This window comes from Embleya sp. NPDC020886 (assembly GCF_044333915.1).
Lineage (GTDB): Bacteria > Actinomycetota > Actinomycetes > Streptomycetales > Streptomycetaceae > Embleya.
Genome location: NZ_JBIRRX010000019.1, coordinates 1 through 55,981, shown reverse-complemented (window position 1 = coordinate 55,981; position 55,981 = coordinate 1). Strand labels below are relative to the sequence as shown.

The window sequence follows — 55,981 nt, the reverse complement described above, 5'->3', positions numbered from 1 at the left end:
GGCAGGTGCCAGCGGGCGAGATGGCCCCCGTAGCCGTCCGGCGAGTACAACGCCTCCATGTCGTGGTTGCCCATCGCCACCATCCACGGCACCGACGCCGCCACCGGGTCGATCATCCGCAGGTATTCGTCCCACACCTCCGGCTGGAGCTTGTCCGCGCCGTCGGCGCTGTGGTGGCTGGACGGCAGACCCGCGCCCGAGGCGGCATAGGAGATGTCGCCCGCGAGCAGGTGGAACACCGGGTTCTGGCGCACCATCAGCGTCTGGTTGGCGGCGGCGCCGAACTCCACGCCCTCGTCGCCGAACGCGGTGAAGGTGAACGGTTCCGGTACCCGGTCGGCCGCCGGCGCGGTGCGGAACGAGCCCACGGTGGCGGCGACCGAACCGGCGTCCAGGCCCTCGTGGCCCAGCGCGTAGTAGTAGCGCGTGCCCGGGTCGAGCCCGTCCAGCGCGGCGTGCAGGTGGTACTGGTCGTAGTCGAAGTAGGCCGAGGCGGGGTTGTCCGCGTACTCGATCAGGTGCGAGTGCAGGTGCCGGATCTCGGCCGGCACCACCTGGTCCAGTTGTTTGGGCGAGGTGCCCAGGCGCAGGAACGGACGACGCACCGGCTTGGGCACCTGCCAGCTCATCGCCGCCTGGCTGCGCGGGTCGGCGCCCAGGGCCAGGTGTCGGCCGGACGGCTTGAGCGCGTTCCCGTCGACGTAGTCAGTGCCCGAGAGCAACGACGGCGCCCGGCGCACGCCGGCCGACGAGGACGTACCGAACAGCGGAACGGCCGCGCCGCCGAGGCCGATCGCGGTGAGCACGCCGCGGCGCGAGAGGGTACGGCGCCGACTGCGCAGGTACTCGTGTTGTTCGGCGATGCTCATCGTCGCGGCGAGCCGGTCGGGCACGCCCGAGCGGGGCAGGTGGGGGTTCCGGTCGGGGACGGGGCTCATCGGGTGCTCCTGGAACGTGCGGCGAACATCAGGACGAGGCCGGCGCCGAGCGCGGCGGTACCGAGCAGGACGGGAAGGACCACATCGGCCCCGGTGCGCGACAGGCTGCCGCCGGCACCGGTGGCGGTCTCCGGGACGGTGCCGCCGGTACCGGAGTTGCCCGAATCGCCGGAGCCGCCGGTACCACCGGAACCACCGGAGCCACCGCCGTCCGAGCCCGGGGGCGACGTCGAGGTGCCGCCGGATCCGGTCGGCGTGGAGGTGTGCGACGGCCCGCCGGAGGGTTCACCGGTCGGCGGCAGCGTGGGCGGCCGGGTGGTCGGCGGCGCACTGGTCGGCGGCGCCGTGGTGGGCGGCGCGCTCGTGGGCGGCGCCGTGGTCGGCGGCACGCTCGTCGGCGGCGTCGTCGGCCGCTCCTGCCCGAGCGCCCAGCAGCCGCCGGCCGGCTTGAGCGCCGCCTGCCTCGCCGGGTCGCCACCATGGTGGTCGGCGCTCAGCGCGACCAGGGTCCACCCGTTCGGCACGATCGCCGCGGCCTGCGCGGGCCGGGTGCCGACCACGTGCGCGGCGGGCCCGGCCGGCCACGGCTGCCCCCAAGTCGGCCCGGCGCCGGTGGCCACCTCGTGCCGGGCCCCGGCCTCGTCGGCGAAGGTGAACACGGCCGAGTCGATCGCCGGAGCGCGCACCCCGCCGTCGCCCAGCACGGCCGTGAACACGGCGCGGTCGGCGGGGACTCGCCATTGGGCCGCCGTGACGCAGGACTCGGGCAGGTCGCCCACCCTGACCGCCGGGCCCTGCCAGGACGCGTGCCGTACCGGCCCCTCGTCGGTCGGGCTCGGCGGCGCCCCGGTCGTCGGGTCGGTCGATCCGGAGTCGCCGCCGCCGGGCGCGGGGAAGCTCCCGGCCTGCCCCTCGCCGTGGTCGCCGACCACCAGCACACCCTTGACGGGTGTCGCGCCCGGCGGCACGGCGAAGGTGAGCGAGGTGCCGTCGGCGGCCACGTGCAGCGCGTCGCCGGTGATCCGCTCGGGCGAACCGTCGACATACGCGCCGAGCCCGCCCGCGTCCAGGCCGGTCCCGGTCACCGTGACCGTGGCGCCCGGCCCGGCTCCGGGCGGGCCGAACCCGGTGACGGTGGTCGTGGGCAGCGCCGGGCGCCGGAACACCGCGGCCGGATCGCCCGCGGTCACCTCGGCGATCCGGGTGTCCAGGTAACGCTCGTTGCCGTCGATGCGCAGTTGCAGCGTGTCCCGGGCGTCGATGCCCACCCGCCACCGCATGTCGATGGTCACCCCCAGACCGGCCCGCGCGGAGTCGGGCGTGGTCGAGGTCAGGTCGGCGACCAGCACGGTCCAGGTCGCGTCCAGGAAGCCGGTGCCGTCGCCGAGCATGGCCCGGTACATCGCCGGATCGCCCTTGTACAGGCTCTTCATCACCAAGCCGTCGTCGTCGGTGCGGAAGTTGAGCGTGCGGGTGAGCAGGCCGCCCGGGATGCGTCCGTCCGGCAATTCGACGCGCTCCTCGCGCGGCGAACCGGGGAAGAAGGTCAGGCCGGTGACCGCGGTCGTGGCGCGCGGGGCCTCGGCGGCACCGGCCTGCGCCGGGGTGCTCGGCGCGCCGACCTCGGTGTGCACCTTGTCGATGTGCACCAGGGACGTCACCCCGACCACCTGGTCGAGTTCGCGGAACTGGTTGAGCGGATGGTCGAATCCGGTCACGTCCGACGCGGCGTTCAGGCTCTGCCCGGTACGCGAGACGTTCATCGTCGCCGACGCGATGGTGGGTGTGCGCTTGCCCAACGGCGTACCGGCCGGCACCGATCGTGTCGCCGCGGCGGTGCCGTCCGCCCCGGCGGCGGGCACGGTCAGCCAGTCCGCCGCGCGCGAGCGGGTGTCGCCGAAGCTCTCGTCGGGTCCGGAGGCCAGTTCGCTGTAGCTGCCGGATCGGGTGACCAGTCCGGGTGTCATGGCGCGCTGCTCACCGGTGAGGTGGTCGGCCCGCGCGGTGCGGGTCGGCGGCGACTCGGCGGCCGAGGAGATCATGGGGAAGAGCAGGACCAGCATTCCCAGCACGATCAGGGCGGCCGAGGCCCGTCGTAGCCGGAGAGCGCTGAGCAGGGGACGACTACGCGTTGTGCCCATGTGGAGGTGATGACCCGTCACTCATCCCGGCGCCGGCGGCTGCCCGTGGTGAGACCGTCGGGAGCGTGCTTGGGGTCGGGAAGCCGAAAGAACCGAACTCGACGAATTCCGGCCACGGAACGTCGACTTCGATCGTGAGTATGCAAGACGGGCGCGGCACGAATCCGGCTCGACGCAAACCTTCGACGGGAGTTGCGCCACCGTTCCCGCCCCATCGCTCCGAGGTTCACCGACCTGCGGCGATACTCGCAGGCCGACACCCGGGCGACTACACGGCGTAGCGATCGACGGGTCGGGATCGGCACATCGCCGCCCGGCGGACCGCCGACTCGGCACGGCGCACGCCGAACCGTCGGTCGGTCCGGCCGGCGGCGACCCGCCGTCCCGCGCCCGGCCGCGAGCGGCGCCCGAATGTGACCCACGTCATACAACCCGCCCCGACACCGGCCGTGTCACAGGGTTGTGAAGCGAACTCCTTGCGGGACCGAGCTGTCGGTCGTGATACCCGTGTTCAACGAGTCGCGGCGGCTGCCGGCGACGCTGGTGGCCGTCCTCGACCATCTCCGCAGCGCCGGGATCGTCTGGGAACTGATCGTCTCCGACGACGGATCCACCGACGATACGTACGACCTCGCCACCGCCGCGGCCGAGCACGACCCGCGGGTGCGCGTGGTGCGGCATCCGGTCAACCGGGGCAAGGGGCACGCGGTCCGCCGGGGTGTCGCGATCACGCGCGGCCGGCGGGTCCTGGTGTGCGACGCCGATCTGGCCACCCCGATCGCCGAGTTGGCTCGACTGCAAGCCGCCCTGGACGACGGCTTCGACGCGGCGATCGGCTCGCGCGGCGGGGCCTTCGCGGTGGATCGGCCGCCCGTGCGGCGGATGTTGTCCGATGTCGGCGGCCGGCTGATCCGGGCGGTCGCACTGCCCGGGACGGTGGACACCCAGTGCGGGTTCAAGCTGTTCGACGGCGCCAAGGCGCGCGCCGCGTTCGCGCGGGCGTGTGTGGACGGCTGGGCGTTCGACATCGAGGTGCTCCGGCTGTTCCGCGCCTGTGGGTGGAGCTTCGTCGAGGTGCCGGTCGCCTGGACCCACCAGAGCGGCTCGAAGTTGCGGCCCGGACACTGCCTGGAGGTGCTCACCGATCTGGCCCGGGTCCGCCTGCGGCACGGTCGCCCGCAGCGACCCGGCACGATGCCGGCCCGCGCGAACGGGGGTTCCGACGCCTCCCGGGACCCTTTCCGCGTCCCGCTGCCGCCGGGTCGGGCCGCATGACCACCGCACGCGAGGCCGTCGCCGCCGCACGCGAGGCGGTCACCGCGCCGCGCGCGCTCGGACTCGCGCGCACCGGGCGGATCGCCGACACGCTCGCCTGCACCGCCTACCTGGTTGCCTCGCTGGTGCTGTATCGCGGTTTGTGGGCCGGTGGTCCGGCCGGGCGATACCTCGTGGACAGCGGTCAGGACCAGCACCAGTGGGAGTGGTTCTTCGCGGTGACCGCGCGCGCCGTGGCGCACGGCGAGAACCCGCTGACCACGACGCTGCAGAACCACCCCGACGGGGTGAACCTGATGGCGAACACCTCGATGCCGGGGCTGTCCATCCCGCTCGCGCCGATCACCTGGCTGTTCGGGCCGGCCGCGACCTGGGCGATCGTGCTCACCGGCGGGCTGGCCGCGACGGCCGCCGCCTGGTACTATCTGATCTCCCGTCACCTGGTCGTCTCGCGACCGGCCGCCGCCCTCGGCGGGGCCTTCTGCGCGTTCGCCCCGCCGATGGTCTCGCACGCCAACGCGCACCCCAACCTGGCCGTGCTGTTCGTGCTCCCGCTGATCATCGACCGGCTGATCCGTCTCGCCGCCGGCCTGCGTCCGATCCGCGACGGCATCCTGCTCGGCCTGTTGACCACGTATCAGATCTTCCTCGGCGAAGAGGCGCTGCTGCTGGCCTCGACCGGCATCGCGCTGTTCGCGCTGACCTACGCGTGTGTCGCGCCGGCCGCCGCCCGCGCCGCGCTGCGCCCGCTGGCTCGCGGACTCCCCATCGGCGTGGCACTGTGCGGGGTCCTGATCGCCTATCCGCTGTGGTGGCAGTTCACCGGCCCGCAGAGCTACACCAACCTGCTGCACGGCCCGGCCGGCAACGACCTCGCGGCGCTGACCGCGTACGCCGACCGATCGCTCGCCGGCGACATCGACGTGTCCGCACGGCTGTCGATGAACCGCACCGAGGAGAACGCGTTCTTCGGCTGGCCCCTGTTGATCCTGGCCGGCGCGATCGCCGCCGCGCTGTGGCGCCGGGCCCTGACCAAGGCCCTCGTGGGCGTGCTGGTCGGCGCCGCACTGTGCTCGCTCGGCCCGGAGATCATCCTCGACGGCGAGCCCACCGGCATCTCCGGACCGTGGCGTTGGTTCGGGCAACTCCCGCTGTACGAATCGGTGTTGGAGAGCCGGTTCACCATGGTGTGCGTGCCCGTGCTGGGCATCCTGCTCGCGCTGGCCGCCCAGGCGGTGCGGGACGCGGGCGATCGGCGTTTGTGGTTGTCGTGGTGCGTCGCGGCGCTCCAGGCGCTGTTGCCGCTGCTGCCCCAGCCGCTGGCCTCCGCGCCGCGCGAGCCGACCCCGGCGTTCTTCGCGGACGGGACGTGGCGCCGCTTCACCGGCCCTGACCGGGCCATCGTGGCCGTACCGCTGCCGGATCCCTCCGACGCCCGCGCGCTGGGCTGGCAGGTCGACGCGGGGCTGGGCTTCCCGCTCGCCGAGGGGTACTTCGTCGGTCCGTTCGGACCGGACCGACTCGGCGGCTACGGCGCGGTCACCCGACCCACCTCGCAACTCCTGCGCGAGGTACGCGACGGCGGCGCGGTGCCGGAGGTGACCGAGGACGAACGGGCCCAGGCCCGCGCGGACCTCGCCTACTGGCGCGCGGACGCGGTGGTGCTCGGCCCGCACGCCAACCGGGAGGCACTGCGCGCGACCCTGGACCGCCTGCTCGGCCCGGGCGTACCGATCGACGGGGTGTGGTTGTGGGACGTCCGGGCAGGGGGTGCGGCCCGTGCCGGCTGAGCAGGCGGCCCCGTACCGTACCGAGGAGTTCACCGGGACGGACACGGGACCGGCGGGCACCCCGGCAGGTGTCGGGGCACACGTGGAGGGTGGTCGGGTGCGGCGCGGCGACGAGCACGCGTATACCGAATACGTGACCGCCCGCCTGCCCGCCCTCCGCCGGGTCGCCCGCCTGCTCTGCGGAGATCCGCACCATGCCGACGACATCGTGCAGAACACCATCACCCGGTTGTACGTGCACTGGCGGCGCGCGGCCGCGGCGAACGACCTCGACCGGTACGTACACCGGATGCTGGTGCGCGCGTTCCTCAACGAGCGCCGCCTGGCCTGGGCCCGGGTGCGGCTGATCGGCGCACCGCAGGAGACTCCGGCGCTGCCGGCACTGCCCGGGCCCGACGTGGAGACCCGGGACGCGGTCCGGATCGCGCTGTCCCGGGTGCCGCCCAGGCAGCGGGCCGTGCTGGTGTTGCGCTTCCTGTGCGATCTGCCGGTCGCCGAGGTGGCCGAGATCCTCGGCTGCTCGCAGGGCACGGTGAAGAGCCAGACCGCGCAGGGACTCGCACGACTGCGCACACTGCTGGACGGGCCGGTCGTGGCCCGCTGGGAAGGGGAGTAGACCGGCCATGGACACCGACGAGCACGAGGGCGCCCGACTACTGGCCGGGCTGCGCGAAACGCCGCAGACCGCGCCCGACGAACCCGGCGTCAACGTGGCCCGCGCGATCCGGGAGGGCCGGCGCACGGTCCGGATCCGGCGCGCGCTCGCGGTGACGGGCGGCGCCGTCGCGGTGGCACTGGTGGTGCTGGTGACGGTGTTGGTCGCCGCGCCGTTGCACAACGGTGCGACCGGTCCGGCCGCCGGCGGCACGTTCGACGTGCGGCAGCGGGCCTTCCAGGTGGGGTCGGCGGGCGGCTTCACGCCGGTGATCTACGAGACCGGCAAGTACCGCCAGCGGGTGATCCTGGGTCCGGAGAAGCCGGGTGGGGCGCCGGACGTGGCGGCCACCCGGGGGACGGTGACGATGTACGCGCCGGACCGGCTGCCCGGTGGCGAGGGCGGCCTGGGCGCGCCCGCCCCCTCGGTGAACGGGCACCCGGCCGCGTGGTTGACCGGACCGGCTCCGGTCGACGGCCGGATCGAACTGGCCTGGCAGTGGACGTCGGGCGGCTGGGGGGTCGCCTCGTTGGCCGGTCCCGCCGCCGACGCCGCCCGGGTGCACCGGGTCGCCGAGAGCGTGGCCACGGGCAGCCGCCGCCCGACCGGTGTGCCGGTGCAGTTGGACGAGGGCCTGCTGGCCCCCGGCGAACACCTGATCTCGCTGGTGGCCTCGGTCGGCGCGCAGGCCCAGGACGCGGTGTACGCGCTGCGCTTCGGCACGGTGGACCCGCCGAATCTCGACGGCACCGACCCGCCCTGGTTCGCCGTGGGCGTCGGCAAGGCACCGGCCGGCTTCGACGAGCGCCGGCCCGCACGGGTCACCCGCGCGGACGGGGCCTTCGTCGAATCGGACCCGCTCCTGGACAAGGCCCGGCTCACCGCGATCCTGGCGGGCATCCGGGCGGACGGGTATCCGTCGGCGGGCCCGACCGCGCCGACGAACATCCCGAGCACGGGCGATTCCCAGTCACCGCCCGCCTCCGCTCCGGAGAGCGAGGCGACGGCCACGGGATCGGCCACCACGATGGGCGCGGACCTCTCGACCGACGGCACCCCGAGCACGAGCAGCACGGGACCGAGTTCGGCCTCGCCCCCCACGGGTTCGGCGACGACCGCCGCCCGGTGAGCGCCGGGCCGGCGGACAGCGGCCGAGGCGCGTGCGGCGCGTACCACTCAGGTCGCACCCGGGAACCTCTCCCGCCCCCATCCGCCCCCTTCGCCGCCGCCCAGATCGTGGAAGTCCTCCTCCCAGCGGTTGCGCGTGTAGCGCCGGCCGACCGGGGTCTCCCACCACAGGAGGTCCTTCGCCAGGCGCACGTGGTCGAGGGTGATGCGCCGGCGGTGGAGTTCGGGCATCAGGGTGCTCAGCCGCGCGACGAGTTCGCTCGTGTCGGCCGCCTCGACGGCCGCGTCGAAACCGGTGCGCCCGCGCCGTTGTACGAGGGTGCCCTCGGGCGCGATCAGCAACGACAGGTCGCGGCAGGCCGCGCCGATCGAGGTGCCGTCCGGACGATGCGGCGACGTGGCGGTCCGTCCCTGGTGGATCAGGTACAGCCTGACGGCCTGCGTGACGGCCCGCGTCGCGCGCCGGCGTTCGAGCGTGTGCGGCAGGTGCACGGTGACCGCCTCCAGGGCCGAGGCGCAGCGTCCCGCGTCGTTGTCGGCAAAGCGCGCCGCCAAGGCCCGATCGCCGTGGACCCGGACCAGGAACACGTGCAACGCGTGCTCCCAGGGCGCCCAGTAGGCGGAGGCACGCTGGATCGACGGCGCCGTCATCGGGCGCACTCGGTCGGAAACGGCATGACGTGGTCCTCACTGCTGTCGTCGACGGACGGATGCACCGCGACATCGAACCCGGATCGATGCCACTCCGTCGTGAACATGACGAACCACGACCGCCTTTTGTGACCACGGGTCCTTCCCCGGACCCGGACACCCGCACCCCGGGACACGCCGCACCGCGACCGTCCACGAAGGTGCGACCCGCCGCCTAGAATGGGAGATATGACCGATTATGGGCGCCCGTTGGAGTTCGGTGTCTTTCCCACCCCGGACAGCTCACGGGTCGACGAGATCCTCGCGCTCGCGAGCATGGCCGAGCGTGAGGGTCTCGATCTCGTCGGTGTGCAGGACCACCCCTACCAGAGCCGATTCCTGGACACCTGGTCGCTGATGGCCGTGATCCTGGCGAACACCCGGCGGGTGCGGGTGTTCCCGGACGTGGCGAATCTGCCGCTGCGGCCGCCGGCGGTGCTGGCCAAGGCGGCGGCCAGCCTGGATGTGCTCTCCGGTGGGCGATTCGAACTGGGCCTGGGGGCGGGCGCGTTCTGGGAAGCCATCGGGGCGATGGGTGGCCCCGCGCGTACCCCGGGTGAGGCGGCGAGCGCGCTGGAGGAAGCGGTCGACATCGTCCGCCTGATGTGGTCCGCGGAGCGCTCGGTGCGCTACACCGGTCGGCACTACCAGCTCGCGGGCGTGCATCCCGGGCCGCGCCCGGTGCACCCGATGGGCATCTGGCTCGGCGTGCTGGGCCCGCGCCTGCTGGACATGCTCGGGCGCAAGGCGGACGGCTGGTGCCCCTCGAACAGTTACGCGACGCCCGAGAAGCTGCCCGACATGCAACGCCGCATCGACGACGGCGCGGCCGAGGCCGGGCGCGATCCCGCCGACATCCGACGCGTCTACAACGTCTTCGGGGCGATCACCGACGGCCCCTCCAACGGCTTCCTGGTCGGCCCGCCCCGCCAGTGGGTCGAGGAACTCACCGCGCTGGTGCTGCGATTCGGCATGGACACCTTCATCTTCGGCGCCGAATCCGACGATCCCGCCCAACACCACCGCTGGGCCGCCGAGATCGTCCCCGCCGTCCGCGACTCGGTGACCCGCAACCGCGGCAACACCCCCTGACCGACCGGTCGAACCCGCCCCGCCGACGCGCACCGGATCAGGACGGCACGATGCCGAGCCAGGCGGCGACGGCGGCGAAGTCGTCGTCGGTCAGACCCCGGCGCGGGTCGACACGATGCAGCAGCGCGGCACCCTCGTGATGCACGGCGACCCACGCCCGATCGACATCGGTGATCTCGTCGTCCACCCAGACGAACGCCCGGCCCCCCGCCCGACCGACCAGTGCGCGGGTCTTCCAATGCAGCCCGGCCCGCTCGTCGCGGTCGTCGACCTCGGTCTGTTCCGGCCAGACCACCACGTCCAACGCCGGCAGACCCAGCCGCGGGGCGATATGGGTGTTCGCCTCCTCCATCCAGGCCGTGGCCCACACCAGGTCGCACGGCAGCCGCGACAGCCGGGGCCCGTGCCCGGGGTCGAGCCTGGCCGACAGCGGATTCGCGTCGGCATCGCACGCCTCGGGATCGGCGCCATGGTCGGGATACTCGGCCGCCCCGAACGGAAGCAGCGGCCCGTCGACATCGAGAAACAGCAGCGGACGTTGCATCGGCACCGACATCACCCGGCCCCGGAGGAGGTGATGGTCCACGACGTGGACAGTGTGCACGGAATCCGCATGGTCACCCGGGTCGGACCGCCGGGTGGGCTGGTCACGGTCAGCACCCCGTCGAAGGGGGCGAGCCGGCGCTCGATGCCGCGCAGGCCGCTGCCCCGGCCGGGGTCCGCGCCGCCTCGGCCGTCGTCGGTGATCTCCATCCGGAGCAGCCCGAGATCGTGGCCGATCTCGATCCGGACCCGGTCGGCCCCCGAGTGCTTGGCGGCGTTGGTGAGCACCTCGGAGACGGCGAAATAGGCGGCCGACTCCACCGGCGCCTCCGGCCGCCCCGGCAGGTCGATGTCGACCTGTGCGTCGAGCGGGCAGATCATGGCGAGCGAGCGCACCGCGTCGCCCAGGCCCCGGTCGGCCAGGATCGGCGGGTGGATGCCGCGGACCAGGTCGCGCAGTTCCTCCAGCGCCTTCGACGAGGACTCACGGGCCTCCACGAGCAGGTCGCGTACGGCGGCGGGATCGCGTTCCAGCAGGTGTTCGGCCGCGCCGAGCGTCATGCCCATCGCGACCAGACGGGCCTGCGCGCCGTCGTGCAGGTCGCGCTCGATCCGCCGGATCTCGGCGGACTGCGTGTCTGCCGCCTCGGCGCGGGTCGCGGTGAGCCGCTCGATCCGGGACGCCATCTGCGCCTTCTCGCTCGGCGCGAGCACGGCCCGGGTGTAGCGGGCGTGCAGGCGCACCGAACGCGGCGCCAGCCACAGCGCCGCCGGCAACTGCAACACGCCCAGGAGCGCGGCGAGGGTGGCCGTGGTCTGGTCCCGGACGGGGATGAACAGATACCGAAGGCCCTCCCACTCCTGCGACAACGGGACGCCGTAGAACCCCAACCCGATCGCCCAGCAGCCGCCGAGGAGCAACGCGGCAGGCCCGATCGCGAGCGTCGCGCCGACGATCGGGTCGATCGCCAACCAGAGCCAGTCGCGCCACGTCTGCGGATCCCGGACGATCCACCGCAGCCGCGCGAGGAAGCCGCGTTCACCGGGCGCCGGCTCGGGCAGGTAGCTCACCGGGATCCGCACGTCCGACCACCGATACGCCAGCGCGCGTTGCCGATCCGCGAGCCCCCGCACCGCCCGCACGACCGGTGCCACCAGGACCAGCCCCAGGCCGGTGCCGAGCAACAACACCACGACGGACACCGCGAGCGACAACAACGCCGCCACGAAGGACAGCCCCCACAACGCGAGCGACCGCCCCAGCGCCACGAGCCCGCCCGAGAAGGAGAAGCCCCCACCCCTCGCCCGCAATCGCGCCCCACCACCCGAACCCGCATTTTCCATCCGTCCCGCGCCCTTCCCCTGGGTTTCGGTGCATCGGCCGCACGGGCCCCTCGCCAGTATGCGACGAGCAAACCGGCCGAGTCGGTGGAGCTGGACCCCCTCTTGTCGCCCGATCGACAAGCATTACGAAGCTTTACACCGATTACCCGAATTGCTTGTCTCATCCCGATGCACCCATGCCGGATGGGCCGGCCATGGACGAGGAAGCGCCGTCGTCGACGTCGGTGAACTTCTCGGACCGTGGCACGCGAAGCGGCCGCCACAGTCCTCGGACTTGAGGATGCCGCCCCCGCGCACCCCGCCCGCGCGGGCCGGCCGGGCGGGTGCGAAGCCGCTCGGCGCGAGGCTCCGGGCGAGGCCGGGCACCCGGCCGCCACCTCGGCAGGTTCCGGCTCACCCGCAGGAGTCGGCGCGCCGGCACCCGCCGTGCCCGCGACCCGCGGCGCGATGTTCCACGTCGATCCGGCACCCGGTGGCACCGGACTTGTCCGACGGGCGACGAGTTCGAGCCACAGGGCCTATCCTCGAACACATGTCCGAACGCTTGCCTGATCGCACGCCCGACCCACTGCCCGAACACCTGCTCCCGCTGCTCGACGTCCAGCTCGGGTTCGAGCGTGCGCACCTCGCCTGCCTGCGCGCCGCCGAGGTCGGCGACGAGGACGCGCTCCATCGGGGCCGGGCCGCTCGGCTGTCCGCGATGCGGGCGCTGATCACCGCCCGGGCCGCCGCGGGTGCGGACGGCGCGCCCGATCGCGACCTGCTCAAGCTGGCCGCCCTGGACGCCCTCGCCCGGGAGTCGACGGACCCCGCCTGATCGCCGCGGCCGACCGCCCGGCGGCGACCCTCAGCCGGTCTTCCGGCGCGGCCGGGTGCTCGTACTCTTCTTCGCCTCGGCACGGCTGCTCGTGCTCTTCTTCGCGGCGGCACGGCCGCTCGTGCTCTTCGCCGCCGGTCGGCTCCTCGTCGTCGTCCGCGTCTTGCCGTCCGTCTCCTTCGCCGGCTTGGCGTGGCCCTTCTCGGCGGCCTTCACGCTCGCGGTGAGCACGGACATCAGGTCGACCACGTTGCTCTCGCCCTCGTCCCGAACGACCTCCTCCGCCTCGGGATGCCCGCCGGTGGCCTTTGCCTCGACCAGGGCGTCCATCGCGCGCTGATAGTCGTCGTGCACCTCGTCCAGGTCGAAATCCTCACTGAGGGTGTCCATCAACGAGGCGGCCATCTTCAGCTCCTGCGGGCGGATGGTGACCTTCTCGGTGGGGGCGATGCCGTCGGGCGCGCGGAGTTCGTCGGGCCACAACATGGTCTGGAGGGTCAGGATCTCGCCCTGGGCGCGGACCAGCGCCAGGCTCTCGCGCGTGGAGAGGGTGATCTTCGTGACCGCCGCCCGGGACCGACCGGCGAGCGCCTCGCGGATCAGCACGTACGGCTTGGCCGCCGCCGACGACGCGGGCCCCAGGTAGTAGGGCTTGGACAACATCAACGGATCGATCGCGGCCTCGTCCACGAAGGCCAGTACGTCGACGATCTTCTTGCTCGGCAGCGGCAGCTCGGACATGTCCTCGTCGGTGAGGACGACCTGGGTCCCGTCCGCCGCCTCGTACGCCTTCGCGATGTCGGCGAAGACGACCTCCTCGCCGTCCAGCTCGCACACCCGCTTGTAGCGGATTCGCCCGCCGTCGTCGCGATGCACCTGATGCCCCGGCGACCGATGCTCGGACGTGGCCGGATAAAGCTGGACCGAGATACTCACCAGTCCGAACGAGATTGCGCCCTTCCATGTCGCCCGCATACCAACCCCTGACCGATTTGATATGAAATGACCATCTCCAACGGTAGGTCACCCCGGCACCGCACGCCTCGGACGCCCACCCGGCCCGATCCCCGCAGGGGAGGGGGGTGAATGCGCTCGGCCGACGGCGGGGCGGACGGTGTGCCGCGATGAGTTTCGGGGTGATGGAGAGTCCCATCAGATGACCGCTTGCCCCGACCCGACCCACGCCCGAGGAGAGCACGATGACGGCCAACGCCCCCACCGGCGGATACGCCCCGGTGAACGGCATCGAGATGTACTACGAGTTGCACGGCGACGACGGTCCGCCGCTGGTCGTGCTGCACGGTGGCGCGCAGACCGTCGGCCTGAGCTTCGCCGCGCTGCTGCCCTCGCTCGCCGCGAACCGTCGGGTGATCGCGGTCGAGTTCCAGGGGCACGGCCACACGGCGGACGGCGAGCGCGCGATGTCGTTGGAGGTCTTCTCCGACGACGTCGTCGCGGTGCTGGACCTGCTCGGTGTCGAACGTGCCGACTTCCTGGGCTACAGCCTCGGCGGCCTGGTCGCGCTGCGGACGGCCGTACGGCACCCGGAGCGGATCGACCACCTCGTCCTGCTCGCGACGCACTACCGACACGACGGCTATCACGCGGAGATCACCGCGCCCGAGCAGACCTCCCCACGACTGCCGACCGAGGCCGACTTCGCGGCGATGGTCGACGCCTACACCCGGGTCGCCCCCGATCCCACCCACTTCGAGGCCACCCTGGCCAAGCTCCAGCCACTGGCCCACGGCTTCGTCGAGTGGACGGAGGACGAGCTGCGTGCGATCGCCGCCCCCACGCTCGTCGTGCTCGGCGACACCGACTTCATCCGCATCGAGCACGCCGCACGCATGCACGAACTGATCCCCGCCGCCCAGTTGGCCATCCTCCCGGATACCACCCACATGGCCGTCCCCCGGCGCACCCACCTCCTCACCCCCATGCTCGACACCTTCCTCCCGGAGCCATGACCCCGCCGCCGCACCGCCGGGCCCACCCGGCAGGGCGGGCGACCGGCCGGGCCACCGGCGGGCCCGGCACGCACGGGCGGCACAGACGAGCGCGCGGCGCGGACGGACGGTGCCCGGGGCGAGGTGCGCGGCGAGCCGTATCCGCCGAGCACGACCGGTCCGTCCCGGGCGCCGGGCGAATCGAACCGGATCAGCGCGGCCTCGCGCGGCAGCCCGACCCCGGCACGCGCGGCCCGCCCGCATCCGCGCCCCGCCCCGCCCGGCGGTCCCGGTGGGGCCGGCCCCTCGGGTCGGCCCCGGACGGCCGCAGCTCGCCGCCCCCTCCGCGGTCCCGTCGCCCGGCCGTTCACGCCGCCGGCCGGACGCAGCCCCGGGACGGGGGTTGTGCACGACAATGTCCGGGGTCGGTCGTCGGGGTGTTCGGGGCGCGGGGGCGGTGGGGTTGGTTTTGACCTCTTTGCGGGTTGGGGCGGCCGATGGAAGGGGTGGGTGCCGGTGAGGCACGGACGGGTCGGAGTCCGGAGTTCGCCGGATCCCGCTGTCTCGGGGCCGGCCGGCCCCGCCGTCGAGGACTGCCGGCGGGGCCGGTTGCGGGTCTATCTCGGTGCGGCGCCCGGGGTGGGCAAGACGTACGCGATGCTCGACGAGGCACGGCGCGGACTACGGCACGGTACGGATGTGGTGGTCGGTGTCGTGGAGTGCCACGGACGACCCCGCACCGAGGAGCTGCTCGCCGGCCTGGAGGTCGTGCCGCGCAGGCAACTGTCGCATCGGTGCGGCTCGTTCACCGAGATGGACGTGGACGCGGTGATCGCCCGTCGACCGCAGGTGGTGCTGGTGGACGAACTCGCGCACACCAACGCGCCCGGTTCGCGCCACAAGAAGCGCTGGCAGGACGTCGAGCAACTGCTCGACGCCGGGATCGACGTGATCTCGACGGTGAACGTGCAACACCTCGAATCGCTCAACGCCGTGGTCGAGTCGATCACCGGTGTGGCGCAGCACGAGACGGTGCCGGACGGCGTGGTGCGTCGCGCGGACCAGGTCCAGCTCGTGGACCCGGCGCCGGAGGCCCTGCGGCGGCGGCCCGCGCACGGAAACGTGTATCCGCCCGAGGCCGCGGCGTCGGCCGACCGCTTCCGGCCGGGGAATCCGACGGCGTTGCGGGAGCTGGCGCTGTTGTGGGTGGCGGACCGGGTGGACGAGTACCTGCGCGAGTACCGCCACGACCACGGGATCGACGCAGCGTGGCGGGCCCGCGAGCGGGTGGTGGTCGCGCTGACCGGCGGGCCCGAGGGCGACACGCTGATCCGGCGCGCGGCCCGGATCGCCGGTCGGGGGCCGGGCGGGGAACTGCTGGCGGTGCACGTCGCGCGCAGCAACGCCCCGTCCGGCTGCTCGCCCGCCGACCTGGTCCGTCAGCGCCGCCTGGTGGACTCGCTGGGCGGCACGTTCCACTCCGTGGTCGGCGACGACGTGCCCGGTGCCCTGCTCGACTTCGCCCGGGGGGTCGACGCCACGCAGGTGGTGCTGGGCGGCAGCCGACGCAGATCCTGGCAGTACGTCCGCGGCCCCGGCGTCGGCGCCACCTTCGCCGCCCGCTCCGGCGACATCGACACGCACATCGTCACGCACGAACACGTCGGCCGCGGCCGGGACACCACGCCCAAACGCTCCGGCACCGCCCGGGGCCGGGCCGTGGCGAGTTGGGCGGTCGCCCTGCTCGGCCCACTGGTGCCGGCCGCCGTGCTCGTACCGATGCGCGGCGGTGTGGCGCTGCCCGGCGACATGCTGCTGTTCCTGGCCCTGACCGTCGGGGTCGCCCTGTTCGGCGGCCTGTGGCAGGCGGTCAGCACGGCCGTGGTCGGATCGTTGTTGCTGGACTACTACCTGACCGCGCCGACGCACACGCTGAAGATCGCCGCGCCGGGCAACGTGCTCGCCCTCGTGGTCTTCGTGGTGATCGCCCTGGCGGTGGCCTCGGTCGTCGACCTGGCGGCGCGGCGCGCGCAGCAGGCCGCGCGCAGCCAGGCGGAGGCGGACACGCTGAGCTTTCTGGCCGGCAGCGTACTGCGCGGTGAAGGAGCGTTACCCGCGCTGCTCGAACGGGTCCGCAGGACGTTCGGGGTGGAGTCGGTGGCCGTGCTGCAACGCGACGGATCGTGCGGGCCCTGGGAGAGCGTCGGCTCGATCGGCCCCAATCCGCCGACCCGGCCCGATACCGCGGACGTCGAGGTGCCGGTGGACGAGTCGCTCGCGCTGGTGTTGTCCGGTCGCGCGCTGCCCGCCGACACGCGCGCCGTCCTGGGCGCGTTCGCCGCGCAGGCCGCGCTGGCCCTGGAACGCCGCACCCTGGTCGCCGAGGCCGCCGAGGCCCGTCGGCTCGGCGAGGGGCACAGTGTCGACACCGCCCTGTTCGCCCTCGTCGCCCGGGATCTGCGCGCGCCCTTGGCCGTGATCAAGGCCGGCGCGTCCGGCCTGCGTTCGCACGAGGTGGACTGGGCGCGGGCGGAGCGGGCCGAGTTGCTGGCCACCATCGAGGCGGGCGCGGATCGGCTCGACCAACTGATCGGCAATCTGCTCGACATGAGCCGGCTGCGCATGGGCACGATCGAGCCGCTGCCGAGCGACATCGCGTTGGAGGAGGTGGTCCCGGGCGCGGTGGCCCGAGTCGCGCGGACGGCGGTACGGGTGTCGGTGCCCGGCACGCTGCCGACCGTGCGTGCCGACCCCGAGCTGCTGGACCGCGTGGTGGCGAATCTGGTCGAGAACGCCGTCCTGCACACCCCGCCCGAAACACCCGTGATCGTCGCCGCCGAGGTGGTCCGCGACCGCGTCGAACTGCGCGTGGTCGACCGCGGCCCCGGCCTGCCCGACGACGCCAAGGACCGCGTCTTCGAAGCCTTCGCCCGACACGGCGACGCCCCCCGAAGTCGCGGCGTCGGCCTGGGACTCGCCGTCGCCCGCGGCTTCGCCGAGGCCATGCACGGCTCGCTCGCCGCCGAGGACACCCCCGGCGGCGGCCTGACCATGATCCTCACCCTCCCCGCCTCCACCGAGCCCCGGCCCGAGCTCGGCTCCGGGCCCGAGCCCGGGCCGGACGACCTCCCGGCGGAACCCGCCTCCTGAGCCCTCGCTCCGAAGCGCGCCGACCCGGGCGAACACCCTGCGACCGGTCGTCGACCTCACGATTGACAATAGGCAGGTATTTGCCTGCATAATTGATCGTGAGCCTCGAAGCGAGAGCGATGGACTCGATTTTCAAAGCACTGGCCGACCCCACCCGACGCCTGCTGCTCGACCGGCTGCACGAACACAACGGCCAAACGCTGCGCGAACTGTGCGAACGCCTGGACATGGCACGCCAGTCGGCGACCCAGCATCTGGACATTCTGGTGCGGGCCAACCTCGTGACCGTCGTGCGGCGCGGCCGGGAGCGGCTGCACTACCTCAACCCGGCACCGATCCACGAGATCGACGAGCGCTGGATCTCGGGCTTCGAGAAGCCCCGTCTGCAAGCGATCAGTGCCATCAGGAAACAGGCAGAGGAGTACGCCATGACCAACGCACCCGAACCCGTGCCCGACTACGTCTACGTCACCTACATCCGGGCGAGCGCCGACCAGGTGTGGCAGGCCCTGACCGACGCCGACCTGACGGCCCGATACTGGGGCCACGCCAACGTCTCGGACTGGCGGCCGGGGTCGGCCTGGGAGCACCGGCGCACCGACGGATCGGGCGCCGTCGACGTCGTCGGTCGGGTGCTCGAAACGGAGCCCCCGACCCGCCTGGTCATCACCTTCGAGGATTCCCCCGACGCCGAGGCGACGCGCGAACCGTCCGTCGTCACCTTCCTCGTAGAACCGCACCAGGACATCGTGCGGCTCACCGTGACCCACGAGAACCTGGCCGACCTCGCGATGCTCGACGGCATTTCGCATGGCTGGCCGGCCGTACTGGCGAACCTCAAGTCGCTGCTGGAGACCGGTGAGATCCTCCCCCAGGCGCCGTGGGAGATGCCGCCCGCACACGACTGAGAGACCCCCGCCCGCACTCCGCGCACCGGGTCGACCCGCCCGCCGGGAGCGGAACCGGCGGGCGGGTCGCTTCGTTGAAGTGATCCCAGCAGGACCGGAATCGGGAGCGCGGATGCACGTGACGGTGGAGTGGGTGGACGCCCGCGAACGACTGCCCTTGGACGGCATGCCCGTGGCAGCGGCGACGACGGGCCGCTATCCCACGCACGCGGACGACCCCGAGTCCGGGCAGGACTTCTGGCTGGTGATGCCCATGCGCTTCGCCGCGCGCCACATCGACGAGGACGGCGTCGAGCGGCACGACTGCTTCGTCGACTCCGACCGCGTCGTGCGACTGCCGTACGGCCGCCCCGGCGCCGAACCCGTCACCCACTGGGCGGCGTTGCCCACGCTGCCCGGTACGACCACGCACTTTCTGCTGGGCGAGGACGTGCCCACGGCGCTGCACGACGCCCTGGGATAGGGCAGGACCCGGGCGCTTGGCCGAGCCGGAGCCTCAGCCGCGGACCGGGGTGCGGCCGAGGAGGTCGAGCAGCCGGTCCCAGTGGCGCTGCAGCCCGGCGGCGCTGAAGGCGTCGGTGTCGGCCATGGTGAAGCCGTGGGTCGTGTCGGGGTAGATCTCGGTGGTGTGGCCGACGCCTGCGGCGTCCAGGGCTTGGTAGAGCTCGCCGACGATCTCGGGTGTCAGGTCGCCTTCGGCCAGACCGAGATGCACCTCGGCGGTGAGCGTGGGGATCAGGCGGTGCAGGCTGTCGGGCGCGTCGCCGACCACGAAGCCGGGGTGGAATCCGGCGACCGCGGCCACTCGGTCGGGAATGGTGGGGTTTCCTTCCGAGTTCGCTCGACGGCGTCGGCCGCACCGACGCCGTCGGCACGAGCGAACGTATATCGTTAGTCCGACTAACGTAACGGTAGGATGTGGGCCATGATCGAAGCCGAAGCCCCGAACCTGTCCGACGACGGCGCGCCCAGGACGCCCGACCGGCTGCGTCGACGGGCGAGCCGACTGTTGTCGCAGCTCACCACGCGGTCGGACCGGCTGATCAACGAGGGGCTGGCCCGAGTCGACGCCCGCAAGTGGCACTACGCCGTCCTGGCCTCGCTCCAGGATCTCGGACCGGGCAGCCAGGCGGCGCTGAGCGGGCGTACCGGCATCTACCGCAGCGACCTGGTCGGCGTGCTCAACGAACTGGCCGAGCGCGACCTCGTCGAGCGCACGCCGGACCCCCGCGACCAGCGCCGCAACATCATCACCATCTCCCCCTCGGGCCGCCGACACCTGCGCCGCCTCGACCGGGTCCTGGACGTCCTGCACGACGAACTGCTCGCCCCGCTGGCCCCGGCCGAACGCGAGCAATTCGTGCAACTGCTCACCCGTTTGCTGGACCACCACTCCCAACCGTCCTGAGCCGGGCCATGGTCCGTGTGGCCTATGGCCGCAGGTTCGCGGAGTCGGCGGCGGAGGGGGTGGGGGACATGCGCTCGGCCAACCCGCGCACGCCGCTCACGGCGACCACGATCAGCACGACCAGGGTGTAACCGCCCTCGCGGGGGCCGGGGGCCCGGTACTCGGTCTGGGCCCACCAGGCGGCGGCGAACGCCACCCACAACAGACCGGTCAGGACCGAGGGGTTGTGCCGACGGCGGACGAAACCCGCGAGCGCGAACGGTACGAGCCCCAGGAACGGCAGCGCGTGGATCCAGGTCGGCGCCCCCAGGGCCGCGTAGTTGAGCGAGACCACATATGCCCAACTGATCGTGACACTCAGCCGAGCCGACCACAGCAGCGCCACCAGGGAGAGCACCAGCGCGACTTCGGCGGCGGGAATGAGGACGACCGGGACCGGCCGCTCGAACCGGACGAGCGCGATCGTGGAGATCAGCAGCAACACCCAGCCCACCACCGCGATGGCCCCCGCCTCGGTGAAGCGGTAGCGAATCTGCCACGGCGACTGCGGCCGCCCGCGCTCGGCCCCGAACCCGGGACCGGCCCCGAACCCCGGTGCGTACCCCGGCCCGGCGCCGGATCCGGGCCAGGGCCCGGCGCCGGGAACGGCTCCGGAAACGACCCGGGGTCCGGCGTCGAAACCACCCCCGAATCCCGCCCCGGCCCCGGGCGACCCCATCGGCGGCGCGGCGGGCCGCGGGGGCGGCGGCACCAGGGTGACCGCCGCCGCGGACCGGTCCGGCGCGGGCCGTCCGGCCCAGGCCGGTGACGGCGGTGTGCTCGTGGCGGTCGGCAGGCCGTGCGGCGCGACCGCCGTGACGTCGGCGCTCAGGGCCCGTTGCGCCGATTCCAACGCCGACCGGAACGCCGCCGCGTCGGCGTACCGCTGTGCCGGTGACTTGGCGAGTGCCGACAGTGCGAGTGTGTCGATCCCGCCCGGCACGTCCGCCCGCAGCGCCGACGGTGGCGGCGGTGTCTTGGTCAGGTGTTGGTTCATCACCGCGAACGGCGAATCGCCGGTGAACGGCGGTTGCCCGGTCAGCAGTTCGTAGAGCAGGCAGCCGAGCGAGTAGACGTCGGAACGCGCGTCGACCGCTTCCCCGTCGATCTGCTCGGGCGACAGGTACGCCGGCGTGCCGACCATGAGTCCGGTCGCGGTCAACCGCGTCGTCGTCTCGGCGAGTGCCTTGGCGATGCCGAAGTCGAGCACCTTGATCGCGCCGGACTCGGTGACCATCACGTTCGACGGCTTGATGTCCCGGTGGATCACCCCCAGGCCGTGACTGTGCACCAGGGCGTCGGCGACATCGCGGGCGATCGCCACCGCCCGCGCGATCGGCAGCGGGCCGGTGCGCAGCGCGTCGGTCAGGGTGTTGCCGTCGATGTACTCCATGACCAGGAACGGGACGGTGTCGCCACCGTCGACGTCCTCGCCCACGTCGTGCAACGTCGCCACACCGTGGTGGGACAGGGCGGCGCTGGTCCGGGCCTCCCGGCGGAATCGTTGGCGGAACTCCTCGTGGCGGGTGAGTTCGGCGGGCAACACCTTCACGGCCACGGTGCGCCCGAGCTCGCGGTCGACGCCCTGCCAGACCTCCCCCATGCCGCCTCGGCCCACCAACCGCACCAGTTCGTACCGCCCTGCAAGTACCCGCATACCCGAGTGCCCCCGCTGCTCGACCGCCGTTGCCGCAGCCACGGTACCGGCACCGGTCGGGAGGGGGCGGTCGCGGACGCCGGCCCGACCACCCGCATACCGCGGCACGTTCGCGGGCCGAGGCGAGCCCGGACACGGCGCGCGTGGCCGGGACGAGCGGCGTGCGCGGTTCGTCGATGCCGGGCACGGGTGGAGGGGCGGGCGTCGGCCGCGAAGTCGAGCCCGCCGTACTCTTCGGCGGTGTTCCGGGTGGTGTCAGGCGGCCTTTGCCCGGCCTTCGGAAACCTGGCGCAGGGCGTCGTCGAGGTCGGACTGGGCGCGTTGCAGCCAGGCCGCGGTGATGTCCACGGCGTCGCCGAGTTCGCCGCTGCGCCGGTGCAGGTGCAGTTGCTCACCCTCCTCGGCGGCGCGGGCGTGCTTGATCGCGTGATGGATGCGCCCGGCTGCGGCGAGTTCGCCGCCCGCCACCTGGAGCCAGGCGCGGGTCGTCGCGTCGGCGACCTTGTCGGTGTTCGCGGAGTCGGTCAGCGCCCGCGCGATCGCCTCGATGCTCTTGCCCGCCAGCTTGCGTGTCGCCAACGCCGGTGGCAGACCGGGGAGTTGGTCCAGTTCGGCCAGGATCACACTCTCCAGCAGGGCCAGGCCGTACGTCACTCGGCCCAGTTTCAACAGATACTCGTCATCCGGAATCATCGAGCCATTGTGCGATACGGGTCGGACACGATCGCGACACCACACGGCGTGTCGCACCCAATGCAGCCGGACGCGCCAGGCTCTGCGCTCCCGGGGCCCGATCCGGTGGCCTCGACGGCTGCCGCAGGCATCCGCGTCGTCGGCCGGAGCAAGGAGCCGCCCGACGACTGGGGGTTGGATCGCCGGGCGGTCCGGGCACCGACCACGGGGGTTGTCGGCGCATCCGCAACGATCCGCCGAACAACCGCCCGCGCGCAAGACCCGCCGCAGCACTCGCCGCACGACCCGTGCGTCGGGGCGAGCGTGGTGCGGGGGTCACCCTGAAAGCATCAACCGAAGCAGGATCACCGAATCGGGATCAACTGAAGATCACCGACCTGAGCTTCAGTCGTTCGGACCCCTGCCCGCCGAACGGGCGGAGGGAGAAGTAGTCGCCTTTGCAGCCGGGTTCGGTGAACACGCCGGCGGTGGCGTCGGTGTCGTTCCTCGGCGAATGGGCCGGACTCGAGGAGCCGGGGTCGGCGACCTCGGGCAGGTCGATGCACTCTCGGCCGGGCGGGTCGAACAGCCGGGCCTCCTGCGGCTGTCCGTTGAGGCCGGTGTACTTGTAGGAGAACTCGCCGGTGGCGGCGCCGGCGGAGGTGGGCAGGGTCACGACGAGCGTGAGCGCGCCGACGACGGCGACCATGCTGCTGCGGAAACGCATGAGGGAGCTTCTTCCTTTCCCAACGGGACGGTTCGACGCCAGCCTTTCGCGGCGCACGACCCGAACCGTCCTCCGGCACGCCCCATCACTCCCACGAGCAAGCTGAATCGATTCCACCTCGGCCATGTGAGTGACCTTCGCCGGCGCAATGCCGATCGATGCTCAGTGCGCCGGTCGGGAGTGCTTGGGCAGCAGGCCGACCAGGAGAAGGGCGAGGAGGTACAGGGCGGCACAGATGCCGAAGACCCACTGCGCGGCGTGGAAGTAGGACTGCGTGGTGCCGTGGGCGGCACGGGAGAAGAACACCGTGCCGAGGGCGGCGACGCCGATGGCTCCGGCGAACTGTTGCACGGCGTTGAGCATGCCGGCACCGGTGCCGACTTCCTCGGCCGTGGCGTCGCCGAGGATGAAGTCGAAGAGCGGGATGAACATCAGGCCCGCGCCGAAGCCGGTGAGGAACAACGACGGCGCGAGTTGCCACACGGTGATGCCGGTGTTCCAGTGCACGGTGGACCACCACAGGGCGAGCAGGCCGACGATCGCGACGGACAGGCCGATGCGCATCGTGGCACGGCCGAGCTTCTCGGCGAGCACGGCACCCGCGAGCAGGACCGCGACGGCGGTGCCCAGCGCCCAGGGGATCAGGGTGAGGCCGGTGTGCAAGGGCGTCCAGTGCAGGCCGAGTTGCAACAACAGGTTGATGACCAGGACGAACGCGCCGAGCGAGGCGTAGAAGCCGCCGACGATCAGCAGTCCGACGACGAAGCTGCGCCGGCGGAACAGGGACGGCGTGATGACCGGGTGCGGGCTGCGACGTTCGGAGGCGACGAAGAGCGCGAACACCGCGACCGAGGCGACCATCGAGAGATACGTCCAGACCGGCCAACCCAGCTCGCGCCCCTGGATGAGCGGGACGATCAGCAGCGCGGAACCCGCGGTGAGCAGCCCCACGCCGACGAGGTCGAGCCGGCTGCCCGGGTCCTCACCGGCATGGTGGGGCAGGACGCGGCGGCCGAGGACCGCGGCGGCGACGCCGAAGGGCACGTTGATCAGGAAGATCGAGCGCCACTGGCTGCCGAACAGGTCCAGGTGGAGCAGCCAGCCGGCGAGGATCGGACCGGCCACCGTGGCCAGGCCCATGATCGGACCGAACGGCATGAGGGCCTTGCGCAGGTGCTCGGGCGGGAAGACGACCTTCACCAATGCCATGCCCTGGGGGATCATCACCGATCCGAATAGTCCCTGGAGCAGGCGGGCGCCGATCAGGAAGCCGGGACCGGGCGCGAGGCCGCAGGCCAGCGAGGCGAGGGTGAAGCCGTTCAGGCCGATCAGGAACAGGCGTCGGCGGCCGAGGATGTCGCCGAGCCGGCCGGAGGTGACCAGGCCGAGGGCGAAGGCCGCGGTGTAGACGGTCAGCACCCATTGCAGGGTCATCGGGCCGCCGCCGAGGTCGGCGCGGATGGACGGACCCGCGAGGTTGGCGACGCTGGAGTCGATCAGGTCCATGATCTCGGCGATGAAGACGACGGCCAGGACCAGCCAGGCCCGCCGGAGGGGGATCGGATCGGCATGGGAAGCCGTCAACGAACTTTGTTCAGTAGTCATGAACTAAGTTCTAGGCGACGAACTTAGTTCTGGTCAAGCTAGAATGTGCCCATGCCCTCCGACCACCCGAGGCGGGGCCGAGCGGCCCGCCACGCACCACAGCCCGCCGATACCGCGCCGACGCCCTCGCGGAAGGCGCCGATCACCCTCGACCGCATCACCGACGCCGCCCTGCACGTCATCGCCACCGAGGGATACGACGCGCTCACCGTCCGCAGGATCACGCACGTCCTGGGAACCGGGCCCTCTTCGCTCTACGCGCACATCGTCAACAGGGACGACATCGACGACCTGATCATCGGGCGGCTCTGCTCCGAGATCGTGCTGCCCGAGCCCGATCCGGCGAACTGGCAAGCGCAGACCCGCGATGTGTGCGGCCAGCTCCGCGACCGGTTCCTCGCGTACCCGGGCGTCTCCCGCGCCGCGCTCGCCATGCTCCCCACCAACCTGGAGACCCTCCGGGTCAACGAGGGCCTGCTCGCCATCCTGCTCGCCGGGGGCGTCGATCCGCAGCGGGCGGCCTGGGCCATCGACAGCCTCTCGCTCTACGTCAGCGCCTACGCCCTGGAGCGCTCGCTGCTCGCGCAACGACGGAAGCACCCGGACCACGAGTGGGTTTTCAGCCGAGCCGAACTGGTCGGCCGGTTCGAGGCACTTCCGGCCGACCGGTTTCCGCAGATCAGGCGGCACGCGGCCGAACTGACCTCGGGCGCGGGGCACGACCGCTTCGACTTCGCCCTCGGCCTGATCATCGACAACCTCGTCCCGGAGCATCCCTCGACCCGGCCGGACCGGGTCGGGTAGGTCGTCCGGGGTCGGCGCGAACTCGGCGGGATCCGCAGGGCGGTTCGGTGCCGACCCGATGTTCGCGGCTGCGACGCCGGCCGCGGGCGAGGCGGGTCGGGCGGGGCATCACGGGTGTGCGACCGGGGCGTTCCTCGGATAGAGTTCCGCGGCCGATCGGCCACGGAACCACGGAGGCGACTTGTCCAACCATCCGGGATACCCAGGCCCCCAGGGCCCACCTCCTCCTCCGCATCCGAGCCAACCCAGGTGGGCCTGGTGGGTGGTGGGCATCGCCATCCCGCTGATCGGCATCTTCGTCACCATCGCCGTCAGTCGATCCGGGTCGGATTCGGATTCGAAGAGTCCGTCGGCGAATTCGGCCACCGTGCCCGGCACCTCGCCCCCGGCTGCCTCGCCGGGCGGGCAGAACCCGCCGGCCGGCGGTGCGGGCGGCCAGTCGGCGTCGAACACCCCGACGAACGCTGGTGGAACGGCGCGGGTCCTGTTCGGCCCGGGTCCGGTCACCGTCGACCCGAACAAGCAGTACGTCGACTTCGACACCAGCCCGCCGCTGGTCTCCCAGTCGAACAAGGCCGTGGACCTCGCCTTCCTGTACACGCTGGGTGCGCCCGAACTCATGACGGTCGGCTCCAGCAACACCCTGGCCGCGATCCCGCAGGGCGATCCGGACCCGACGCCGCAGGTGTGCGCCGAGGCGATTCGCAAGCGCGGCACCTACCTGGGCGGCGAACTCGCCCAGGGCACCCGCTTGTGCATGGTCACCAACGAGGGGCGCACCGGGTTCATCCGGGTGGACGGGCCGGCCGCCGCCAACGTTCCGCTGCGACTCCAGGCGACCGTCTGGGATCTTCCCGGCTGAGGCCGGGCGGTCGCCGTCGGCGCCGGCCGTCGGGTTTGCCGAGGGTCACCGCCGATGACCGCGGTCGGGTTTGCCAAGACGGCAAAGAAGTTTGGCGGAATCGGCACCTCGGTCGCATGGTCGTAGTGGAGGTGGTCACGATGACCGATCGGCTGATGGACGACGATTACGACGTGGTGGTCGTCGGCGGTGGTGCCGCCGGACTGGGCGGAGCGTTGACGCTGGCGCGGGCCCGACGCTCGGTGTTGGTGATCGACTCCGGTGCCCCGCGCAACGCGCCGGCCGCGGGGGTACACGGGCTGCCGACCCTGGACGGGATCGCGCCGGCGGAATACGTGGCCCGCGCCCGGGCCGAGGTGCGTGGCTACGGCGCCCACGTGGTCCTTGCCGAGGTCGACGCGGTCCGCCGTACCCGTGACGGGTTCACGGTGACGACGGCCGACGGTCGGGCCGTGCGTGCCCGTCGGTTGTTGGTGACCACCGGGCTGGTCGACGAGTTGCCGGACGTACCCGGGCTGCGCGGCCGGTGGGGGCGGGACGTGCTGCACTGTCCGTACTGCCATGGTTGGGAGATCCGCGACCAGCCAGTCGGGGTGTTGGCCTGCGGCCCGCTGTCGGTGCACCAGGCGCTGTTGTTGCGCCAGTGGAGCGCGGATGTCACCTACTTCGCGCACACCATGCCTCCGAGCGACGAGGACGCGGAGCAACTGGCCGCCGTCGGCATCCGCGTGGTCGAGGGCGTGGTGGCATCGCTGGAGATCGCCGCGGACCGCCTCGTGGGCGTACGGCTGGGCGACGGCACCGTGGTCGCGCGTGCGGCGTTGGCGGTAGCGCCGCGGATGGTGGCCCGCGCCGGGTTCCTGGGCGGCATCGGGTTGTGGCCGGTGGAGCATCCGTCGGGGGCCGGCGAGCACATCCCGGCCGACCCGTACGGCGCCACCGACGTACCGGGCGTGTGGGTCGCGGGCAACGTCACCGATCCCTCCGCCCAGGTCGGGACCTCGGCGGCCGCCGGCGCCGTCGCCGCGACCCGGATCAACGCCGACCTGGTCGCCGAGGCCACCCGATGCGCGGTCGCCGCCCGCCGGGACCCGTTCTCGGCGGACAACGAGGCCCGCGTGTGCGCGAGCGTGCTGGGCGACCGGCGCCACGGCCTGTGAGGCACGGGCCGGCGCCGGCGCACGCTTCCGAGCGTCGTCGGCCGCCGACCCCGTGCGCTCGCACCGGCCCGCCGCGGCTCCGGCCTAGACTCCGACCGTGGCCGGACAATCACGAACGACGACGAGTACGGCGCCGCTGTCGGGTGTGCGCTTCGTGGGGTTGCGCTTTCGGCTGGAGACGCGGGGGTTGCACCGCCCGGTCCCGGTCGAGGTCGCCGCGCTCACCCATCACGGTCCGGGCGATCACGTCGCCTGGCGCGCACACGCCCCGATCGAACCGCCCGCGCCCGACGGCGCGCCGCCCGCGCCGATCACCGTCCCGGTACCACCCGCGGCGCCCGGCTCACTCGCCGCGGCACTGACGGACATCGAGCGCCACGTGACCCGCGATCTCCCGCACGCGATCATCGGACTGCCGCCGTTCGCCGAGAAGACGCTCGTCCGGGAACAGCGCGCCTACTGCCCGCTGCTCGCCTCGTGTGTCGTCCTGGACGTGCTCACCCTCGCGGCGATCGTCACCCCGACCGCCACACCGCAGTCCTTCGACACCAGGCTGCAACACCTGGGCCTGCGCCCGCCCCTCGAACGCGCGGTCACCTGGGACGCGTACGCACTGGCCCACCTGTTCCACACCACCGTCGCCAAGGGCATCGCCACCGGCCGCTGGTCCACGCTGGACGACCTGATCCGGGTCGCCGGCTCCTCCCCTCCCCCCGTCGAACCCGAATTCATGCCCGCACTCGACGTGCAGGAATCCCTCTTCGACTGAGGTCAGCGAGGTGGGGCGGAGAGCGGCCCGTTGCCCGCCGTGCGCAGCAGGGGTTTGGTCATGGCCCGGGTGATCGTCGGGTCGCGGCCGTCGACGTAGGGGTCGCGGAGCGTGTAGCCGGCGCCCGCGAACAGGGCGAGGGCCCGTACGTTGCGGCTGCCGGTCTCCACGACCAGTCGCCGGGCGCCGGCCTGGGCGGCGGTGTGCTCCAGCGTGCCGAGCAGGCGGCGGCCGTGGCCGTGGCCGCGCTGTTCGGGTTCGACGTACAGGCGTTTGATCTCGGCCGCCCGACCGGGCATGGTGCGCCATCCGCCGCAGCCGACCGGGGTGTGTCCGCTGTAGGCGAGGACGAACAGGCCCTCGGGGGGCTCCAGATCGCGAGGCTCGGTGAGGTCGGGGTGATCGGCGAAGCCGTACATGGCGACCTGTTCGGCGTACAGCGCATACAGCAGGATCTGGGTGTCCGGATGGGTGTAGGGACGCGGTACGAGCCGAACGTCGGCAAGGGCGTTGGGGCCATCGGCGCCGAACGGCCCGTGATGGCCCGGTGCCCCACCCAACACGGCCCCGCCCTTGGCGCGGTGCGCGAAACGGATCAACGACCTGCTCCCTTCCCGCCGACCCCGCACATCGGGGCTCCCCCACGATTCTCCGCGAAGCCCCCACACCCCGAACAGTGGCCCCGGCCAACAGACCACAATCCCTCCCCACCAACTCCCCACCACCCCCACCCACTCGCCACTGTCGAACCCGACGGGCCGACTCTCGGGTCGACGACTTCGGGGTTGCCCGGGGTAGTGGGGCGGAGCAGGATTCGGGGATGCGGTTTTCTGTGAATGTTCCGAACTTCGGTGACTTCGCCGATCCTCGGGTGGTGGCCGCGGTCGCGGTCGCCGCCGAAGAGGCCGGGTGGGATGGGCTGTTCGTCTGGGATCACGTGGTGCACGACAAACGGGCGCGGCGCGGGCAGCCGTTCGGTGATCCCTGGATGTTGCTGACCGCCGCGGCGTTGGCCACCTCGCGGATCAGGTTGGGCACCCTGGTCACCCCGGTGCCGCGCCGGCGGCCTCAGCAACTGGCCCGCCAGGTGGCCACGTTGGATGCGCTCAGTGGCGGGCGGGTGATCTTCGGCGCGGGGCTGGGCGGGCCGTTCGAGGACGAGTACGCGGACTTCGGCGAGCCGACCGACCCGGTCGTCCTCGCCGAACGCCTGGACGAGGGGCTCGATTTGCTCGATCGTTTTTGGTCGGGCGAGCCGGTGGAGCACGACGGAACACACTTCCGGGTCCGGGACGTGACGCTGCTGCCCGCCTCGACGCAGCGCCCGCGGCCGCCGGTGTGGATCGGCGGGTTCTGGCCCAATCGCCCGCCGATGCGCCGTGCCGCGCGCTGGGACGGCGCGGTGCCGTTGTTCGCCGACGCCCGGCACGGCCAGGCCCCGCCGCTCGACCAGGTGCACGACCTGGTCGCCTACGTGCACAGGCACCGCGAGTCCGACGCACCCTTCGACCTCGTCCTCGGCGGCGTCAGTCCCACCGACCCCGCCCGCGCCCACGACCTGCTCGGGCCGCTGGTCGACGCCGGCGCCACCTGGTGGGACGAACGCCGACTCATGGCCGACGAAGACCTGTACCGGTCGGCCCCGATCCTGCGGCGCGTCGAAGCGGGGCCGCCGGTGTTCTAGGGCAGCCCGGTCCGCCACCCACGAAAGGTGGCGGCGGGCTCACGGTCGGCGGGCTGTAAGGGTTATAGTTGCGCTTCATCGGTTACCAAGGAGCGCAAGGCGTGCGAATCCCCCTCACCGACTACGCCCCCGGGGCGGCCGTCGCCACCGATCTGGTCAACACCTCACCGACCGTGCGACCCACCGGCGACGCCCTCCCCGATCCGAGCGCGCTGGCGAACTTCCTTGCCGAGCACGGGCTTTCCCTCGCCGCGACGGCCGACGGACGCCCGCCGACCGAGCAGGACCTGCATCGGGTACGGCTGCTGCGCCGCGAGGTACGCGTCGTCGTGGAAACCGAGACCGAGGCGCACGCCGTGGCGGGCGCGACCGTACTCGCCGACCGGGCCGGTCGCGCCCCCACCCTGCGTCGCGGCCCCGACGGCCGAGTGCAGTGGTACGTCCCGACCGCTCCCGAGGCCACCCTCGCCGACGAACTGGCCGCACTGATCGGCATCGCCCTGCTCGGCGTCGTCCAGGGGCTCGGCCACGAACGCTTCCGGGCCTGCGCCACCCCCGACTGCCGGGGCGTGTTCGTGGACACCAGCCGAGCCGGACGCCGCCGCTACTGCACGCCCGACCTGTGCGGCAACCGGGTCAACGTGGCCAACCACCGTGCCCGCAACAGGATCGGCGGCGTCCGATGAGCGCCCTCACCGGCACCCTGCACCTCCCGGACGGCAGCCCGATCCGCGGCCGCGGCCTGCGCCACGCGCTGCCGGACGGACCGGTCCCGGAGTTCGGGCTCTACCTCGGCTCCGACCGGCTGCGCCGCCGGCACGAGGACCGACTGCCGTGGCCGCACACGTGGATCGACTGGCCCGACTTCCTCCTGCCGCGCGACCGGGACGCGGCCGTCCGCGAGATCCGGGCCCTGCACGAACGAGCCCGTACCGGCGCCTCGGTCGAGGTCGCCTGCGGCGGCGGCGTCGGCCGCACGGGCACGGTCATCGCCTGCCTCGCCGTGCTGGCCGGACTCGACCCCGCCGAGGCGATCGCCTGGACCCGACGCCGGCACCACCCGCGCGCCGTGGAAACCCCCTGGCAGCGCCGCTGGGTGAGCCGCTTCCCGGCGGCCTGAACGACCGCCGTGCGTGGCGCTACCCGCCCAGGTCGGCCAGCCGCTTCAGCGTCGCGTCGATCGACCCGCGTCCGGCGGGCAGCAGGGGCAGGCGCACGTCCGGGGTCGGAATGCGGCCCTGCGCGTGCAGCACGCCCTTGATCACGGTCGGGTTGGGTGCGCCGAACGCGGCGGCCGACAACCCGGCCAGCGCGTGGCCCAGCTCCCGGGCCCGCACCACGTCGCCGCCGCGCCAGGCGTCGGCCAGCGCCACGAACCGGTCGGTGGCCAGGTGCGCCGAGGCGAGGATGCCGCCCGCCGCGCCCAGGGCCAGCAGCGGGGACAGGAACAGGTCGTCGCCGGCCAGCACGGCGAAGTCCGGCGGCGACTCGCCGAGCAGGTCCACCGCGTCCTGATCGATGCCGCCCGTCGCCAGCTTGACGCCCACCACGCCGGGAATCCGGGCCAACTCGCGCAGTCCGGCCGCGTCGAGCGGCTGCCCGGTGCGGTACGGGATGTGATAGACGATCAGCGGCAGCGGACTCGCGCTCGCCAGATGGGCGAAGTGCGCCCGTACGCCGGCCTGCGCGGGACGGGTGAAGTACGGGACCGGCACCAGCGCGGCGACGGCCGCGGGCCACCGCGCGAGCTCCGCGAGGGCACGCGCGGAGGCCCGGGTGTCGTTGTTGCCGGCGCCGATGGTCAGCGGCGCGCCCCGAGCCGCACACACCCGCGCGCACACGGCCAGGACCGCGAGCCGCTCGTCGGCGTCGAGGGTGGCGGCCTCGCCGGTCGTCCCCAGCGCGACGATCCCGGCGGCGCCCGCGTCCAGGATGCCGTGTGCGAGGCCCTCCAGTGCCTCCTCGGCGACGCCTCCGTCGGCGGCGAACGGTGTGACGAGCGGTACGTGAACCCCGTGCAGGGGTGGAAGCCGATGCATGCCCACCAGCGTGACCCGCACCTTTCGTTCAGGTCCAGTTCACATTGATAAATCCGAGCGTAAGCTGAGCTGATGCTCGATGTCCGTCGCCTGCGCCTGCTGCGCGAACTCTCGCTGCGCGGCACGATCGCCGCCGTCGCCGAGGCGCTCGCCTTCACCCCGTCCGCCGTCTCCCAGCAACTGGCCACCCTCGAACGCGAGGCGGGCGTGCCCCTGCTGGAGCGCACGGGCCGGCGGGTCACCCTCACCCCCGCCGGCCGCAACCTGGTCCGGCACGCCGAGGCCGTCCTGGCCCACCTGGAGCAGGCGGCGGCCGAACTGGCCGACACACGCCGCGGCCTGGCGGGCCCGCTGCGGATCGGCACCTTCCCCACCGCGACCCGAACCATCGTCCCGACGGTGCTGGCCGATCTCGGCGAGCGGCATCCGGGCCTGGAGCCGATGGTGCTGGAGATCGATCCGGCCGGCGTCGCGGACGCGCTGCGCGCGGGCGAGCTGGATGTGGCGCTGATCCACGAGTACGACTTCGTCCCGCCGACGGACGAACCGGGCCTGGCCGTGCGGCCGTTGTGCGTCGAGGCGATGTATCTCGCCTCGACGGCACCGGCGCCGACGCCCGGGGCGGTCGCGTCGGTGCTGGCACACTGGCGCGACTCGCCCTGGATCACCGCGACTTCGGGCACGATGTGCCACGCGATGACGATCCGGGCCTGTCAGGCCGCCGGGTTCACCCCGCGGGTACACCACCAGGTGGACGACTTCGCCACCGTGCTGACCCTGGTCGCGGCCGGCCGGGGCGTCGCCGTCGTCCCGCAACTCGGGATCACCGACCCGCCGCCCGAGGTGCACCTGACCCGCCTGCCGATCCGGCGCCGCACCCGAATCGCCTTCCGCGACGGCGCCGCGGCCCACCCCGCGGTGGTCGCGGCCGTCGAAGCCCTGCGCACAGCCGTACCCGGCACGCTCGCCCGGGCATCGTGGCCCACGCCCGACGAGCCGCACCCACGCGCGTGAACCTGCCCGAGCGAACGCGTGTCGCGAGCGGCGACACGGCGGGCGCGGGCGACCCTGTGACCCACCGGCCGCACCGGGCGGCGATCGCGAGGAGGTCGAGGCCATGCTCGTTCTCGGGCATTCGCAGGTCGAGGCGCTGCTCGAACTCGACGCGTTGATCGACGCCCTGGCCCCGGCGATGGCGGACCTGAGTGCGGGTCGCGCCTCGGCACCGGACCGGGTCGCCGCGCTGGTACCCGAACGGGACGCGTTCCTGGCGGCCATGCCGGGTCGGGTGCCCTCCGCCGGAGTGCTGATGAGCAAGCTGGTCTCCCTCTTCCCGCACAACGCGGGCACCGCGCTGCCCACCCATCAGGCCCTGATCGTGGTGTTCGACCCGGCCACCGGGGAGCCCGCGGCGCTGCTGGACGGCACGGCGGTCACCGCGTGGCGGACCGGCGCCTGTTCGGCGTTGTCGGCACGGCTGTTGGCCCGCGAGGACGCGACGGTGCTCGCGATCGTGGGCACCGGGGTGCAGGCCCGCTCGCACGCTCTCGCGATGTGCCGGGTCCGCCCGATCCGGCAGATCCGGGTGGCCGGCCGCGATCCGGCCAAGGCGGCGGCGTTGGCCGGCGAACTGTCGTCGCTGCTGGACGCCGAGGTACGACCCGCAGCCGACTACGCCGACGCGATCGTTGGTGCCGACATCGTGGCGGCGGCCACCCACTGCCTCGAACCCGTGGTGCGCCGCGCGTGGTTGGCGCCCGGCACGCATGTCACCTCGGTCGGCTTCAATCCGGCCGGCCGCGAACTCGACGACGCCACCATCGCCGACGCGCTGGTGTGTGTCGAGTCGCGACACGCCGCGTTGGCGCCGTTTCCCACCGGCAGCAACGACCTGCTGACGCCGATCCGGGACGGCGTGATCACCGCCGGGCACGTGCATGCCGAACTGGGCGAACTCGTCGCCGGCACCCGCCCCGGACGCACCTCGCCGGAACAGCTCACCGTGTACAAGTCGGTCGGCGTCGCGGTGCAGGACGCGGTGGCCGCCGCGCTGGTGGTCGACGCCGCCCGGGAACGGGCGATCGGCGTCGAAATCGCCATGGCGTAGCGGCCCGACGGCCCGGCGCCGCGACCGCGGGCCGCGCCGAGGTGCGCGGACCCGGCGGGTGTGTGGCACGCTCCGTTCGAGCGCGTCGAAACGATCACCGAACCGTCGGGGGTCGCGCGTGGGACCGAGTTGTGGGGCATGCCATGAATGACGGTACGCGGACCATCCGTTGGGGAATCCTGGCCACCGGCGGCATCGCCGCCGAGTTCACCAAGGCGCTGCAGAGCCTGCCGAACACGGAGGTCGTCGCGGTTGGTTCGCGCAGCCTGGAGAGCGCGAAGGCGTTCGCCGAGCGGTTCGGCATACCCCGCGCCCACGGCAGTTGGGCCGAACTCGCCGCGGACGACGACGTCGACGTCGTCTACGTGGCCACCCCGCACGCGGCGCACCGGGTCGCGGCCGGGCTGTGTCTGGAGGCGGGCCGGGCGGTGTTGTGCGAGAAGGCGTTCACCCTCGACGCGCGCGAGGCCCTGGAACTGGTGGAACTGGCCCGGCAGCGCGGGCTGTTCCTGATGGAGGCGATGTGGACGTACTGTCACCCGCTGATCCGCCGGCTGCGCGAGCTGATCGCCGCCGGCGAGATCGGCGAGATCCGGAGCGTCTCGGCGGCGTTCGGCTTCGCCGGGGAGTTCCCGCCCGAGCATCGGTTGCGCGACCCCGCGCAGGGTGGCGGTGCGCTGCTCGACCTGGGCGTCTATCCGGTGTCCCTCGCCCAGTTGTTGCTCGGTGAGCCCGACGCGATCCGGGCCTGGGCGCATCTGACCCCCGAGGGCGTGGACGACAACACCGGGATCGTGCTGGGCTGGCACAACGGCGCCGTGGCCACCCTGGGTTGCACGTTCACCGCGCACACCGACGCCCCCGCGACGATCACCGGCAGCAGGGGCCGGATCGAATTCGCCGAGGGCTTCTTCTACCCCGACCGCTTCGTCGTCCACCGACCGGGCCGGGAGCCGCGGACGGTCCTGCTCGCCGAGGTCACCGCCGATCCCGAACGCGGCACCATGCGGCACGAGGCCGCCGAGGTGAACCGCTGTCTGCGCGCCGGCGAGACCGAGTCGCCGTTGGTCCCGCTCGCCGGCACCCTCGCGGTGATGCGCACCCTGGACACCGTCCGCGCACAGATCGGCGTCCGCTACCCGAGTGTGCGCTGAATCAGCCCACCCGGCCGGCGCGGCCGGCCACCCGTACAGCCACCGTAGTGTCACGCGGCGCAGCCGGCCCCATGCCCTTCCCACGCAGTTCGCGGCAAGTTAAGGCGTCCGTCGCCGATATGCCGGAACCTTTTGCGCAGGAGGGTGTGCGTTGCCCGACCCCCTGAGACAAAGGACTGGTCACCTTGCGAACGCATTGGCGTGGAAGAGTCCGACTCGTCGCCGTCGCCCTGTCCGTGACGGCCTTCGGGTTGTCCGGCTCACCGGCATCCGCACAGGCCCCGACGCAGGCGTCGGCGGCCCAGGCAGCACCCACGGTGCGCATCAACGAGGTCGAGTCGAACGGCGGTTCGCCCGGCGACTGGGTCGAGGTGGTCAACACCGGTACCACGGCGGTCGACCTGTCCGGCTGGGTCGTCAAGGACAACGACAACTCGCACTCGTACACCGTCGCCGCCGGCACCTCGTTGGCGGCGGGCGGGCATCTGGCGCTGGACGTCGACTCCTCGTTCGGGTTGGGCGGTTCCGACTCGGCCCGGCTGTTCCGGGCCGGCGGCTCCACGCTGGTGGACTCCTACTCGTGGACCGCGCACGCGAGCACCACGTACGGCCGCTGCGCGGACGGCACCGGCGCGTTCACCACGACCACCGCACCGACCAAGGGCGCGGCGAACGCGTGCGGGCAGTCGTCCGGGAGCACTTGGCCCGGCGGCTCCGGCGTCACCGTCGCCGACGCCTCGAACGTGTTCGGCGAGAACCTCAGCGGTCTGTCCTTCCAGAGCCCCGGCGTGTTGTGGGCGGTGCGCAACGGCCCGAGCCGGCTCTACCGGCTGGTGCCCAACGGCGCGACGTGGCGCCCGGATCCGTCCGGTGGTTGGGCTTCGGGCAAGGCGTTGAACTACGCCAACGGCTCCGGCGACCCGGACGCGGAGGGCGTGAGCTTCAGCCCCGACGGGCTGTTCGTGGCGACCGAACGCGACAACGACAACGACGGTGTCAGCCTGCCGAAGATCCTGCGCTACGACGTCTCCGGCACGGCCGGCTCGCTGAACGCGACCGCCGAATGGAATCTCACCGCCGATCTGCCCGCGGTGGCGGCCAACAGCGGTCTGGAGGGCATCTCCTGGATCCCGGACACGTTCCTCACCGCACACGGCTTCCGGGACGAACACACCGGCGCCGCCTACGACCCGGCCGCCTACCCGGGCCACGGCAGCGGCCTGGTCTTCGCCGGCCTGGAGGCCAACGGCACGGTGTACGCCTACGCGTTGAACCAGAGCGGCGGCGGATACACCCGGGTCGCCACCTTCACGAGCGGCTTCCCGGCGGTGATGGACCTCGAATTCGAGCCCGCCACCGGCCACTTGTGGGCCTCGTGCGACGACACCTGCCAGGGTCGGAGCGCCGTGCTCGACATCGACGCGCAGGGCCGGTTCACCGTGACCGCCCGGTACGACCGCCCGACCGGCATGCCCGACTACAACAACGAGGGCTTCGCCATCGCGCCACAGGCCGCCTGCGTCGCGGGCGTCAAGCCGGTCGTGTGGGCGGACGACGGCAACGACGGCGGCCACGCCCTTCGCGCCGGCACCCTCGCCTGCACTCCGTAACCGACCGGCACCGAGCCGGCCACGCGGGACGGGCGCCCTCTCGGGGCCCGTCCCGTTGCCACGCGCGGCGCCGACCGACCCCGACCGCGCGGACCCACACCCCCGTGGCGGGCCCGCCTCGTCCGGAGCCGACGGCGACCCGCCGCGCGGGTACGCCGCCGGCCCCTACTTGTCGCCGTCCACCGTGTGGGTGTGCTTCACCAGGGCGTTCGCGTGGCCGTGACCGAGACCGTGCTCGGTCTTGAGCCAGGCGACCAGTTCCATGTGCTTGGTCAGCGGCGAGGACCGGATGATGTCCAGCCATTCCGAGACGGGTCGGCCGTACTTCTTCTCGATCGAAGGGAAGTAGTGGGCAGGGCCGTTGGCAACGTCGCTCATCGGGTCTCGTCCTCTCGGTGACCGGTGACAGGGTCTGCGATCCCGGTGGATCACCGGGGTCGCCCGGTCCCTGTCGTCGTCCTCGTGGTTATGACCGCCCCGACCCGCTCGACTCATCGACGCCGGGATGAGACCCGCGTCACATGCCTTCCGGCCGCCTCATCCGACGTCGAACCACTCCTTGCCGGCCGCCCAGTGCGCCACCCACCCGGCGAATCCCGGGGCGCCGGAGGTGAATCCGAATTCGGCGCCGAAGGGCGTCGCGCCCTCGCCGCAGATGTTCCAGAGGTGTCCCCGGTGCGGCCCGGTGACGACGAGGTGCCAATACATGCCGCATCCGTCGGTGCCGAGCACGATCGTTCCGTGGTCGAAGACCTGCTCCAGGATCGGCTCGGTCTCCTCTTCGGGCCTGGGGTCGTCGTCCCACAACCACTGCGAGGTGAGCGGAAAGGGCTTGCCCGGATCGCGTTCCGGCCGACCGGCGCCCCAATCGGAGGGCATCTCCGCGAGCCCGAGCAGGCCGAACTCCGGCGGCCCGGCCGACGACCCGTCGGTGATCTCGGCGACGAGGCTGCGATAGGGCTCGGGCAACACGACACCGTGCTCCGCCTCGAAGGCGTGCACCGCCGGCCATCCCAGTGCCGGCTTCGCCGAGCCGTCGGGATCGAACGCGGCGCGGAGCGCGGCCAGGACGTCGGGATCGGCGTGATCGATGTTCATCCGGCATCGATACCACTCGGTCGGCACCGGGTCCACCATCGGGTCACCCCTCGGTCGCACCGCGGATTCGACCGTGCTCCGATCCGCTTGGGCTCCACCGCCGGCCCCGTCCGGACCGGGGTCGTCCGCGAGGTGCCGGCGGGTGACATCTCGCATAGCTTGTGACCGTTAGTGACAATCGATCACCGAGCGAAATGGTGCGCCGTCATGGCCGACAAGCCGACTGTTGTTCTCGTGCACGGGTTCTGGGGCGGGGCCGCCCACTGGGCGAAGGTCGTCGTCGAATTGCGCGATCGGGGCTTCGGTTCGTTGTTCGCGGTGGAGAATCCGTTGACGTCGCTGGCCGACGACGCCGAGCGCACCCGCAAGATGGTCCGGCAGGTGAACGGGCCGGTGCTGCTGGTGGGTCACTCCTACGGCGGTGCGGTCATCACCGAGATGGGCGATCTGCCCAATGTCACCGGGCTGGTCTACATCGCCGCGTTCGCTCCCGACGCGGGCGAGAGCCCCGGGCAGCTCAGCCAGGAGATGCCGCCGGCCGCGTTCGACAACCTCGCTCCCGATTCGGACGGCTTCCTGTGGATCAAGCAGGACAAGTTCCGGGAGAGCTTCTGCCAGGACCTGTCCGAGGACGAGGCACTGGTCATGGCGGTCACCCAGAAGGCTCCCCTGGCCTCGACGTTCGGTGACACCGTGACCGCGCCGGCCTGGCGCGCCAAGCCGACCTGGTACCAGGTGTCGGCGCAGGACCGGATGATCGATCCGAACAACGAGCGGCGCATGGCCGAACGCATGCAGCCGCGCAAGGTCATCGAACTCGCCACCGGCCACGCCTCGTTGGCCTCGCAGCCGCTCCGGGTCGTCGACCTGATCGAGACCGCGGCCGGCGACGTCCCCGGCTGACCCCCGTCGAGTCCTCCCGCGCGACCCGGCTCAGCCCGAGTCGACGGTGAGGGCGTGGGTGGCCGCCGCCGCGATCGACGCCGCCAGGCCCGGCTGGTCCGGCGCGGGCAGCAGCGCGTCGCGCGGCGTGCCCTCGATCAACGCGTGCACCGCGGCGACCCGGGCGAGCGCGGTGATCGACCGCCGGGTCGTGGTGGCCGCCGTGAGCAGTCCGGGCAGCGCGTGCAGCGGGCGCGGGCCGGTGGTGGCCGCCGCGAACCGCGGCGGTGCCTCGGGCCGGGCCCGCAGGACCGGGACACCCTCCGGCGGCGTGGCCAGTCCGGTGAGGTCGACGATCAGGTCGGCCTCGGCGGCGACCACCCCCAGCGTGCCGGCTCCGGGGCCGAAGGGGTCGAACAGGGTCAGGTCGGCGATGCCGGAGGCGATCAGCAACCCGGTCAGGTCCCCGCCCCGCGCCGGATCCACCAGCACCACGCGCCCGCTCAGCGGGTTGACCCCCCGGTTGACCAGCGCGTTGACCGTCGCGGCGGCGATGGCCACGGCGAGGCCGTCGTTGAGCGTGTCGAGCAGGAGCACCGGCGGCGTGGGGCCGAGGATGGTCCGGGTGGTCGACACGTGTTCGGGGCGGGTGTGGACGAGCACGACGGCGGCGAAACCGGGGGCGAGCAGCCGGACCGCCTGGGCGATGTCCTCGACCTGCGGCGTGGCGATGGGCAGCGGGAAGACGTCGAGCCCGGTGGCCCTGCGCAGGTGTACGGCCTGGGATTCGAGCGCGGGCAGCGCGGCGTCGGCGGGCAGCGCGTCGAAGTCCAGGACGGCGCTGGCGTCGCTGATCAACGCGACGCGGTGCCGTCGTCCGGTGTAGTGATCGGTCTGATCGGGGTGTGCGGCCAGGTGCGAGACGACCCGGCGGTCGGCGTCGGCGTCGAGCAGGGCGATGTCGTGACCGGTGGTGGTCGCCGCGCACACCCGCAGGGTCAACTTGCCGGTGGAGGCGGCGGCGAACACCGGGTCCTGGGTATGCAGCAGGTCGGCGCCCAGGCGCCGGGCCAACGTCCGGGTGAGCCAGGCGAGCGTGCCGGGGCCGTCCGCGTCCAGGGTGATCCGACACGTGCCCATCGCGTCCGGCTCGTCGAGGCGACTGGCCACGGTGCCGGGTGCTTCGGCGAGTACGGTCGCGACCAGGCCGGCGGCGCCCGGCGGCACGTGGATGCGAAGGCTGTAGGCCGGATTGGTCGCGGGCCTGGATCCGGGCAGGTCGCGATTCACGGAGCGGCTCGGGGGGTGGTCGCGCGCAGGTCCTCGAGCAGTCCCATCCGGTCGGTGAGCAGACCGGTCAGGATCCGGCGGGCGACCGCGAGCAGGTCGGCCACCTGGGGGCTGGTGAGCGTGTAGTAGACGCTCGAACCCTCCCGACGGCTGACCGCCACCAGGTTCGCCCGGCGCAGCACGGCCAACTGCTGGGACAGCCGCGTCGCCTCGATGCCGACCTCGGGCAACATTTCGGCGACCGCGTACTCGCGTTCGCTGAGCAACTCCAGCACCCGGATCCGGGCCGGGTGGCCGAGCGTCTTGAAGAACTCGGCCTTGAGTTCGTACAGCGGGGTGCTCACCGCTCCACGTCCCTCCGATCGCGCCGCGCCCGGTCGGCACGGATTGAGCAATTGCAGACTTTAGCAACTCGCGCTCCGAGTGATCGACCACGGGGGCGAGCGCGCCGCCCGCCGGCCCGCCCGAGCGCACGCACGCCTGCACGCCCAAGCACCCGGGCGCCTCGCGGGCCCAGTGGGCGCGCCGCCGCGTCACCGCGTCGCTCCGCTCAGTCGCGCGCGCGGTGCTGCGGCAGGGTGCCGGCGAAGACCGCCGCCTGGACGCGGCGTTCGAAGCCCAGCTTGTGCAGCATGGTCGACACGTAGTTCTTGACGGTCTTCTCCGCGAGATGCATGCGCTCGGCGATCTGCCGGTTGGTCAGGCCCTCCGCGACCAGGTCGAAGATGCGGCGTTCCTGGTCGGAGAGCGAGGCGACCCGGGGATCCTCGCCCGATCCGGTCCGCACCCGTTCGAGCACCTTCGCGGTGACCGCCGGATCGAGCAGCGACCGGCCGGCGGCGATCTCCCGTACCGCGCGCACCAGTTCGCTGCCCCTGATCTGCTTGAGCACATAGCCGGCCGCGCCGGCCATGATCGCGGAGAACAAGGCGTCCTCGTCGTCGTACGAGGTCAGGATCAACGCGTTGATCTCCGGGAAGGACGAGCGCACCGCACGGCAGACGTCGACCCCGCTGCCGTCGGGCAGTCGCCCGTCCAGGATGGCCACGTGCGGGCGCAGTGCCGGGATGCGCCGGATCGCCTCCTGCGCGGACGCCGACTCGCCGACCACCTCGATGTCGGGCTCGGCCCCGAGCAGGTCGGCCAGCCCGCGCCGGACGATCTCGTGGTCGTCCAGCAGGAACACCCGGATGGTGCCGTCCGGTTGCCCGCTCGCGGGTTGTGGCACGGGCATGCCCGCGGCGCCCGGATCACGCGGCAGCCGTACTCCGGCGGCGGCTTCGGTGGTGCGGCCGGCTTCCATGCTGTGCTCCCCGGGAGTTGCGGACGCGGCACACCCGGTCGGGTCGGCGCGCCCTCAGTCTCACACCCGGCGACCGCACGGAACAGGGCCGGAAGTCCCGAATGACCGGGGCCCGTCGGGGCACGGTGCACGCCGATCGGCCCGTCCGCGACGACGGGCCGCCGCCCCGCGGCGGTGGCCGGCGAGTCGGCGTTTGACACCATGGGCCTCGGAAATGTCCCGATGAATCACCGAGGTCTTGGAGGGGTTGTGGCGTCGCACGAGCGACCCGCGCTGCCGCGCATGCGCCTGGACGAGCTGTTGGACGAGCTGCAGGCGCACGTGGAGGCGGTCCGCGCGACCCGGGATCGGGTGGGCGGACTGTTGGAGGCCGTGCTGTCGGTGGGCAGCGACCTGGACCTGGAGACCGTGCTGCGCCGGATCGTCGAATCCGCCACCACCCTGGTCGACGCCGAGTACGGCGCCCTGGGTGTGATCGGCGACGAGGAACGACTGGCCCGGTTCCTGCCGGTGGGCATGGACGCCGACACGATCCTGGGTATCGGCCCCTTCCCCACCGGGCGCGGCATCCTCGGCCTGATCATCCGCGACCCGCACCCGCTGCGCCTGCACGACCTCACCGAACACGCCGACTCCTTCGGCTTCCCACCCGGTCATCCGCCGATGAACACCTTCGTGGGCGTACCGATCCGCATCCGCGACACCGTCTTCGGCAACCTGTACCTGACCGAGAAACGCGGCGGCACCGACTTCGACGAGGACGACGAGGCGGTCCTGCGCACCCTCGCCGCCGCCGCCGGCGTCGCAATCGACAACGCCCGCCTGTACGACGACGTGCGCCGTCGCGAACACTGGCTCACCGCAAGCTCGGAACTCACCCGCAGCCTGCTCTCCGGCGACGACCCAGCGGACGTGCTGCGCTCGTTCACCGCGACCGTCCGGGAGATGGCCGAGGCCGACCTGGTCACCCTGGCCGTTCCGGTCCCGGGCACGCCCGACCTGGTCGTCGAGGCCGCCGAAGGGGTCGCCGCCGACCGGGTCCGAGGACTCGTCCTGTCCGGCGAAGGCACCCTGCTGGGCAAGGTGTTCAACTCCGGCGAGACGACCGTCACCGCCGACCTCGGCCGGCACCCGGGCGTGGTGGTCGCCACCGCGACGGGCGTCGATCTCGGCTCGGCCTTCCTGCTGCCGCTGGGCACTCCCGAACGCATCCGCGGCGTGCTCCTGGTCGCCAACCGCACCGACCGGCCGCAGTTGTCGGACGCCGTCGTGCGCATGGTGACCGGCTTCGCCGATCACGCCGCGCTCGCCCTGGAGATCGCCGAGCGGCGCCGCGACGCCGAACTGCTGACCGTCTTCCAGGACCGCGACCGGATCGCCCGCGACCTGCACGACCTGGCCATCCAACGCCTGTTCGCCACCGGCATGACGCTGCAGAGCGCCACCCGCTTCATCGATCACCCCGAAGCCCTCGAACGGGTCGAGACCGCCGTCGACGCACTCGACGACACCATCAAGGTGATCCGTTCCACCATCTTCTCCCTCAAGGCCCGCGACCGGGAGACCGGCGCCGGCCTGCGCTCCCGCTGTCTGCGCGAAGTCGACGCGGCCGGCCCGGTCCTGGGCTTCTCGGCGACGCTGCGGGTGGACGGGCTGCTGGACACCCGGGTACCGGAACCGACCGCCGACCACGTCGTCGCCGTCCTGCGCGAGGCACTCGCCAACGCCGCCCGCCACGCGCACGCCGGCCGCGTCGACGTTCACGTCGAGGCCGACGCCGAGCAGGTGCGGGTACGGGTGCGCGACGACGGCGTCGGCCCGCCGGCCGACCGCACCCGCGACAGCGGCCTGGCCAACCTTCGCGAACGCGCCGAAACCCTGGGCGGCACCTGCTCGTTCGGGCCGGCCCCGGACGCCGGCGCGCTGCTGGACTGGCGGGTACCCCTGGACTGACCGGGGGCGGGGCGCGGTCGTCGGCCGCGCCGCGTGGCCGGCGGTCGGGCGGGCTCGGTGGATTCGACACCCGGGCACCCGGGGTACGCGGTGGGTGCTCCTCGACGCCGAGCAGGCCGACCGGCTCACTCGGAGCGGGACCTCCGGCCCTGGGCCCGGTCCGCCCGACCACCAAGACTGATCACAGGTCGGCCCACCGGGGCCGCCGAGCACACCGAAGGGATCCGCCGTGAACCAGGCAGCCGAATCCACCGGTTCGACCTCCCAGTCGACTCCCCCGCGCGGGCACGTCGTCGTCGGTTTCGACGGCTCGCCCGGCGCGGAGCGGGCCGTGGACCTGGCGGCGGACGAGGCGCTGCGCCGGCACACCACCCTGGAGGTGCTGCACGCGCTCGAATGGGTCGAACTCGGGCACGCCGACGACCACTTCGGCCAACAACTGCGCGAGGAAGCACGCCACATCGTCGAGCGGGGCGCGGAACGTGCCCGGCTGCGCCACCCCGAGCTGTCCATCCGTTCCACCGTCGAATTCGCCAACGCCATGGACGCGTTGGAGGCCGCGAGCGACCGCGCCGCCCTGCTCGTGGTCGGCAGCCGGGGCCTGGGCGGCTTCGCCGGCCTGTTGCTCGGCTCGGTCAGCCTGCCCGTCTCGGCCGCGGCCCGCTGCCCGCTGCTGGTCGTGCACCCCGATCACGACACCAGCGGCACGGACGCCGCGAAGCCGATCGTGGTCGGCGTGTCCGACGACGACTGCACCGCCGCGCTGGAGGCCGCCTTCGCCCGGGCCCAGTCCCAGGGCCTCCCGCTGCGGGCCCTGCACGTGTGGCGCTACCCGGCGATGATGGCGGGCAGCGCCGGCTACGCCCCGGCCCTGTACGACTGGCGCGAGGTGGCCCACGCCACCGTGACCACCGCGCTCGCGCCGCTGCGCGGGAAGTATCCGGACGTCACCGTCGTCGAGGACGTCGCCCTCGACACCCCGGCGCACGCCCTGGTCGGCGCGAGCGCCCACGCGACGCTGGTCGTGCTGGCCGCCCACCGCAAGACCGGCCGGTTCGGTCCCAACCTGGGCCGCGTCACGCACGCCGTCCTGCACCACTCCGAGGCGCCCGTCCTCCTCGTCCCGGTGACCGGTTGATCACCCGCTGATCACGGGCCGGCGGCGGCTTCCGTTCCGGTTGCCGAGGGGGGTATCCGAGATGCGATGATTCGAACATATGAACGACATCGCCGACGCCACGCCGTCCTGGGAGCTGCCCAGCCGGTTCGACGTCGCGCGCCAAAAGGCCCGGCACGGCACCCAGGCCCCGCCGGACGGGGGGCCCGAGCCGGCCGGGCCGGCCCGGCCGGATGCGCGCACGGTGGAAGCGCTGTACGAGGTCTGCCCACCCGGCTACCGCAACCACGAGGTGCTGCGCCGATACCCGGCGCTGCTGGTACGCCTGGCCCGGCACCACCTCCTGGCCGAGCTGGCCGAGCTCCGCCAGGGCTACTCCGACCTGCGCCGAGAGCTCAGGGACCAGGTCCCCGTGCACGTCATCCGGCAGGCCCTGGCGACCTACCGGCGGGAGGCGGCGGAAATCCACCGCGCGCTCGAACGAGTCGCCGCCATCGAACGGAGCCTGCCCCCGCCGCCACGACCCGGGCGAACCCGGGCCCCCTGACCGAACGCCGTCGCACCCCGGGGCGACGCCGGGCGGGCCTCGCAGGGCGTCGACCGGATCGAAAGATTGGCCTAGACCTTTCCATCGATTGGCATGGACCTGTCCGACTCCACCCGACTAGCATTCGAGCGGCATCGCACCATCTCCGAAGCCATCTGACAATTTGTCAAATGCCTTCCGAATCAAAGGAGTTGGCACGTGAAGAAACGTATCGCACTGCTCGTCGCGGGCGCCGCCGCCGTCCTGCTTCCCCTGGCCACGGCGACGAGCGCCGCCGCAGCCGGCGAGTTCCACGTGCGCGGTGTGTACTACACGCAGTCCGCGTGTCACGCGGCGGGCGTGGCGGGCTACGAACTGTGGGGTCCGAGCTTCTTCTGCTCCAACGGCCCCCAGGGCCTGATCTACCTCTACACGCACTGACCCGGCCGATCGACCGGCACCCACCGCGCCCCGCCCACCGACGACCGTCGGCGGGCGGGGCGCGGCCCGTCGCGGACGCGCGCCCGCCCGGGTCGGCGGGGACGCCCGACTCGCTCCCTCACCCCTTGGCATCGACGCCCGTGTCGGCGTGCCAAAAGGCCCGTGCCGCGAAGCCGATCCACTCGGGGTTGTCCCAGGTCGCCCACCGGGCCCGCGCGTCCCGATCGATCCGCGCCGCCGCGTCGTCGACCGAGACCCCGTCCGCCCGCAACCGCCGGGTCTCGGCGCGCACATGGTCGAGGTAGCCCCGAACCTCGCGAATCAGTCCGGCATCGGCGACCTCGCCGTGGCCGGGAACGACGATCTCGGGCTCGTCGGCGAGCAGTCGGTCGAGCAGGGCGATCCAACCGCTCCCGTCGACGTCGGTGTCGAACGGCGGGAAGTACGGCAGGATCGGGAACATCCGGGTCTCCACCAGATCGCCCGTGAACAACACCCGCCCGTCGATCAGCACGGTCTGGTCGGACCCGGTGTGCGCCGGCCCCGAAGCCCGCAACACCGCGATGTGGCCGCCGAGATCGATCTCGGCCTCGTCGGTGTAGACCATGTCCGGATCGACCGATTCGACACCTTCGAGGGCCGCTGCGACGTGCGGCCCGAGCCCGGCGAACATGCCCGTGTAGCCGGCACCCTTGCGGCGCAATTCCTCGCGCTGGGCCCGGTTGTAGACGATCGTCGCGGCACCCTTGAACGCCTGTGCGCCGAAGCCGTGTTCGGGATGGAAGTGCGTGGTGGTCAGGTACAGCGGCCGGTCGCCGGCCAAACGCCTGGCCCGGTCGAGCACTCGGGCACCGTTGCGGGGACCGAGGCCGGTATCGATCACCAGCGCGGCCCGCTCGCCGACGACGATGCCGATGTTGGGCACCAGCGGTACCCGGTTGTCGGGGATGACGAAGACACCGGCGCACAACTCCACCGGCTCGCCCCGCACCACCGGCGGCGGGGCGTCGCGCACGTCCGGCGGCGCCGATCCACCGGCCGGTCCGGTGTCCGCGATCGAGTCGTTCGAGAGGGGTTCAACGGGGCACATTCCCGGGCCATCCCATCTGATCAGTGTTCAGACAACCCATGGACCATAACACCGATCCGGGACCGCACGTCTGAACACTGTTAAGATCCACAGGTGAGCAAAGAGCGTTATCACCATGGCGAGCTGCGCGCCGCGCTGCTCGACGCCGCCGAGGCACTCGTACGCGAACGCGGAGTCGACGGCTGGTCGTTGCGTGAGGCATCGGCCCGGGTCGGCGTCGCCCCGAGCGCCGCCTACCATCACTTTCCCTCGCGCGACGCACTCGTGCGCACCCTGTCCGAACGGGTGATCGCCCGCCTCGGCGAGCGGCTGCGGCGGGCCGCCGGGCGCACCTTTGGCGACCACCCCCACCGGCGTCTGATCGCCTACGGCCGCAGCTACGTGCGCTGGGCCATGGAGGACCCGGCGGTCGCCCGGTTGGCCTTCGCCGCCGGCCGGTCCGACCCACGCACCCCGATCTCCCCGCATCCCCACGACGTGCTCGTCGCCGAACTGGACCGGCTCGTCGACACCGGCGAACTGCCCTCCACCGCCCGCCCGGGAGCCGAATTCGTGGTCTGGGCCGCCGTGCACGGGCTGGCCACGCTGCTCACCGACGGCCTGGTCGAACTCGACGGCCCGCGCGCCACCGACCGGGAGGCGGAGCGACTGGTCGACGCCGTCCTGACCGGCCTGGTCCGGGAGCAGGCACCGGAGCAGCCCTGGCCCACCCCGCGCTCCGCCCACTCGCAACGCCACGCCGGCCCGTAGGCGTCGACGGCTGCGGCTTCACCGGCGCCACCGCGACCGACTCCGCCCTGCGGCCCCGGCGTGGCCGGTCGTGCCCGTCAGCTACCCCCGTACCGGCTCCGGAGCAGTTCGACGATGTCCACGGTGTCGGAGAGGCGGGGGTGGGCGGTGACCGTCCAGGTGGTGTTGGCGAATGCCTCCAGGGTCAGCAGGCAGTCGGAGAAGTCGTCGATGCGCAGTTGTTCGGGTTTCAGGCGTTCGCGCGACTCCGCGGCGACGACGAGCAGGTCCTCGGCCCATTCCAGTCCGTCCGCGAATTCCTTGAACTCGTGCCAGGACATCAGGAACCCGACCTGTGAGGCCAGCACGAGTTCGCCCGTTCGGCAGGCTTTCATCTCCCATGGCATGGTGCCGATGCCGATGCATTCCAACACGCTCCACTGCCAGTCGTTGTCCGGGACCACCTCGATCAACTCCGCCAGGCGAATATGGAAGCCGGGCCCTTGAAGCGGGAATTCGGTCTCGTTCATCACGTGTGCACTCACTCCCGTGACATCGCGGCGGCCGACCCGGAGGTCGCGTCGGCCGTGTTCGGCGGCCCGGCATCGAGTCGGTGGGCGAGTTTCGCGCCCTCCAGGTCGATGTGCGGGAGCAATCGGTGCAGTGGCCGGGGCAACCACCAGGCCCGATGGTCGAGAATCGCCATCACCGCCGGGACCAGCGTCATCCGCACCACGAAGGCGTCGAACAGGACACCGATCGCCAGCGCGAAACCCATGCCCTTGACCACTCCGTTGTCGGAGAGCACGAACGCCCCGAACACCGAGATCATGATCAACGCGGCGGCGGTGACCACCTTCGCGCTGTGGCCGTAGCCCACCCGCAGGGCCTCCACCGCGGGCCGCCCGCGGGTGTACTCCTCGCGCATCCGCGAGACCAGGAAAACCTCGTAATCCATCGCCAGACCGAACAGGATGCCGATCACCAGGACGGGCAGGAAGCTCACGATCGGACCGGTGCCGTCCAGGCCGATCAGGCCGGACAACCAACCCCACTGGAAGACCGCCACCACCGCGCCCAACGCGCCGAGCACCGACAGCAGGAAACCCAGCGCCGCCTTGACCGGCACCACCACCGAGCGGAAGACCACGGTGAGCAGGAGGATCGCCAGGCCCATCACGACCAGGCAGTACACCGGCAGCGCCGACGCGAGCTTGGCCGCCACGTCCAGATCGACCGCCGTACTGCCCGTGACGTCGATCCGGGTCCCGGTGACCGCGGCGATCGGATCGCGCGCCCGGCGGATGTCGTCGAGCAGGTCCCGGGTGCGCGAGGACTCGGGGCCGGTCGCCGGAATCACCTTGACCAGCACGGTGTCCCCGGCCGCGTTCGGCACCGGCGGCGCCACCGAGGCCACCTCCGGCAGGTCGGCCACCCGGGCGGCGACCTGCTCCGCCGCGGGCCCGACCATCGTCCTCGGGCCCTGGACGACCACGATCAGCGCGCCGGTGTAGCCCGGGCCGAAGCCGGCGTCGACCAGGTCCTGGGCTCGTACCGCCGTGGTGTCGCTGCGGTCCTTGGGCAGGCCCAGACGCAGATCCAGGGCGGGCAGCGCGCACAGGGCCAGCGCCGCGACGCCCAACGGCAACACCACCCACCGCGACCGGGTCACCGCGTGCACCCAGCGCAGTCCCGCCGACGCCCGTACACCGCCCCGCACACCGTCGCCCGCGCCGCCCCGCCCGCCGTCGGCCCGATCCGCCGACCGGCGCAGTGCCGGGATCGAACTCGCCGCCACCCGCGACCCGAGCACCCCCAGCAGCGCCGGCAACAGGGTCAGCGCGACCAGTACGGCCACCACCACGGTGGCGGCGGCGGCCACCCCCATCACGGTCAGGAACGGGATCCGCACCACCGCCAGCGCGGCCAACGCGATCACCACCGTGGCGCCCGCGAAGACCACCGCCGTCCCCGCCGTGCCCACCGCACGCGCGGCCGACTCCTCGGGTTCCACGCCGGCGCGCACCTGATCCCGGTGCCGGGACACGATGAACAACGCGTAGTCCACCCCGACCGCCAGACCCAACATCGTCGCCAGCGTGAGCGAACTGCTGTCCATGGTCACGAAACGGCCGCCGGCGAGCACCAGCAGCACCCCGACGACCACCCCGACCAGCGCGGTCGCCAGGGGCACCAGCGAGGCGCGCAACGAGCGGAAGACGAACAGCAACACGCCCAGCGTGACGACCAGTCCGGCGATCTCGCCGACGCCGAACGGCGCCGGCTGCTCGACGAACGTGTCGCCGCCCAGTTCGACGGTCAGGCCGCGTGCCCTGGCCCCCTCGGCGATCTCCTCGACGGCGTCCCGGGTGGCCGCCGAGACGTCCTCGGCCTGCTTCTCGGTGAAGGTCAGCGCGATGATCGCGGTGGTCGCGTCGGCCGAGACCGCGCCGGCGCCGTACGGGTCCTCGGCCGCAGCCACCCCGGGCAGCACGGCGGCTGCGGCGGTGGCGGCCGATACCGCCTGCCGCGCCGGTCCCGCGGTGATCGTGCCGCGGTCCGCCGCCCGGAGGACGATCCGGCCCTCCGCGCCGTCGGCGGTGGGGAATCGGGCCTCCAGGACGTCGAGGGATCGTTGCGACTCGGTGCCCGGGATGGTGTTCTGCGCCGCGAACGGCCGCATCAGGGTGACCGCGGCACCGGCCGCGAACAGCAGGATCAGCACCCAACCGGTGATGACGAGCCGGCGACGCCGATAGGCGAAGCGCCCCAGGCGATACAACAACGTGGACATCACGAACTCCCGGACGGTGCACTTCGAAGGCGGGGGTGGTCGACGCGAACCACGCTAGGAGCCGACCCGTCCCGCAACCGCCGACAACCGCCCCGGCCGGGGCCATTCACACGCAACTCCCATAGAACGGACCCCTGTTGGTACGACACCCTGAACGGGTGCCGGCACCCGTCGCGGACCGCACCGCAGCACCCGTCGACCCCACGCACGCGACCACCGCGCGGATGCCGGCACGGTGGTACGCACACGACCACCCGCCGACCGCCCACCCATCACCGACCACTCGACCGAAAGGCCCCGATGAGCCCCCCGGACCCGCAGGCCGGCCGGCCCGCCCACCCCGCACCCCAGGATCGCGGCCGTCTCCTGGTCGTCGACGACGAACCCGCGATCGTGGACACCGTCGCCCGCTTCCTGCGCTTCGTCGGCTACGACGTCCGCACCGCCGGCACCGGCCGCCAAGCCCTCACCGTCGCCCGGGACTTCCTGCCGGAGCTGATCCTGCTCGACGTGATGCTCCCGGACGACGACGGCTTCGAGGTGCTGCGCCGACTGCGCTCCGACGGTCTCCCGGTGGCCGTGGTCTTCCTCACCGCGCGCGACACCCGCAAGGACGTGGTCCGCGGCCTGACCGCGGGCGGCGACGACTACATCACCAAGCCGTTCGGCCTGGACGAGGTCACCGCGCGCGTCGAGGCCGTGCTCCGCCGCACCCGTCGCACCGACCCCGGCGGCGACGTACTGCGCGTCGCCGACCTCGAACTCGACGCCACCGCCCACCAGGTGCGCCGCGGCGGCCGGCCCGTCGATCTGTCGCCCACCGAATTCCGGTTGCTGCGCTACCTGATGCTGCATCCCGACCACGTACTGACTCGTGCCCGGCTGCTGGAACACGTGTGGTCCTACGACTTCAACGGCGACGACACCGTGGTGGCCACCTACATCAGCTACCTGCGCCGCAAGATCGACGACGGCCAGGGCACCCCGCTGATCCACACCCGTCGCGGGGTGGGCTACTGCCTGCGCACCCCACCGTGCTGAGCCGGCGGCCCAGAACACGCCGGCAACCGCTGAGCCGGCGGCTGGTGATCGTGCTCGTCCTGGTCTGCACCGTGGTCCTCAACACCTGTGCGGCGGTCACCGTGGGCGTATTGCGGGATTCGCTGTTCGACCGCCTGGACAACCAACTCGACACCACCGTGGCCGCGTTGCGAGCCCTGGACCAGCGCGAACGCAACAACCAGCCGCTCGGCCTGGATCCGGGCGTGTGGCTGACGTATCCCGGCGGCCTGCGCATCGCCCTGGCCGCCCCCGGCCGCCGTCCGCCGCACGGCCCGGGACCGAAGTTGACCGGCACGCTGCCGGCCGCCGGCCGCACGGTCACCGCCCGCTCCGGCGAGCCCGGCTCGGACGAGAGGTTCCGGGTCCGGATCCAGGATCTGACCGACGGGCGTACCGCCCTGGTCGCGTTGAGCACGAACGACGCCGAACAGGCGGCCGATCACGCGCTGTACGTCGTGCTGATCACCGTGGGCGTCGCGCTGCCGACCCTGGGCCTGCTCGGCGCGCTGTTCGTGCGCCGCGAACTGCGGCCGTTGGAACAGGCCGCCCGTGTCGCCGACTCGATCGCGGCGGGCGACTACGCGCGGCGTGTGCACAATCCGCTGATCGGCCCGCGGACCGAGGTCGGCCGGTTGGCCACCGCCCTGGATCGCATGTTGGACCGGATCCAGGCCGCGTTCATGGCCCGGGACACCTCGGAGGAGCGGCTGCGGCGCTTCGTCGCGGACGCCTCCCACGAGTTGCGCACGCCGCTGCAATCGATCGGCGGATACACCGAGTTGTACCAGCGCGGCGCGCTCCCGGATCGGGCCTCGGTGGACGACGCGGTGGCGCGGATGCGCGCCGAGGTGCGTCGGATGAACGGCCTGGTCGAGGCGCTGTTGCTGCTCGCGCGCCTGGACGAGGAGCGGGAGATCGACCTGGAACCGGTGGACCTGGCCCGGGTGGTGGCCGACTCGTGCCGCGACGCCGCCGCCGTCGAGCCCGACCGGCCGCTCGACCACACCGCCCTCGCGGGCCCGGGGGCGGTGCTGGTGCTCGGCGACGAGGATCGACTGCGCCAGTTGGTGGCCAACCTGCTCGGCAACATCCGCATGCACACGCCGCCGGACGCGCCGGCCTCGGTCGAACTGCGGCGCGAGGCCGATCGGGTCTTGCTGACGGTGCGCGACGGCGGCCCGGGCATCCCGGCCGCCGACCTGCCGCACGTCTTCGATCGTTTCCACCGCGCGGACAAGAGCCGCAGCCGGGCCCAGGGCGGCAGCGGCCTGGGGTTGTCCATCGTCGCGGCGATCGTCGACCTGCACCGCGGCGACATCCGGATCGACCCCGCGCCCGAGCGTGGCACCGTGGTCCGGGTGCGCCTGCCCGCCCTCCCCGACACCCGCTCGACGCCCCCGCCGACCTGAGCCGGCCCGACTGCGCCGTCTATGGACCGACCACCGTCTCCGGTGTCGACCGGGCGGGTCGCGTCACCGCGTCGTGGGCGCTCTCGTAGGGCAGTACGACGTGCACGGTCCAACCGCCGTCCGGGCCCGGGCCGATGTGGAGCCGGCCGTCGTGCATCGCGACGCGTTCGCGCATGCCGATCAGGCCGTGGCCCATCCCGTCCCCCGGCGCCTGCGCCCCGCGCCCGTCGTCGCGGATCCGCACCTCCAGCGCGTCCTCGCGGTAGCGGACCAGGACCTCGGCGGTGGCGGTCGAACCGGCGTGTTTGCGGGTGTTGGTCAGTGCCTCCTGGATGATCCGGTAGGCGGTCGAGGCGACGGTGCGCGACGGGTCGATCGGCACGCCCTCGACGACCAGGCCCACCGACAGGCCCGCCCGCGCGACCTGGCCGACCAGGTCGTCCAGGTGTCGCAGGCTCGGCTGCGGCACCAGCGCCTCGGTCTCGCTCTGCGCGCGCAGCACGCCCAGCAGCCGGCGCATCTCCACCAGCGCCTCGCGGCCGGTGCGGGCGATGGTGTCCAGCGCCTCGCGCGCCTTGTCCGGCGAGCTGTCGATGGCCCGACTCGCGCCGTCGGCCTGGACCACGATCACCGACACGTTGTGCGCCACCACGTCGTGCAACTCGCGGGCGATCCTGGATCGTTCGGCCGCTGCGGCGATCTGCGCCTGTTGGTCCCGCTCGAACTCCAGCCGGGCCGCCCGCTCTTCGAGTTCGGCGTAGTAGGCGCGGCGGGTGCGCATCGAGTCGCCGAGCACCCAGGCGATGCCGAGGGTGATGGTGAGGAAGCTGTAGACGAACACCGCCTCGCGCACGTTCAGGTCCAGGCTGCTGCCCCGGCGCACGCAGTAGAACGTGACGGGGACGACGAATACGCAGACCAGCGCGATTCGCGACTGCCGACGGGTCCCGGACTTGGCCGCCACGTACAGCACCATCGGGACCGCGAAGCTCGCCACGGTCATCCCGGACGTCATCACGAGTTGTCCCGCACAGCCCAGTGCCACCAGCGCGAACGCGGCCCGGCGGCGCGCCCTGCGCAACGTCGCGCCCAGGCAGTAGAGCACCACGAGGATCGAGTGCCCGCAACGGGTGAAGCCACCCGGCGCGTTGTCGTCGTATACCTGACCGGCACTCGTCAACAACAACGGAAGCACGATCATCGCGTCCACCGACAGCGGGTGCGCACGCAGCCAGGCATAGAGTTTTTGCACACCGGCACGCTACGGTCGGCCACCCCGAGCGGGCGTCATCCGGCGCGGCGAGCGGGCTCATCCCTCCCAGGTCGCACACCGCAGGGGCGTTCCTCCTCACACCGGCCACCGACATCGGGCCGAAGGCTGACGACACCCCCATCGAGCAAGTCCCCGGCGCGGTCCGGGACATCGGCATCCACGAACACCGGCGGAACAGGTGACGGGTACGGCGGCGCGCGCCGCCGTACCCGTGCACCTCGGTGCGCCGTCGACTCCGCACGAACGGATCCGAGACGGTACGCCACCCGACGTACCGGCCTCGAAAGCGTTGCGGGACAACCCTCGACACCTGCCCGCGACGTCGACGGACCCCCTCCCGTCGAGAATCGCCCGCAATGCCGTCGCACGGGTCGTCGAACGCCCCTCCCCCCTCCGACCATCAACCCCGGCGTGACACGGGAATCACGGTCGCCCCCCAGGATGCCGCCGACTCGTCACGTCTCCGTGATCACGCCGTCACCACCCGTGAACACGACTTTAGAGCCCGTTCCCGGCAAGAAAAAGGCAGCAAATCAGCCGGCCTCCGAGGTTGCGCCAAATGGCACAAACCGTCGGTTGCCCGACTCTCGGAGTCCGTCCCGGTCCACGCCGCGGCACCGCGCACCCGGCGGCCACGGCCCTGCCTAGGTCGGGACGCGCCAGAGTTGGCCGCTGTCGCCGTTGGCCGAATACAGTTGCACCGCAGTCCCGTTCGCGGATTTCCCACCGGCCACGTCGAGCACCCCACCGCTCGCGACGTGCACGATCCGACCCTGTGCGTCGACCATCCACTTCTGCGCGGCGGAGTCGTTGCAGTCGAACAACTGGATCCGGTTGCCGTCGGTGCGGCGATTGCCCGCGTTGTCGAGGCACTTGCCCAACGCCCGCAGTGTGCCGTCCCGTTCCAGGATCCAGGACTGCCCCGGGCCGAGGTCGCAGGCCCGGATCCGAATCGGGGTGCCGTTGGCGGCCGTACCGCCCTCGACCTCCAGACACCGGCCGCCGATCCCGACCACCCGACCCTGCGGCGGCACCGGCACGCCCGCCGCCGCCGCGAGCGCCCGCAGGCCCTGGACGTCGAACTGCTGGACGTACCGGCCCGCACGGGAGTCCTGATAGCCGTTGGAGGACGTGCACATCACCGGGCGTTCGGCCGAGTCGGCACCCTTGGGGCAGCCCCCGGGTGCCTCGTCCGCATGGGCCAGGCCCAGGGTGTGGCCCAGTTCGTGGCTGATGTGATTGCGCATGCCGGCCTCGCCGAATCGGGCGATCGGCGTGCCGTCGGCACGGAAGAAGGAGGCGTCGATGAACGCCTGTCCACCGACGACCGTGTCCCCGAGCGCCCGGGTATGGAAGCCGCAACTCCAATCGGGAGTGCCGCTTCCGTCGGTGACCACCCGCCACGGGCCGCCGTCGGCGGGCACCAGGCACGGGTGCGGCAGTACGCCCACCACGATGTCGCACCGGCCGCGCGCGGTCGCATCGCCGGCCGGCTCGGTGTCCACCGCGATCGGCAACCCGGTGATCCGCCGCAACTCGGCCGCCGTGCGCTCGATGTACGGACCCAGCCAGGCGACCGCCCTGCGATCGTGGAACCGGAACGTGTAGCCGCTCGACGACAACCGCACCGCCCCACCCGACCGCCACCCGGCACCCGCCGCCGGCGCACCGACCGACTCCGGCACGACGGCGGCCGACTCCGGCTCGACGCCCGCCACCGCCGCCGGCGGCGAGTCGTCCTGCGTGCCGAACGCCGCATCGAACGGCGGCAAACCACCCACGAACACGGCCGCCGCCGCGAATCCGGCCACCAATACCATCCGACGCTTTCCCGAAGCTCGCAAAGCCCCATAACCCTTCGTCACCATGCAGACACGCTGCGCTCGGAGCCGATCGAGAAGCCACGGTACACAGCGAAATGCCCATCGACTCCGATATCGGAAAGGCAATTACGAATCGGGGCACTTCATGCTCGACCGAGCGGAGCCGGGATCGGTGCCGACGCCCGCACCGGGCCCGCGACCGGCCGGCGCGCGTCGCGAAGTCGGCCCACCGGTTCACCCGTTGCCCGCCCCGCCGGAAACCCGAGAAGCCCCCACCCCCGACGACAGGTCGGGGGCGGGGGCTTCGAGCCGGCAGGCGCCGTCGCGCGGTTGCGGCTACTTGGCCGGTTCCGGCTCCGTCGCCTCCTCCGGCTCGGTCTCGGTCGCCGGTGGTTCGGGGAGTTGCACGGATTGCAGGAGGAGTTGGGCGACGTCGACGACGCGGAGTTCCTCCTTGGCCTCGCCCGCCTGCTT

General features: G+C 72.5%; 52 protein-coding genes and 1 pseudogene (1 of these 53 cut by a window edge). 30 read left to right on the top strand and 23 right to left on the bottom strand.

Annotated elements, in window-relative coordinates; genetic code table 11:
• Both ACH4U8_RS40190 and ACH4U8_RS40185 read right to left on the bottom strand, forming a co-directional pair.
• Positions 1–938, bottom strand: partial view of a purple acid phosphatase family protein gene (locus ACH4U8_RS40190; RefSeq protein ID WP_395783101.1) — the 5' portion only. The gene continues 754 nt to the left of window position 1, outside the view; only the first 938 of its 1,692 coding nucleotides appear in the window; its start codon is at positions 936–938; its stop codon lies beyond the left edge, outside the window.
• On the bottom strand, positions 935–3,079 hold the full coding sequence (locus tag ACH4U8_RS40185) for a hypothetical protein (protein ID WP_395783099.1): 2,145 nt from the start codon (positions 3,077–3,079) through the stop codon (positions 935–937). The genes ACH4U8_RS40190 and ACH4U8_RS40185 overlap by 4 nt, the downstream gene beginning before the upstream one ends.
• A 507-nt stretch (positions 3,080–3,586) precedes the next feature.
• On the opposite strand from ACH4U8_RS40185, the gene ACH4U8_RS40180 reads away from it, so the two are divergent.
• From ACH4U8_RS40180 to ACH4U8_RS40165, 4 genes are read left to right on the top strand one after another with little or no spacing between them, the layout of a single operon-like run.
• Entirely contained in the window at positions 3,587–4,354 is a 768-nt protein-coding gene (locus ACH4U8_RS40180) for a glycosyltransferase (RefSeq protein ID WP_395783097.1), read from the top strand.
• Positions 4,351–6,144, top strand: a complete 1,794-nt coding sequence (locus tag ACH4U8_RS40175; protein WP_395783095.1) for a glycosyl transferase — start codon at positions 4,351–4,353, stop codon at positions 6,142–6,144. The genes ACH4U8_RS40180 and ACH4U8_RS40175 overlap by 4 nt, the downstream gene beginning before the upstream one ends.
• Positions 6,134–6,760: a SigE family RNA polymerase sigma factor gene (locus ACH4U8_RS40170; protein ID WP_395783093.1), complete on the top strand. Its 627-nt coding sequence runs from the start codon at positions 6,134–6,136 to the stop codon at positions 6,758–6,760. The genes ACH4U8_RS40175 and ACH4U8_RS40170 overlap by 11 nt, the downstream gene beginning before the upstream one ends.
• 7 nt (positions 6,761–6,767) lie before the next feature.
• Entirely contained in the window at positions 6,768–7,928 is a 1,161-nt protein-coding gene (locus ACH4U8_RS40165) for a hypothetical protein (protein WP_395783091.1), read from the top strand.
• A 47-nt stretch (positions 7,929–7,975) separates the two neighbouring features.
• On the opposite strand, the gene casB is transcribed toward ACH4U8_RS40165, so the two are convergent.
• Positions 7,976–8,578, bottom strand: coding sequence for a type I-E CRISPR-associated protein Cse2/CasB (gene casB, locus ACH4U8_RS40160; RefSeq protein ID WP_360312380.1), 603 nt, complete (start codon positions 8,576–8,578; stop codon positions 7,976–7,978).
• A 228-nt stretch (positions 8,579–8,806) separates the two neighbouring features.
• Between casB and ACH4U8_RS40155 the strand changes: the two genes are divergently transcribed.
• Positions 8,807–9,709, top strand: a complete 903-nt coding sequence (locus tag ACH4U8_RS40155; RefSeq protein WP_360312382.1) for an LLM class flavin-dependent oxidoreductase — start codon at positions 8,807–8,809, stop codon at positions 9,707–9,709.
• A gap of 37 nt (positions 9,710–9,746) precedes the next feature.
• On the opposite strand, the gene ACH4U8_RS40150 is transcribed toward ACH4U8_RS40155, so the two are convergent.
• A complete protein-coding gene (locus ACH4U8_RS40150; protein ID WP_395783223.1) occupies positions 9,747–10,265 on the bottom strand; it encodes an HAD domain-containing protein in 519 nt (172 codons plus the stop codon).
• Complete coding sequence (locus tag ACH4U8_RS40145; protein ID WP_395783089.1) at positions 10,265–11,596, bottom strand: sensor histidine kinase; 1,332 nt, start codon at positions 11,594–11,596, stop codon at positions 10,265–10,267. The genes ACH4U8_RS40150 and ACH4U8_RS40145 overlap by 1 nt, the downstream gene beginning before the upstream one ends.
• A gap of 532 nt (positions 11,597–12,128) precedes the next feature.
• On the opposite strand from ACH4U8_RS40145, the gene ACH4U8_RS40140 reads away from it, so the two are divergent.
• Positions 12,129–12,413, top strand: a complete 285-nt coding sequence (locus ACH4U8_RS40140) for a hypothetical protein (protein ID WP_360312386.1) — start codon at positions 12,129–12,131, stop codon at positions 12,411–12,413.
• Between the two features lie 30 nt (positions 12,414–12,443).
• On the opposite strand, the gene ACH4U8_RS40135 is transcribed toward ACH4U8_RS40140, so the two are convergent.
• Positions 12,444–13,349 carry a Ku protein gene (locus tag ACH4U8_RS40135; protein WP_395783087.1) on the bottom strand — a complete coding sequence of 302 codons (906 nt, stop codon included), beginning with the start codon at positions 13,347–13,349 and terminating at the stop codon, positions 12,444–12,446.
• A gap of 263 nt (positions 13,350–13,612) precedes the next feature.
• Here ACH4U8_RS40135 and ACH4U8_RS40130 point away from each other — a divergent pair, with 263 nt between their 5' ends.
• The 4 genes from ACH4U8_RS40130 to ACH4U8_RS40115 all read left to right on the top strand — a co-directional run bounded on the left by ACH4U8_RS40130 (position 13,613) and on the right by ACH4U8_RS40115 (position 18,883).
• Complete coding sequence (locus ACH4U8_RS40130) at positions 13,613–14,383, top strand: alpha/beta fold hydrolase (RefSeq protein WP_395783085.1); 771 nt, start codon at positions 13,613–13,615, stop codon at positions 14,381–14,383.
• Between the two features lie 636 nt (positions 14,384–15,019).
• A complete protein-coding gene (locus ACH4U8_RS40125; RefSeq protein WP_395783221.1) occupies positions 15,020–17,512 on the top strand; it encodes an ATP-binding protein in 2,493 nt (830 codons plus the stop codon).
• Between the two features lie 119 nt (positions 17,513–17,631).
• On the top strand, positions 17,632–18,420 hold the full coding sequence (locus ACH4U8_RS40120; protein WP_360312392.1) for a metalloregulator ArsR/SmtB family transcription factor: 789 nt from the start codon (positions 17,632–17,634) through the stop codon (positions 18,418–18,420).
• A 112-nt stretch (positions 18,421–18,532) separates the two neighbouring features.
• A complete protein-coding gene (locus tag ACH4U8_RS40115; protein WP_360312394.1) occupies positions 18,533–18,883 on the top strand; it encodes an AQJ64_40280 family protein in 351 nt (116 codons plus the stop codon).
• Between the two features lie 33 nt (positions 18,884–18,916).
• Here ACH4U8_RS40115 and ACH4U8_RS40110 read toward each other — a convergent pair.
• Positions 18,917–19,234, bottom strand: a pseudogene (locus tag ACH4U8_RS40110) (dienelactone hydrolase family protein); the annotation flags it as partial.
• Positions 19,235–19,345: 111 nt separating this feature from the next.
• Here ACH4U8_RS40110 and ACH4U8_RS40105 point away from each other — a divergent pair.
• Entirely contained in the window at positions 19,346–19,828 is a 483-nt protein-coding gene (locus ACH4U8_RS40105) for a MarR family winged helix-turn-helix transcriptional regulator (protein ID WP_395783083.1), read from the top strand.
• Positions 19,829–19,850: 22 nt separating this feature from the next.
• Here the strand turns inward: ACH4U8_RS40105 and ACH4U8_RS40100 are convergent, their stop codons facing one another.
• From ACH4U8_RS40100 to ACH4U8_RS40085, 4 genes are all read right to left on the bottom strand, one after another.
• Positions 19,851–21,566, bottom strand: a complete 1,716-nt coding sequence (locus ACH4U8_RS40100; RefSeq protein WP_395783081.1) for a protein kinase — start codon at positions 21,564–21,566, stop codon at positions 19,851–19,853.
• A 213-nt stretch (positions 21,567–21,779) separates the two neighbouring features.
• Positions 21,780–22,217, bottom strand: a complete 438-nt coding sequence (locus tag ACH4U8_RS40095) for a hypothetical protein (RefSeq protein ID WP_395783079.1) — start codon at positions 22,215–22,217, stop codon at positions 21,780–21,782.
• Positions 22,218–22,575: 358 nt separating this feature from the next.
• A complete protein-coding gene (locus tag ACH4U8_RS40090) occupies positions 22,576–22,923 on the bottom strand; it encodes a hypothetical protein (RefSeq protein ID WP_395783077.1) in 348 nt (115 codons plus the stop codon).
• Between the two features lie 162 nt (positions 22,924–23,085).
• Complete coding sequence (locus ACH4U8_RS40085; RefSeq protein WP_395783075.1) at positions 23,086–24,528, bottom strand: DHA2 family efflux MFS transporter permease subunit; 1,443 nt, start codon at positions 24,526–24,528, stop codon at positions 23,086–23,088.
• 51 nt (positions 24,529–24,579) lie between these two features.
• Here ACH4U8_RS40085 and ACH4U8_RS40080 point away from each other — a divergent pair, with 51 nt between their 5' ends.
• The 4 genes from ACH4U8_RS40080 (at position 24,580) to ACH4U8_RS40065 (ending at position 28,123) form a co-directional block, all read left to right on the top strand.
• Positions 24,580–25,332 (top strand): TetR/AcrR family transcriptional regulator, encoded by a 753-nt coding sequence (locus tag ACH4U8_RS40080; RefSeq protein ID WP_360312404.1) that lies wholly within the window; start codon positions 24,580–24,582, stop codon positions 25,330–25,332.
• Positions 25,333–25,594: 262 nt separating this feature from the next.
• Positions 25,595–26,194, top strand: a complete 600-nt coding sequence (locus tag ACH4U8_RS40075; RefSeq protein ID WP_360312406.1) for a hypothetical protein — start codon at positions 25,595–25,597, stop codon at positions 26,192–26,194.
• A 116-nt stretch (positions 26,195–26,310) separates the two neighbouring features.
• Positions 26,311–27,354, top strand: coding sequence for an NAD(P)/FAD-dependent oxidoreductase (locus ACH4U8_RS40070; protein WP_395783073.1), 1,044 nt, complete (start codon positions 26,311–26,313; stop codon positions 27,352–27,354).
• Positions 27,355–27,451: 97 nt separating this feature from the next.
• Positions 27,452–28,123 (top strand): hypothetical protein, encoded by a 672-nt coding sequence (locus tag ACH4U8_RS40065; RefSeq protein WP_395783071.1) that lies wholly within the window; start codon positions 27,452–27,454, stop codon positions 28,121–28,123.
• Positions 28,124–28,125: 2 nt separating this feature from the next.
• Here ACH4U8_RS40065 and ACH4U8_RS40060 read toward each other — a convergent pair whose 3' ends face one another.
• A complete protein-coding gene (locus ACH4U8_RS40060; RefSeq protein ID WP_395783069.1) occupies positions 28,126–28,722 on the bottom strand; it encodes a GNAT family N-acetyltransferase in 597 nt (198 codons plus the stop codon).
• 221 nt (positions 28,723–28,943) lie between these two features.
• On the opposite strand from ACH4U8_RS40060, the gene ACH4U8_RS40055 reads away from it, so the two are divergent.
• The 3 genes from ACH4U8_RS40055 to ACH4U8_RS40045 all read left to right on the top strand — a co-directional run bounded on the left by ACH4U8_RS40055 (position 28,944) and on the right by ACH4U8_RS40045 (position 30,927).
• Positions 28,944–29,807, top strand: coding sequence for an LLM class flavin-dependent oxidoreductase (locus ACH4U8_RS40055; RefSeq protein ID WP_395783067.1), 864 nt, complete (start codon positions 28,944–28,946; stop codon positions 29,805–29,807).
• A gap of 101 nt (positions 29,808–29,908) precedes the next feature.
• Positions 29,909–30,493: a CGNR zinc finger domain-containing protein gene (locus ACH4U8_RS40050; protein WP_395783065.1), complete on the top strand. Its 585-nt coding sequence runs from the start codon at positions 29,909–29,911 to the stop codon at positions 30,491–30,493.
• Entirely contained in the window at positions 30,490–30,927 is a 438-nt protein-coding gene (locus ACH4U8_RS40045) for a protein-tyrosine phosphatase family protein (RefSeq protein WP_395783063.1), read from the top strand. The genes ACH4U8_RS40050 and ACH4U8_RS40045 overlap by 4 nt, the downstream gene beginning before the upstream one ends.
• A gap of 19 nt (positions 30,928–30,946) precedes the next feature.
• Here the strand turns inward: ACH4U8_RS40045 and ACH4U8_RS40040 are convergent, their stop codons facing one another.
• Entirely contained in the window at positions 30,947–31,846 is a 900-nt protein-coding gene (locus ACH4U8_RS40040) for a 4-hydroxy-tetrahydrodipicolinate synthase family protein (protein WP_395783061.1), read from the bottom strand.
• A 72-nt stretch (positions 31,847–31,918) separates the two neighbouring features.
• Here ACH4U8_RS40040 and ACH4U8_RS40035 point away from each other — a divergent pair, with 72 nt between their 5' ends.
• The 4 genes from ACH4U8_RS40035 (at position 31,919) to ACH4U8_RS40020 (ending at position 36,717) form a co-directional block, all read left to right on the top strand.
• Positions 31,919–32,860 (top strand): LysR substrate-binding domain-containing protein, encoded by a 942-nt coding sequence (locus ACH4U8_RS40035; RefSeq protein ID WP_395783059.1) that lies wholly within the window; start codon positions 31,919–31,921, stop codon positions 32,858–32,860.
• Positions 32,861–32,963: 103 nt separating this feature from the next.
• Positions 32,964–33,953 (top strand): ornithine cyclodeaminase family protein, encoded by a 990-nt coding sequence (locus ACH4U8_RS40030; protein WP_395783057.1) that lies wholly within the window; start codon positions 32,964–32,966, stop codon positions 33,951–33,953.
• A 143-nt stretch (positions 33,954–34,096) separates the two neighbouring features.
• The gene (locus tag ACH4U8_RS40025; protein WP_395783055.1) at positions 34,097–35,107 is read left to right on the top strand and encodes a Gfo/Idh/MocA family protein; all 1,011 of its coding nucleotides are present in this window, start codon (positions 34,097–34,099) and stop codon (positions 35,105–35,107) included.
• Positions 35,108–35,424: 317 nt separating this feature from the next.
• Positions 35,425–36,717, top strand: coding sequence for a lamin tail domain-containing protein (locus ACH4U8_RS40020; RefSeq protein WP_395783053.1), 1,293 nt, complete (start codon positions 35,425–35,427; stop codon positions 36,715–36,717).
• 165 nt (positions 36,718–36,882) lie between these two features.
• Here ACH4U8_RS40020 and ACH4U8_RS40015 read toward each other — a convergent pair whose 3' ends face one another.
• Both ACH4U8_RS40015 and ACH4U8_RS40010 read right to left on the bottom strand, forming a co-directional pair.
• A complete protein-coding gene (locus ACH4U8_RS40015) occupies positions 36,883–37,095 on the bottom strand; it encodes a DUF4287 domain-containing protein (protein WP_395783051.1) in 213 nt (70 codons plus the stop codon).
• Positions 37,096–37,254: 159 nt separating this feature from the next.
• Positions 37,255–37,815, bottom strand: coding sequence for an SMI1/KNR4 family protein (locus tag ACH4U8_RS40010; RefSeq protein WP_379990860.1), 561 nt, complete (start codon positions 37,813–37,815; stop codon positions 37,255–37,257).
• Positions 37,816–38,022: 207 nt separating this feature from the next.
• Here ACH4U8_RS40010 and ACH4U8_RS40005 point away from each other — a divergent pair, with 207 nt between their 5' ends.
• Positions 38,023–38,718, top strand: a complete 696-nt coding sequence (locus ACH4U8_RS40005; protein ID WP_379990861.1) for an alpha/beta hydrolase — start codon at positions 38,023–38,025, stop codon at positions 38,716–38,718.
• A 30-nt stretch (positions 38,719–38,748) separates the two neighbouring features.
• Here ACH4U8_RS40005 and ACH4U8_RS40000 read toward each other — a convergent pair whose 3' ends face one another.
• From ACH4U8_RS40000 to ACH4U8_RS39990, 3 genes are all read right to left on the bottom strand, one after another.
• The gene (locus ACH4U8_RS40000; protein WP_360312436.1) at positions 38,749–39,987 is read right to left on the bottom strand and encodes a malic enzyme-like protein; all 1,239 of its coding nucleotides are present in this window, start codon (positions 39,985–39,987) and stop codon (positions 38,749–38,751) included.
• Positions 39,984–40,331, bottom strand: coding sequence for a metalloregulator ArsR/SmtB family transcription factor (locus ACH4U8_RS39995; RefSeq protein WP_360312438.1), 348 nt, complete (start codon positions 40,329–40,331; stop codon positions 39,984–39,986). Before ACH4U8_RS39995 ends, ACH4U8_RS40000 begins: the two co-directional genes overlap by 4 nt.
• 206 nt (positions 40,332–40,537) lie before the next feature.
• Positions 40,538–41,290: a response regulator gene (locus ACH4U8_RS39990; protein ID WP_395783049.1), complete on the bottom strand. Its 753-nt coding sequence runs from the start codon at positions 41,288–41,290 to the stop codon at positions 40,538–40,540.
• A gap of 282 nt (positions 41,291–41,572) precedes the next feature.
• On the opposite strand from ACH4U8_RS39990, the gene ACH4U8_RS39985 reads away from it, so the two are divergent.
• The 4 genes from ACH4U8_RS39985 (at position 41,573) to ACH4U8_RS39970 (ending at position 45,327) form a co-directional block, all read left to right on the top strand.
• Positions 41,573–43,243 carry a GAF domain-containing protein gene (locus tag ACH4U8_RS39985; RefSeq protein WP_395783219.1) on the top strand — a complete coding sequence of 557 codons (1,671 nt, stop codon included), beginning with the start codon at positions 41,573–41,575 and terminating at the stop codon, positions 43,241–43,243.
• 229 nt (positions 43,244–43,472) lie between these two features.
• Positions 43,473–44,381: a universal stress protein gene (locus tag ACH4U8_RS39980; protein ID WP_395783047.1), complete on the top strand. Its 909-nt coding sequence runs from the start codon at positions 43,473–43,475 to the stop codon at positions 44,379–44,381.
• 79 nt (positions 44,382–44,460) lie between these two features.
• A complete protein-coding gene (locus ACH4U8_RS39975) occupies positions 44,461–44,907 on the top strand; it encodes a hypothetical protein (protein WP_395783045.1) in 447 nt (148 codons plus the stop codon).
• A gap of 198 nt (positions 44,908–45,105) precedes the next feature.
• Positions 45,106–45,327: a hypothetical protein gene (locus ACH4U8_RS39970; protein ID WP_360312448.1), complete on the top strand. Its 222-nt coding sequence runs from the start codon at positions 45,106–45,108 to the stop codon at positions 45,325–45,327.
• Between the two features lie 118 nt (positions 45,328–45,445).
• Here ACH4U8_RS39970 and ACH4U8_RS39965 read toward each other — a convergent pair whose 3' ends face one another.
• A complete protein-coding gene (locus ACH4U8_RS39965; protein ID WP_395783043.1) occupies positions 45,446–46,417 on the bottom strand; it encodes an MBL fold metallo-hydrolase in 972 nt (323 codons plus the stop codon).
• A gap of 93 nt (positions 46,418–46,510) precedes the next feature.
• Between ACH4U8_RS39965 and ACH4U8_RS39960 the strand changes: the two genes are divergently transcribed.
• The gene (locus ACH4U8_RS39960; RefSeq protein WP_395783041.1) at positions 46,511–47,167 is read left to right on the top strand and encodes a TetR/AcrR family transcriptional regulator; all 657 of its coding nucleotides are present in this window, start codon (positions 46,511–46,513) and stop codon (positions 47,165–47,167) included.
• A 77-nt stretch (positions 47,168–47,244) separates the two neighbouring features.
• On the opposite strand, the gene ACH4U8_RS39955 is transcribed toward ACH4U8_RS39960, so the two are convergent.
• Together ACH4U8_RS39955 and ACH4U8_RS39950 are read right to left on the bottom strand one after the other, a co-directional pair.
• Positions 47,245–47,676 carry a hypothetical protein gene (locus ACH4U8_RS39955; protein WP_360312454.1) on the bottom strand — a complete coding sequence of 144 codons (432 nt, stop codon included), beginning with the start codon at positions 47,674–47,676 and terminating at the stop codon, positions 47,245–47,247.
• Positions 47,677–47,687: 11 nt separating this feature from the next.
• Complete coding sequence (locus tag ACH4U8_RS39950; RefSeq protein ID WP_395783039.1) at positions 47,688–49,940, bottom strand: MMPL family transporter; 2,253 nt, start codon at positions 49,938–49,940, stop codon at positions 47,688–47,690.
• A 300-nt stretch (positions 49,941–50,240) separates the two neighbouring features.
• Between ACH4U8_RS39950 and ACH4U8_RS39945 the strand changes: the two genes are divergently transcribed.
• Complete coding sequence (locus ACH4U8_RS39945) at positions 50,241–50,981, top strand: response regulator transcription factor (RefSeq protein WP_360312458.1); 741 nt, start codon at positions 50,241–50,243, stop codon at positions 50,979–50,981.
• Positions 50,982–51,025: 44 nt separating this feature from the next.
• A complete protein-coding gene (locus ACH4U8_RS39940) occupies positions 51,026–52,411 on the top strand; it encodes a sensor histidine kinase (protein ID WP_395783037.1) in 1,386 nt (461 codons plus the stop codon).
• Positions 52,412–52,430: 19 nt separating this feature from the next.
• Here the strand turns inward: ACH4U8_RS39940 and ACH4U8_RS39935 are convergent, their stop codons facing one another.
• Both ACH4U8_RS39935 and ACH4U8_RS39930 read right to left on the bottom strand, forming a co-directional pair.
• A complete protein-coding gene (locus ACH4U8_RS39935; RefSeq protein ID WP_395783035.1) occupies positions 52,431–53,663 on the bottom strand; it encodes a sensor histidine kinase in 1,233 nt (410 codons plus the stop codon).
• Between the two features lie 665 nt (positions 53,664–54,328).
• The gene (locus tag ACH4U8_RS39930) at positions 54,329–55,504 is read right to left on the bottom strand and encodes a ricin-type beta-trefoil lectin domain protein (protein WP_395783033.1); all 1,176 of its coding nucleotides are present in this window, start codon (positions 55,502–55,504) and stop codon (positions 54,329–54,331) included.
• Positions 55,505–55,981: the final 477 nt, after the last annotated feature.

What these genes read in the sequence shown, in the direction of transcription:
- ACH4U8_RS40105 (WP_395783083.1), top strand. Translation starts at nt 19,346, where the DNA reads ATGATCGAAGCCGAAGCCCCGAACCTGTCCGACGACGGCGCGCCCAGG.
- ACH4U8_RS40040 (WP_395783061.1), bottom strand. Translation starts at nt 31,846, where the DNA reads ATGCATCGGCTTCCACCCCTGCACGGGGTTCACGTACCGCTCGTCACA.
- ACH4U8_RS40025 (WP_395783055.1), top strand. Translation starts at nt 34,097, where the DNA reads ATGAATGACGGTACGCGGACCATCCGTTGGGGAATCCTGGCCACCGGC.
- ACH4U8_RS40120 (WP_360312392.1), top strand. Translation starts at nt 17,632, where the DNA reads ATGGACTCGATTTTCAAAGCACTGGCCGACCCCACCCGACGCCTGCTG.
- ACH4U8_RS40055 (WP_395783067.1), top strand. Translation starts at nt 28,944, where the DNA reads ATGCGGTTTTCTGTGAATGTTCCGAACTTCGGTGACTTCGCCGATCCT.
- ACH4U8_RS40085 (WP_395783075.1), bottom strand. Translation starts at nt 24,528, where the DNA reads ATGACTACTGAACAAAGTTCGTTGACGGCTTCCCATGCCGATCCGATC.
- ACH4U8_RS40165 (WP_395783091.1), top strand. Translation starts at nt 6,768, where the DNA reads ATGGACACCGACGAGCACGAGGGCGCCCGACTACTGGCCGGGCTGCGC.
- ACH4U8_RS40125 (WP_395783221.1), top strand. Translation starts at nt 15,020, where the DNA reads ATGCTCGACGAGGCACGGCGCGGACTACGGCACGGTACGGATGTGGTG.
- ACH4U8_RS40010 (WP_379990860.1), bottom strand. Translation starts at nt 37,815, where the DNA reads ATGAACATCGATCACGCCGATCCCGACGTCCTGGCCGCGCTCCGCGCC.
- ACH4U8_RS40095 (WP_395783079.1), bottom strand. Translation starts at nt 22,217, where the DNA reads ATGATTCCGGATGACGAGTATCTGTTGAAACTGGGCCGAGTGACGTAC.
- casB (WP_360312380.1), bottom strand. Translation starts at nt 8,578, where the DNA reads ATGACGGCGCCGTCGATCCAGCGTGCCTCCGCCTACTGGGCGCCCTGG.
- ACH4U8_RS40155 (WP_360312382.1), top strand. Translation starts at nt 8,807, where the DNA reads ATGACCGATTATGGGCGCCCGTTGGAGTTCGGTGTCTTTCCCACCCCG.
- ACH4U8_RS39930 (WP_395783033.1), bottom strand. Translation starts at nt 55,504, where the DNA reads ATGGTATTGGTGGCCGGATTCGCGGCGGCGGCCGTGTTCGTGGGTGGT.
- ACH4U8_RS40130 (WP_395783085.1), top strand. Translation starts at nt 13,613, where the DNA reads ATGACGGCCAACGCCCCCACCGGCGGATACGCCCCGGTGAACGGCATC.
- ACH4U8_RS39955 (WP_360312454.1), bottom strand. Translation starts at nt 47,676, where the DNA reads ATGAACGAGACCGAATTCCCGCTTCAAGGGCCCGGCTTCCATATTCGC.
- ACH4U8_RS40015 (WP_395783051.1), bottom strand. Translation starts at nt 37,095, where the DNA reads ATGAGCGACGTTGCCAACGGCCCTGCCCACTACTTCCCTTCGATCGAG.
- ACH4U8_RS40150 (WP_395783223.1), bottom strand. Translation starts at nt 10,265, where the DNA reads ATGTCGGTGCCGATGCAACGTCCGCTGCTGTTTCTCGATGTCGACGGG.
- ACH4U8_RS39990 (WP_395783049.1), bottom strand. Translation starts at nt 41,290, where the DNA reads ATGGAAGCCGGCCGCACCACCGAAGCCGCCGCCGGAGTACGGCTGCCG.
- ACH4U8_RS40030 (WP_395783057.1), top strand. Translation starts at nt 32,964, where the DNA reads ATGCTCGTTCTCGGGCATTCGCAGGTCGAGGCGCTGCTCGAACTCGAC.
- ACH4U8_RS39965 (WP_395783043.1), bottom strand. Translation starts at nt 46,417, where the DNA reads ATGTGCCCCGTTGAACCCCTCTCGAACGACTCGATCGCGGACACCGGA.
- ACH4U8_RS40175 (WP_395783095.1), top strand. Translation starts at nt 4,351, where the DNA reads ATGACCACCGCACGCGAGGCCGTCGCCGCCGCACGCGAGGCGGTCACC.
- ACH4U8_RS39950 (WP_395783039.1), bottom strand. Translation starts at nt 49,940, where the DNA reads ATGTCCACGTTGTTGTATCGCCTGGGGCGCTTCGCCTATCGGCGTCGC.
- ACH4U8_RS39945 (WP_360312458.1), top strand. Translation starts at nt 50,241, where the DNA reads ATGAGCCCCCCGGACCCGCAGGCCGGCCGGCCCGCCCACCCCGCACCC.
- ACH4U8_RS40005 (WP_379990861.1), top strand. Translation starts at nt 38,023, where the DNA reads ATGGCCGACAAGCCGACTGTTGTTCTCGTGCACGGGTTCTGGGGCGGG.
- ACH4U8_RS40185 (WP_395783099.1), bottom strand. Translation starts at nt 3,079, where the DNA reads ATGGGCACAACGCGTAGTCGTCCCCTGCTCAGCGCTCTCCGGCTACGA.
- ACH4U8_RS40115 (WP_360312394.1), top strand. Translation starts at nt 18,533, where the DNA reads ATGCACGTGACGGTGGAGTGGGTGGACGCCCGCGAACGACTGCCCTTG.
- ACH4U8_RS40140 (WP_360312386.1), top strand. Translation starts at nt 12,129, where the DNA reads ATGTCCGAACGCTTGCCTGATCGCACGCCCGACCCACTGCCCGAACAC.
- ACH4U8_RS39975 (WP_395783045.1), top strand. Translation starts at nt 44,461, where the DNA reads ATGAACGACATCGCCGACGCCACGCCGTCCTGGGAGCTGCCCAGCCGG.
- ACH4U8_RS40035 (WP_395783059.1), top strand. Translation starts at nt 31,919, where the DNA reads ATGCTCGATGTCCGTCGCCTGCGCCTGCTGCGCGAACTCTCGCTGCGC.
- ACH4U8_RS40045 (WP_395783063.1), top strand. Translation starts at nt 30,490, where the DNA reads ATGAGCGCCCTCACCGGCACCCTGCACCTCCCGGACGGCAGCCCGATC.
- ACH4U8_RS40090 (WP_395783077.1), bottom strand. Translation starts at nt 22,923, where the DNA reads ATGCGTTTCCGCAGCAGCATGGTCGCCGTCGTCGGCGCGCTCACGCTC.
- ACH4U8_RS40070 (WP_395783073.1), top strand. Translation starts at nt 26,311, where the DNA reads ATGGTCGTAGTGGAGGTGGTCACGATGACCGATCGGCTGATGGACGAC.
- ACH4U8_RS40145 (WP_395783089.1), bottom strand. Translation starts at nt 11,596, where the DNA reads ATGGAAAATGCGGGTTCGGGTGGTGGGGCGCGATTGCGGGCGAGGGGT.
- ACH4U8_RS40080 (WP_360312404.1), top strand. Translation starts at nt 24,580, where the DNA reads ATGCCCTCCGACCACCCGAGGCGGGGCCGAGCGGCCCGCCACGCACCA.
- ACH4U8_RS39985 (WP_395783219.1), top strand. Translation starts at nt 41,573, where the DNA reads ATGCGCCTGGACGAGCTGTTGGACGAGCTGCAGGCGCACGTGGAGGCG.